The following is a 57671-nucleotide window of genomic DNA, read 5'->3' as shown; positions in this document are numbered from 1 at the left end:
ACGGGGATCTTGCCGCGCTCGTAGGGGCGGGGTACGGACAGCCCGGTCGGGCCTTGCCCCGCGTGATCGACGGATCTCGTCGGCGATACCAGGACTTGTGCCGACGCGCGTGGCTCGCTCGCGATGGCCGCCACGAAGAGGACACCCGACAAGATCCGCATCGCGAGCGGAGGAAGCGGGAGTTCCTTCCTCCGGGCCGCCCCCGGACGAGCGGAGAACAACCTCAAAGTCATCATCAGCCGATCGCCTCTCATCCGTTCGGTCCCCGTGCAAGCCAGCCTTCGATCGTCATAGCGGTCCGGGGGGCGGACGATGCGTGAATGGCGCGATACGTCTCGCCGTAGATCGACTCGTCCCTCGCGTGGAGTCTCTCGAGGCCCCTTCGCGAGAACGCGACGATCTCCTCGGCCCGCCCTTTTCGCTCCGACTCGTAACGGCGTAGGGCGCCGTCCACGTCGGCCGGATCGCTCTGGAGGCATCGGACGAGGACGTCCACGTCTTCCAGCGCCTGGCAAGCCCCCTGGCCGACCGTCGGCGTGGTCGCGTGGGCGGCATCGCCCAGGAGGGCCACCCGCACCGAGCTCCACCGGTCGAGATGCGGCAGGTCGCAGATCTCGAGGTGGATCGGCTCCCGGCCCTCGAGGCGTCGGAGCACGGCCGGAACCTGGGGGGGCCAACCTGCGAACAGCCGCTCGAGAAAGCCGCTCCAGCCCGTCGCGGGGCGAGGCCGCCCCCTGTCCCACGCGGCCGCGAAATTGAAGTAGACCCGGTTGTTTGAGAGTGGCAGGAGGCCAAAGCGTTTTCCCTCGCCCAGGTATTCCACCACGGTATCTTCCGGCTGCACGCCGTCGTTCGGGACGATCCCGACCCAGCTCGCGATGCCGGCGTAGGAGGGCTCGACATCTGGCGCAACCACGCTGCGTACGGCGGAATGGATGCCGTCCGCGCCCACGGCGAGGTCGCCGATCGCCTCGAGTCCTCCGTCGAAGTGCACGATCACCTCGGTGTCGGACTGGTCGAGGCCGATGCATCTCATCCCCAACTGAAGTCGCCCGGGTCCCACGGCGTCGAGGAGGAGATCCTGCAGGTTCGTTCGGCTCACGACGTAGCCCGGGGCCCCGCTTCGGTCCCAGATTTCTTTGAGCGGCAGCTCCGAGAGAGGCCGACCGTCCGGGCCGCGCATTACCAGGAAGTCCGGTCGATTGCCGATCGCGGCGAGACGCTCGCCCAGCCCGAGTGTCCTGAGGACCTTCACCCCGTCCGGCCAGATGAAGATCCCCGCGCCGGCGGGCCCGAGCTCGGATCGGCGCTCGTAATGCGCCACTTCGAACCCGACCCCGGCGAAGGCGAGGTGCGCGGAGAGGCCTCCGATCCCCGCGCCGACGATCACGATCTTCAATCGACCCTCCGACCTACCTCTCATCTCATACCCTCCTCGGATCAATCGATGAGCTTCAGCAAAGCCAAGTGACCGTCGGAATACGGCGGATAGCGAACGGGCAGGTCCAGGTGGATCGACCTGGCGAGCACCCCCTTGCGGTGGGTGAACGTCTCGAAGCTCCATCGGCCGTGGTAGCGCCCCATGCCGCTCTCGCCGACCCCGCCGAAGGGCAGTTCCGGCACGACCATGTGCATCAGGACGTCGTTGATGCAGGCGTTGCCGGAACTCGTCCGGTCGATGACCTTCTGCTGGGTCGCCTCGACGTTCGAGAAGACATACAGCGCGAGGGGCGATGGTCGGTCCGTCACGAACTCGATCGCCGCGTCCATGCTGGGGACGGCGAGCACGGGCAGGATGGGGCCGAAGATCTCATCGCGCATCACCGGAGCGTCGGGCGACACGCCTCGAAGGACCGTCGGGGCGATATAGCGTTCCTTGGCATCGGCCTGGCCGCCGCAAATGACTTCGCCGTCGTGGAGCAGCTTCGACAGCCTCTCGAAGTTGCGATCGTTGACGATGCGGCAGTAATCGGGGCTCGTCCGGGGGTCGTCGCCGTAGAAGGCCGTCACCGCGGCACGCAGATGGGCGAGCAGCTCCAACTCCACCGCCTCGTGCACCAGCACGTAGTCGGGGGCCACGCAGGTCTGGCCCGCGTTGCTGAACCGGCCCCAGGCGATCCGCCGGGCGGCGACCTCCAGCGACGCGTCCCGATCCACCAGGCACGGCGACTTGCCGCCGAGCTCGAGGACGACGGGGGTGAGATGCTTGGCGGCCTTCTCGAGCACAACCTGGCCGACCCGGCCGCCCCCGGTGAAGAAGATCATGTCGAACCGCTCATCCAACAGGGCCTGCGTCTCGTCGGCGCCTCCCTGGATCACCGCGACGGCCTCCGGGTCGAGGTGCCGCGGCAACAGGTCCGCCATCAAGGCGGAGGTGTGCGACGCGATCTCCGACGGCTTCAGGGCCGCCGCGTTCCCGCCCGCCAGGGCGCCCGCCAGGGGCGCGAGGAGCAACTGGACGGGGTAGTTCCAGGTGCCGATGATGAGGACCACGCCGAGCGGATCGTGGGTCGTCCAGGACCGCCCGGGCTGGGCCAGGAGCGACGTGTGCTTCCGCTCCGGCTTCATCCACCCGTCGAGATGCCGCAGGGCATCGTCGATCTCCTTGATCACGAAGCCGACCTCGGTGAGGTAGCCTTCGAGACGGGGCTTGCGGAGGTCGGCCCACAACGCCTCGAAGATCGCGGACTCTTCCTGCTTCAGGAGCCGCTTCAGGGCCTCGAGCTGAGAGCGACGCCACGAGACGGCGCGCGTCCGGCCGCTGCGGAAGCTTGCCCGCGCCTTGGCGACCGCCTCGACGACCGACGATCCCGTATTCATAAGTTGCGATGCCATCGGTGCGCCTCGAATTGGGGTCATTTCGACTTTGCCTTGACGACGACCGTCCCGCTCATGGACTTGCCGTGCACCTTGCAGTGGTACTTGAACTCACCCTCCGTATCGAACTTCACGGGTTTCGACGACTTCTCGGGCTCGATCTCGCCCGTGTCGAACGACTTCCCGTCGTCATCCGAAATCGCCGTGTGCTTCGTCCGCGCCTCGTTGCTCCAGACGACCGAGTCGCCGGCCTCGATTTCCAGCGTCTTGGGACTGAAGCTCAGGCTTTTCATCGTGACGGTGACTTTCTTGCCGTCGGAGCGCTTGCTGCCGTCCCCCCCCGGAGCCTGGGGGCAGAGCACCGCGAAAATCGTGACCGCGTAGCAGACGGGAAAGGCCCACTTGTTCTTCATGTTCATTTCCTTTCGATGGTTCGCGACATCGAGCCGTTGCGCGATCGCCGCAGTCCCGGAGGCGCGCGGTCAACGGAAGTGCGCGCGCCGCGCCGACGTGACGACACCTTGCAAGAACGGACCTGTTGGACGTCGGGTCCGCGTGTCGGACCGCTAGAAGTGCTTCATGTACTCGACGAGTGCCCGCTTGTCGTCGTCACCGAGTTCACGCCCGTAGCTGTGGCCCCGGTCTTCGATGAAGTCCGGGCACACGTTGACCTCGACGAGCTTCTCCATCAGCCGCTGCTCGCCAAGGGCGTGGTTCCTCGTCAGCAGCTCGGCGAACGCCTCTCTGGGTTGACCCTGCAAGACGCCGTCCACATAGGCCTGCAGAACCGTCTTCACGTCCTTCGGGTGTAGGTTCATGATCAAGTTGACAGGTGTGCCCTTGGGGACGTTGATCAGGTCAAGGTCCAGGCCGGGCAAGTCCGAGAAATCCGGCATCTGCTTCATCAGCATCGGAAGAAAGTCCGGCAGTTTGCTGGCCTGCGTGGTGACCACCATCGAACGAACTCCCGGCCGCCGTTCGGGCCGGAGCAGCTTGTTCATGCCGTCCTCGTAGGCGGCCATCCGGCCGGCCACGGACGGGTCGCCGTTGTATAACCCAACCGAGTTGTTGTGCAGGTAGGGCGCCGTGGCCCAGATGCTCACCAGGGGCGGCGTTCGGTAAAAGAGTTTCTTGGCGGTGAACTTGATGTCGTGCTTGCCGGTCAGTGGGTTGTAGAGCGGGATCGGCTTGCCGTCCTCGTCATGGTCGAACACTTGCTCGGCGCCTGCCTCGTTCAGCTTGAACCCGAGGCTCGACATCTGCCCGTAGCCGCCGCCCGCATCCCAGTTGGGGCTCAAGGTCCTCGCGACCTGCGTACCCAGCTCGGAGCACGGATAGCGCTCGTCGTCGGACAAAAAGTTGTTCGTGAGGAAGTCGTCCCGCAGCACGAAGTCGCGCCAGGCCTTCTTCCGTCCCTCGACGTCTCGGGGGTCCTTCGGAAGGTCCGCCGGCTTCTTGCTGCTGTGGCAGCTAGCGCAGTGGTCGGCGAAGGCGAGCTTTCCCTTGCGGAGTACATCCGAGTTCGTCGTGAGATAGTCCTTGCCGTTCTTATCCCCTTTTCCCTCGGCCTCGACGGCATCCTTGAGGGGGAAGCCGTCGTGGGTGCTCAGGTATAGCGCCATGTTCGGCATCCGAGCCTCGGTCTGCATCCACGGACTCTTGGGATCCTTGCGCACTTTGCCGAGAATATCGAATTCCGATTGCTTGAAGCCGCGTTCCATGCTCCCCTTGAGGTCGTACGGGTTCAGGGCCCAGGTCGGGAAAAAATCCTTGTAGCCGGACCCCTCGTTGACGTAGACGCGGGTTGCGGCGACCACCAGGCCCATCGAGTCGCCTCCGGGGGCCAGGACTCTCGGGGCACGGTAAGTCGGCTCGCGGTCGGTTCCGCCGAAGCCGTCGTTTTCGGGCAGGCCGACGTGCTTATTGACCGAATGCAACATGGCCTTCTGCTCGGGCGAAATTCGGTCCGCATGAGCAAGCTTGAGTCGATCGTTCAGGCGGTAAATCGAGTTGATCAGGACGGGGTTGTTGATGAAGTCCGACGGGAAGCGCGTCGTCTCACTCGTTCCCGGCGATTGGTTGTGCAGGTACTGCCAGGCGAAGGTGTCCCTCGGCATGTCGTAACCGAACAACATGCCTTCGCGGAAATACTGGCTGCCGATATGAGAATCCAGGTTCTCCCACTTCGGCTCGGCCGGATTCCTCGGCGGCCGGTTGGGGTTGAAGGCCGTGTGGCAGAAGGTGCAGGCCATCCCGACGAGGTACGGCGGCTCCACGCTGCTCGCGTCGTCGAGGTACTTGTCGATGGACCATTTCTTCGCGTCGAAGCTCTTGTTCTTGAAGAGCTGCAGGCCGACGACGCCGCTGGAAAAGCCGAAGACTTCGGGGTCCCAGGTGAGCGCGCCGTCCTTCATCCGGTCGATCTTCAGGCCGTACTGGTCGGGTTTGTCCGCGGGTACGCAGTCGGGGTCGTTGATGAGCCCGATCTTTTCCCACCGCTCGGGACGCGGCACGGTCTGCAGCATCCGAAACAGATCAATCCGGGCGGTGAGCACGTTCGCCTTCTTGCTGGTTAGCTTGGCCTGCTCGCGCCAGAATCCCGGGTTATCGACGCCGCACCACCAGTGCCAGGTGTCCATGCCGTCGCCGACCTTCGCCGGATCGACGCCATAGCGCCTGGCGGCCTCGTCGGTATGGGTCTTCCGATACCAGTCGTACGTCTGCTCGCCGTCCTTCACTGGCCGACCGAAGGTGTAATCGACCTCGTCGCCCTCCGCGGCGAGCGCGGCGGCGCGCCCCCCCCCGAGACTCCACAGGGCCGCCAGGGCAAACGCGGTCATGGCGCCGCTTGCGACGATTCGCGAGCTCCGAATGTTCATGATTGCTCCTCTCGTTGATGTCGGGCGCGATCAGGGACGCACTGCCGGACGGCACGCGGGTTTCCCTAGGGCCGTTCCGCAGCCCATGCTGTGCCTGCCACCGCTTTCATGAGGCGCCGGTCCGCGCCCTAATCATTCCCGTATAGAACGTCCAGGCGTTGATGCGCCATGGCGAATCCCGCCGGGAGATCCATCCCGCCTCCGACGACCTCGAAGTAGCTCGCCGATTCCCCCGTGGCGGCCCTGGCCAGCGCGGCGTCGAGCTCGCCGAGCGTGATGACTTTCGACGTGAGCCAGCCCTGACAGCCCAGGGCGGCGGGCAGGGCGTGGTAGATCCAGGGGGCGAGGTCGTTGTAGACCAGTCAGGGTCCGCCTCGAGCGCCCGCTCGACCATGTAGCCTCCGTTGTTGAGGACGAAGATGATCGGCTTCAGCCCGTGACGCGCCATGGTCCCGACGTCGGCGGCGGTCATCTGGTGCGAGCCCTCCCCGGTGAAGAGCACGGTCCGCCGCGACGGGTCCGCGGACGCGATGCCCAGCGTGGCCCCGGTGGCCCGACCGATCGAGCCCCAGATGGGTTGAAGCTGTACTTCCGAATCCTCGGGGAGCGGGAGCGGGATCATCCCGGAACTCATGCTGCCGCTCTCGAGCACGATCCGATCCAGCGGCTTCAGGAAGTCTCGAAACCGGGGGTACATGCTCACCGCGAAGATCGGGTCGTCCGGCAGCCCACCGGGCTTGCCAGGCGCTTCCTTGGGCGGCGCCGTGTATCCGAATTTCTTCTTGGCGGCACGGGCCAGGCCGTCGAAGACGTCGCCCATGCGGACGGGGTTATAGATTCGATCCGCGATCCGGACGTGATCCACATCGATGGTGATGAGCTTCTCGGGATCAATGCGTCTCGTGCAGGCGGACGTGTTGACCTCGTTGAAGCTGACGCCGCCGGCGTCGATATCGACGTCCGCACGCTCGACCGCCTCGAGGACGGCGGAAGACGACGCAGCCCCGGAATAAATCCCGACGAACTGGGGATGGGCCTCGGACAGCACCCCTTTGTCCATCGCCATCGCGACGAACGGGCAGCCCAGCGCCTCGATGAGCGCCTGGAGCTTCTCCTGGAGCTGGAACCGCGAGACCGTGTAGACGGGGATGACGGCCAGCGACCTGGCGGCCTCGACCCTCTCGGCGATCGCCGCGACGGCCTTGGCCAGGTCGGGGCCGCTCGCGGGCCTCGGGTATGGGGCCGGGGCGGAACCGTTGACCGGCGTGACGGCGTAGTCTGCGGCGACGAGTATGTAGGCGGGCCGGCTCTCCGCCCGCGCCGTGGCGATCACCCGCTCCATCTCGTGGGCGCGGTTGTCGGGAGTGATCACGGCCGAGACGCACGCCGCCTGGGCCGAGATGTTGGCGAAGTTCTGGAACTCGCCGTCGCCGAGCGTGTGATGGACGACCTGTCGGGTCCGCCGCTTGCGCGTCGCCGGCATGCCGATGAGGTGGAAGACGCAGGACCGCCCGGCCAGGGCCCCCATCACGCAGTTGAGCGCGGACAGCTCGCCGACGGCGTACGTGGTCAAGAGCATCGAGCAGCCCCGAACGCGTGCGTAGCTGTCGGCGGCGTAGGCCGCGCCGAGCCCGTTGGAGCAGCCGATCCAGCGGATCATCTCGCTCCGGGCGACCGCGTCGCAGAGCTTGAACGCGAAGTCCCCCGGGACGCCGAAGCAGTCTTTGATCCCTTCGCGTGCGAGCCGTCGGACGATGTAATCCGCGACAGTCGGCTGCTGACTCATTGGATCTTCTCCGAATAATCGACCCCTGTTTCAACGAATCTTTGTGGGGGGCCATGACACTGGGTCAGCCATTGCTCGCCTCGGGTGGAGGCCACTCGCAGGATCGCTCCGCTGGGCGTTACATCGGGGTGCATTTGAAGGATCGCGGCTTAGCAGTCCGGGAACTCGACACAGAGCTGCACCTCGTGGAGGGCCTCGACCAGGGCTGTACTCCGGGAACCGAACCCGGCCCGGATCTGCTCTTCAAGCCGAGCACTATCCTTCACGGAGGAAACATCGAACCGCTGATGTAAAGGCCGGCCCGAACCCGAACTGGCCCGCCCCGCCCGGGCGATTCGAGGCCGACGCTCGGGGGGCGAAGGGAGCCTCCGTCGCATCCCCGCTTCCCCGGTCGTTAGTACTAAGCGTGGCGAGCGCGCACCCCGCCGAAGTAGGATGGAGATGGATGCAACGACACTCGATCCGAAGGTTTGGAAAATGAGTCAAGAGCGCACCACCGCCGTGGTCCAGCGCTACCTCGACGAGCTGGACGGGGATTCGCCCGCCGAGCCGATCGTCCGGGCCTTGCTCGACCGGTCCGTCCAACGACTTCGCCTGCTGTGCGCCACCTTGCTGCACCGGAGCTATCCGCGCCTGACGCAGCCGCCGTTGAACGTACAGGCCGAGGAACTGCTGGGCGCCGTGGCGGAACGGCTGCTCAAGGCGCTCCGCGAGGCCCGTCCCCGGACCGTCCGCCAGCTCTTCGCGCTGGCCAACCAGCACATGCGCTGGGAGCTCAATGACCTGGCCCGCCGCTTAGATGAACAGCCGGCCGCCGCGGAGTTGCATGACGAGCTCGTGCCGTGGGCCGCCAGCAGCGCCTCGGGCCTAACCCCGGACGGCCTCCGCATGCTCCGCGCGATCGACGAGTTGCCGGAGGACCAGCGGGAAGCCTTCGACCTGGTCCGCATCCAGGGGCTGACCCAGGTGGAGGCCGCCGAGTTGCTCGGCGTCTCGACGGTGACGGTGAAGCGTCGCTTGAGCCGCGGCCTGCGGCACCTGGCGGAGCAACTGGCCGACCTCCGCCCCGGCGAGGAGCCGCCCGAGTCGGTGTAGGTGCATGCCGGCGGCACGGGGGCTCGCTGGGGGTCGCGGTCCCGGACGCAGCCGCCTAGGGGGGCCCGGACATGGCTGCCGAATCGCTGGTCCAGCAATTACTCGACGAGATCTCGGACACCGGGCGCGCTCCGGAAGAGGTCTGCTGCGCCTGCCCCGAGTTGCTCCCGGAGGTCCGTCGACGCTGGAGGCAGATTTGCGCCGTCGAGGCGAAGCTCGATGCGTTCTTCCCTGTGTCGGGACATGGCCCCGACGCCGATACCAGCCCTTCTGGGCACGGCGGCGCCAACTTGCCGCGGATCCCGGGCTATAACGTGGAGGCTTTGCTCGGCCGCGGGGGCATGGGCGTCGTCTACAAGGCCCGGCACCTCCCCCTCAACCGCCCGGTCGCCCTCAAGATGCTCATCGCCGGCGCCTACGCCGGGCCGTCCGAGCGGGCGCGGTTCCAACGCGAGGCGGAGGCGGTGGCGAGCCTGCGCCACGCGAACATCGTCGCCGTCTATGACGTGGGCGACCACGAGGGGTGCCCGTATTTCACCATGGAGCTCCTCGAGGGCGGCAGCCTGGCGCAGGCCCTGGGGGGCGTGCCGCAGCCCTCCCGTCAGTCGGCCGAGCTCCTGATCACGCTGGCCGAGGCCGTGCAGGCGGCCCACCGGGCCGGGATCGTCCATCGCGACCTGAAACCGGCCAATATCCTGCTCACAGCCGACGGCACGCCCAAGATCGCCGATTTCGGGCTGGCGCGGCATTTCGATGCAGCGCCGGAGCTCACATGGAGCGGAGCTCGCATCGGAACTCCCAGCTACATGGCCCCCGAGCAGGTGAACGGAAAGACGGGAACGATCGGGCCGGCCGCCGACATCTACGCCCTCGGCGCCCTGCTTTATGAAATGCTCACCGGCCGCCCGCCGTTTCGAGGCGAGAGCGCGACCGACACGCAACGGCAAGTCGTCGATGACGAGCCGGTGTCCCCATCGCGGTTGAACACCAAGGTTCCTCGAGACCTCGAGACGATCAGCCTGAAGTGCTTGTCCAAGGAGCCGCAACGTCGCTACGCCAGCGCCGCGGAGCTGGGCGACGATCTGAGACGGCTCGAGGAGGGCCGGCCGATCCAGGCTCGGCCCGTGAGCTCGAGTGAGCGATTGTGGAGATGGTGCCGGCGCAACCCGACGGGTACGGCCCTATTGGTCACGGCGCTGGCCTTCCTCGGCGTTGTCGTGGGCAGCGGGTTCTGGCTGCAACGACAGCAGGCCGTGCGGCGAGCGGAGACGGCACGACGGGAGGGGCAGCAGTCAAAGGCCGGAGAGGCCGTTCTGGAGCAGGCCGCGGCCCTCGAGAAGCAAGGTCGGTGGCCGGACGCGAGGGCCGTGCTGGAGGCGGCGCCGAGCCTGGTGGACACCCCCGCCCTGACGGAGCTTCGCCGGCGAGTGCTCCATGCGCTCGCCGACGCGCACTTGATGACCGAGTTGGAGGAGATCCCGCTACGCCTTGTGGAAGGCAGAGCACCCTCCGGACATCGGCTGTACGCCGAGGCTTTTCGGCAGTACGGAATTACGCTGCCGGCGCCGGATCCCGAGCAGGCGGCGTCGCAGATCCGCAATTCGACCATCCGCGAGACGCTGTTGCCGTTCCTCCACGACTGGATGTTCTTCTGGGGATCCAATGCGGACAGGGATCGGTTGTGGGCCGTGCTGGAGCGTGTGGACGACGATCCTTGGCGCCGCCGATTACGCAATACAGTGCGGGGGGCCTATGATGCCGGCGAGCGAATGGCCTTGTTACGGTCCAAGGAGGCTCCCGACCAACCGCCGCTGATCCTCGGTGGGCTGGCGTACGCGATCATGAACCGTAGCGCGGAGCGGGAGGAAGCGCGGGCCCTCGTGCGAACCGCTCAGCGCCGCCACCCTGAGGATTTCTGGATCAACTTCCACCTGGGTTACCTCATACTGGAGGAGAGCCCGCAGGAAGCCGTCGGCTACCTTCGCGCCGCGGTGGCCAGTCGTCCACAGAGTAGTCAGGCCCTCATCCTGCTGGGCCGAGCATTACATGACGCCGGCGACGTCGACGGAGCCGTCGCCGCCTTCCGCAAGGCCGTTCCACTTACGTCGAATCGCGCGGGCGCCCGAGACCTGGCACGCGCCCTGGCCCAAAGGGGCGGGCTGGAGGAGGCGCGTGACGTCTGGGCGAAGTTCCTGAAGACGTCTCCGCCGGATTACGACCCTTGGGATGGCTACGCACAACTTTGCGCATTCCTCGGAAACGACGACGCGTACCGCTGGGCCCGCAAGGCCCTACTCGAGCGCGCCAGAAACGGAGCCGACCATTGGTCCATCGCCGAGCGCGACAGCCTGGCCTGTCTGCTGCTCCCGGCTTCCGGGGAGGAACTCCGACGAGCGGTCGCGATCGCGGACCAAGCCGTGGCGACGGGCCCGAAGTTCCTACCCGAGAGAGCTTGGCCCCAGTTCGCAAAGGGACTGGCGACGTATCGCCAGGGTCGACCGCTGCAAGCCGTGCCCATCTTGCAGGAGTCGGCCGCACTGATTCCCAACCGCGCGAGTCCGAGGTTGGTGCTAGCCATGGCCCAGTTCCGATCCGGCTCTGAGGCGGAATCTCGCAAGACGTTGGCGGCAGCCATCCGGGCCTACAACTGGATGAATTCTCAGGCAGACCACCCTGCGGCGTGGGCCAGTCACGTGCTGCGCTCCGAGGCCGAGGCGATGATCCTCTCGAACCGGCCCGCGTTCCTCCGGGGAGTGTATGAGCCGCAGGACAACGACGAGCGTCTTGTGCTGGCGGGGTCTTGCCAGTCCCAGGGCCGCTACCATCGTGCGGCGCGTTTATACGCCGCGGCGTTTGCAGCCGACCCGGACCTGGCCGACAACTTGACCACGGAGTGCCGTTACCGGTCGACCGAAGAGGAGCCCTTTTACGAACGAATGGAGTGCGTGAACACGGAGACCAGGTACATTGCGGCTCGCTGCGCCGCGGTCGCCGGGTGCGGGCTGGGAAAGGATGGGGCGGAGTTGAGCCGAGCCGAGCGAGCACGCTGGCGCGAGCAAGCGCGCGCGTGGTTGCTGGCCGACCTGGCCCTGTGGGGGAAGACGCTGGAGGGCGGTTCCGAGCGGGACCTCAGCCTGGCCAGGAAGATGTTGACGCACTGGCAGGTCGAACCCGACCTGGCCGGGATACGTGACCTGAAGGCCCTGGATTCGGCGTCCGCGGAGGAGCGAAACGATTGCTTCGCGCTATGGGATGAAGTCGGCACTGTGCTCCGGCGGATCGCGGTGCTGGAGCGCGCCATCGTCCTCGACCCCAAACGAGCGGACCCTCGACGGTCCGTACCAACGGAGCTGATGCGGCAAGGACGGCTGGAAGAGGCTCGGATCGCCTGGCAGAGCGCCCTCGAGCGCAACCCGCTCGATCACGATGCCTGGTTCGGATACGCCGAGCTGTGCCTGTTCCTCGGCCGGGAGGACGAATACCGCCGCGCCCGGCAGGCGTTGCTCGCGAGGTTTTTTACAACCAACAATTCGTACTTCGCGGAACGAACTAGCCGGGCGTTCCTGCTCCGCCCCGCGACGGGTGACGAACTGCGCCAGGCTGTCGCCCTCGCCCGACGCGCCGCGGAGTCCAACCCATCGGCTCATGGCGGGGACTATTCCTGGTTCGTGTTCGCCCGAGGCCTGGCGGAATACCGTGAGGGAAAGTTCGATCAGTCAATCGCTACGATGCGCGGCGATGCCTTCCGCCTCGACGGGCCCATGCCCCGCCTCGTCCTCGCGATGGCGCTGCACCAGAAGAGACAGTTCGTCGAGGCCCGTAAGATGCTTGAAACAGCCATCCTGTCATATGATTGGCGGGTGGATCAGGCTCGCGATCAGGGAGCCTGGATCTGCCACGTGCTCCGTCGCGAGGCCGAAGGCCTGATCCCCCCGGTGACCATGCCCGAATAGCCCTTGCGAGCGGTTGATGGTCGCGGGATTAATCCCTGTATTATCAGCTGAGCACCCGCCTCATCCTTTCGCTTTGTCCACGCAGCCTGTAGCCGTGCGGAAGAGGACGTTTGACCGAGAGCCGGATGGCCTGAGCTGCCGGACGCTAGAACGCTTCGGTGAGGTCGCCCGCTTCAGCCGGCATCGGCGTATCTCCGTCGGCAGCAAGGGCACTCGCTGCCGCTGCCCTTCACCAGTGCATGGAAGGCAGTCGGCTGCGGCAGCGACTTGATGGCCCGGAACGCCAGAGGTGCCCGGTGGGCGTAATGGCGATAGGTGATCCCGCCGATCGAGTGGCCCAGGATCTCCACCGACGACTCCGGCACGTTCTCGTCGTGGTACGTCGCGCAGGTCTTTCGGAGGTCCTTCAGCTCCCAAGACTCCTCCCGACCGGTCTCGATATCCAGCCTGGGTTTGATGCCGGCGAGCGAACAGAGCGACTGGAACCGGGAGTTCGGGCGGGCCCCGCCGCCGAGGAAGACCCGAGAGTCGGGTCGCGGGTCGGCCGGCATGATGTCCCGGAGGTGAGCGTGGACCACCCGGTTCATCGGGCGATGGAACGCCTTGCCCGTCTTCACCCGCCGGTAGAACAGCCAGCCCCACGGCGACCGCTCCTTGACCTCGCGGTCGGGCGAGGGCCGTTCCCACGAGACGTGCCGCCAGAGCATGGGCTCGTGGGACGGCGTCGATTCCCAGACGGTCCCTGTGTCCACGCCGTAGTTGAAGAACAGGACCAAGGCGGAGCGCCAGTACCGGCCGATCGGCAGCGGGGCGTCCCAGCCGCGAGGCCGCGACATTGCGTGGGTGGCGAAGTAGAGGGCGTTGATCTCGGCCTTGGTCAGGTAGTGGCGGCCGGCGACGTCGCGCTGGTCCCTGGGACCGGGGAATCGCGGCGGCGCCTCGATCAACTCCTGCTCCCAGGCCCAGGAGAGCACGGCCCTGAGGTGCTCGCGGGCCTTGTTTGCGGTACGACCCGGGTTGGTCCCCTCGTCACTGACGGCCTGCTCGTGGACCCAGTCGAGGAACTCGCGGACGTCCTTGCGCCTCAGCTGCTCGATCGGCCCCGCGCCGCCCCACCGCTCCCACTTCCGGATGGTCGAGGCGTACTCGTTGCGCGTCCCGCGGGATAAGCCCTTGGCGCGGGCATAGCTCTCGGCCGCCGACTTGAACGTCGTCGACATTCCTCGGCCCCCATCCATGAGGTCCGTTCGCCGAACGGGGAATCTCACGATCACGTAAGTTCCAGACCTCTGAATCGGGCGATGGCGTATGGAACGATCGTGAAAATCGCCGCGAGGGCAACCGAGCCTGCAGAAGGTTCCTGCTGGGGCGAGTTGCACGAGGACACGGCCTGGCGGACCGAAGCGGGCCGGTCACTTGGGGTCGTGGATCCGGCCGCCGATGCGGAAATCGTCGAAATCGACCACACCGCCCGGCGTGCTGGTCGCGAAATGGAACAGGGCGAAGCGGTAACCCATGAAATGCGGCAGGGTGTAGGTCATTCTGAGCGGCCTGCCGATGTCCGACCAACTCTCGCCGTCGAGGCTGTAGGCGAAGCGGGCCGTGTCGGCCCGACCCCGGAAGTCGCATTCCAGCCTGAGGAAGACGGTGTCCTGGGTCAGCGGCACGACCTCGACCTCCCTCGGCGGGTCGGACTCCGCGCTCACCGTGACGAGGGACTTCGCACCCTCTGCCGCCTTGACCCCGATGAAGCCGTACCGCTTCTGGAGCGTGGCCAGGCCGGCGACGTCGCCGTCCTTCATGTGGGCCGCGTCCAAGGCCACCGTGGCCGAGCAGGTCGGGCCGAAGGTCCGCTGGGTTAGGGTGTTGCGAGCGGCCAGGAAATCGGCGTCGACCCGCCCGGTCGTGAGTCGAAGGAACCCGGGACGCGCCGTGAGCGACCAGTGCTCGTCCTCGGGGTTGTGGTTCCACTGCCAGGCCAGGGGGAGCGCCGGCTCGCCGGGCGCCCTGTCGAAGTCGTCGGAGGCGACGACGCCCCGCACGCCGAGGGTACTCGGGGGAAGATCCAGCGTCGCGGGCAGCTTGCCTTCGACCCCCATGACGGGCCAGCCGTCCTCCCACTTCACGGGGACGAGGAACGGGACGCGGCCGACCGCGCCGTGATCCTGGAAGAGCATCGCGTACCAGCCGCCCTCGGGCGTGTCGATCAGGCCGCCCTGGGCGACGCCCCGGTCCTGCAGCGCGACCCGGCCCTCGTAAGGGCCGGTCAGGCGGTCGGCCCGGAAGATGAGCTGGGTGCGCATGCCGCCGCGGGGCCAGGTGATGTTCGAGAGGTAGTATCTCCCGTCGATCTTGCGCAGCTGAGAGCCCTCGGCGGGCAGGCCGATGTTCGGTCCGGCCACGGCGGCGGCGTTCGGGACGATGACCTGGTCCATCCCGCCGGGTTTGATCCCCGAGAGGTCGGGGTTCAGCTCGGTCAGCCGGATGTCGCCGCCTCCGTGGACCATGTAGACGAGGCCGTCGTCCTCGAAGAACAGGGATTGGTCGTGCAGCGCGGGTCGGAAGGACGTTTTCTCCCAGGGGCCCTTCTCGGGGTCCTTCGTCCGGTAGACGTAGGTCTTGCCGGTGGTTCCGGAGGACGTCGTGACGTGGAAGACGCCCTCGTGGAACCGCAGGCTGCTCGCCCACGAGCCCCTGCCGTAGGCGCTCTTCCCATTTCGGAGCGCCAGCGCATCGTCGTCGTCGAGGACGTCGTAGGCGTAGCCGACGAGCCGCCAGTCCACGAGGTCGTGCGACTTCATGATGGGCAGCCCCGGGCTCATGTGCATCGTGGTGCTGCTCATGTAGTAGGCGTCGGCCACGCGGACGACCGCGGGGTCCGGCACGTCGGCCCAGAGGATCGGGTCGCCGGCCCGGGCTCGGACCTCCTGCGCGGGGGCCGTCGAGGGGCCCGCGACGCCGGACCCGAGCCCGAGCGAGAGTACGACCGCCGCGAACCTGGAGCGCATCTCGATCCTCCCGTCCGGTTTGGTTCGATCCGATCACTCGGCCGCCGTCTTCAGCCTCAGGATCGTGAACGAGTGGGGCGGGAAGGTGTGCGGGAAGCTCGTGGAGGCGCCGGCGAGCGTCTCCCGCCGGGGTGCGACCTTCTTCGGGTCGTCGAGCGTGTTGACGGCGCCGGGGTCGCCGGCGATCACCAGCGCGGTCCCGTCCGGCTCGATGCGGCCGACGCCGCGAATGTCGACGGTCGCGACTACGGGCGTCCGCCCCATGTTGACCACCTTCACCAGGACGGCGTGATCCGCCCGGTCTTGGGTGGCGGTGGCGAGCGTCGAGGCGGGGGCGGCGGCCGGTCGTTCGTCGGCGGCCTCGGTCACGAGCTTGTCGTCGATGAAACCGCGCATGCGGCGGCCGGCGACCTCCAATCGCAGGTCGTACCAGCGCCCGGCCTCGACGGTGAACGGGGCCCCGGTCCCATAGGGCGTCCGGCCGCCGCCGTCGGCGGCCTCGCAGCGGGCCAGGGTGTTCTCCCAGCCGCCGACGTTCCACCAACGGTAGTGATCGTCGTCGGCGGCGTGCCAGATGACGATGAAGCCCTCGGAGCCGCGGACCTTGCGGGCCCGCAGCCGGAGGGTGTAGTCCGTCCAGCCCGCATCGCCCGTGAAAGCCCACGTCTCGGCGTCGCGCGCGGCGGGCCTGATGGACCCGTCCCGGACGGTCCAGTCGCCGCCGGCGGATCGCCAGCGGCTCACGTCCCGGGCCTGCTCCGAGTTGAGCAGCGCGCGGCCGTCGGGGGCCGTGACGGAGAGGTCCGCATACTCGACCTCGGTACGCCACGAGCCCACGCCGATGCGCCCGCGCGCCGGCTCCTCGCCGGCCGGGGCCGGCGGGACCTCGAACCGCGCGGGCAGGACGACGTCGCCCTTGTTCTGGGCGAGCATGACCTGCGCGTGGTAGCTCGGCGAGCCGAAGCTGCGCAGGGCGTCGTACCCGATCAGGTTCGTGTTCCACTGCCAGGCGCGGGGGTACCCCCTGGCGGGATCGGCCTCGTTCAGGTTCACGAGCAGCGGCGCGTAGCACTGCATCGGCACGACGTCGGAGTTCTTCTCCAGGCCCATGATGAACGCGGCGTCGGCCAGCGCGGCGTTGAGGTTCGGGGTCGGACGCCCCTCCTGCGTGGCCCACTCGCCGACGAACGTCTTGACGCCGTCCGGCTGTCGCCCGTTCCAGCCGCCGCCGGCGAACGCCGGCGGCGGCGAGCCGGAGGGCCGCGGGTCATAGAGGCTCGACATCCCGAAGAGTTGGCCGGCGCTGCGGTAGAAGTGATCGTCGACGAGGTCCGGCCTGAAGCTCTTCACGGGCGCGGACGCGATGATCTTCAGGTGCGGGTACTTCTCCCGGATCGCCCGGGCCATCTGCGTGAACCGGCCGTCGTAGCTCCCCGAGCGGTCGAACCAGTCCTCGTTGCCGATCTCGACGTAGCGCAGCGGGAACGGCTCGGGGAAGCCGTCGGCGGCCCGCTTGGCCCCCCACGCGCCGTCCGCCGGGCCGGCGATGTACTCGATCTCGTCGAGCGCCTCCTGCGTGTAGACGGCCATCTCCGGGCTGCCGGCGTCGAAGTGGTCGCCGTTCAGGACGTAGCCGGCGAACACGCCCAGGATCGGCTCGGCCCCGAGCTGCTTGCACCAGAGCAGGAACTCCGGCAGGCCGAACCCGTCGGACGAGCGATAGCCCCAGGGCGCCATATGTCCGGGCCTCGACTCGACCGGGCCGATCATCTTCTTCCAGTTGAACCGGTCGGCGAACCGGTTCCCCTCGAGATAGTTCCCGCCCGGCAGGCGTATGAACTTCGGACGCAGTTCGGCCATCAGCTCCATCAGGTCGGGCCGCAGCCCGTTCGGCGCGCCCTGATAGGTGGGCGGGAACAGCGAGACCAGGCTGAAGGCGACGCTCCCCGCGCCGTCGGCGGAGAGGACGAAGCGGGCCTTCGCGGTGGTCGGGGCGTCGGGTCCGGTGGCGAGTTTGACGGTGTACTTCTTCCACGCGCCGGTGATCGGCGGGGACGGCGAGGAGGCGACGACGGCGTCCCCTTGGTCGAGCCGGATCGATGCGGTGACGGGGCCGTCGAAGCCGCCGGCGGCCTTCGCGTAGAAGGTGGCGGTGTAGGTCGCGTCCGGGCGCACCGGGATGCCCCAGAAGCCGTCGTTCGCGACGCCGGATTCGCCGCCGGCGAAGTCGAGCCGGAGGCTCAGCGGCAGGGCGGGGCTCACCGGGTCGGCGTCGTCGATCGCGGCCTTTCCGGTGCCGAGGACCGACCAGTGGATGGGCAGGCGGTCGCGGGGGCCGCCGGGGCCGCCGCCGCCGGGGCCGCGGCGCTCGGGCCGAGGGTCCTGGAAGGTGCGGTTCTGAATCAGCTCGGCGAACAGGCCGCCGTCGTAGGCGTGGTTGATCTCCTCGGTCATCAGTCCGAAGAACTCCGCCGGTATGGTCACGCCGGGCTTGCTCACGTCCACCTCCAGCGTGGCCGGCGCCTGGGCGTGTCCCGCGCCGGCGCGGGCGAGCAGGGCGATCGCGACGAGCGTCGGCGCAGCCGTCGATCCGCGCCAAATCGAGGTGATTCTCCGCATGAGGGTCTCCAGCTCCGGTTCGTGACCGCGGGCCTCGTCGGGTCGTTCGGCGGCTCTCACCGGAAGATCCGCTGGGCGAAGTGATACAGGTTGTTCTTCCACTCGGTCGCGTCGTGCCCGTGGCCGTCCACGTGCCAGACGTGCGGGACGTCCTGCTCCTTCAGGTGGGCGTGGACGCCCTGGCTGATGCGGAGCAGGCCGTCCTTGTCGCCGCAGGCGACCCAGAGCAGCCTCAGCTTCTCGCGGGCGGCCTTCGGCTCTGGGACGAGCTCCGCGGGCGGCCTCGTGTTCGGGGCGGACGAGAACCCGCCGACCCAGGCGAAGGCGTCCAGGTTCCCCAGCCCGAAGTTCAGGGCCTGGCCGCCGCCCATCGACAGGCCGGCGAGGGCGCGGTGCTCGCGGTCCGCCTGCACGGAGTAGCGGGCCTCGATCGTGGGGATGACGCTCTCCAGCAGGTCTCGCTCGAAGGCGGCGAAGGCCGGGGCGGAGGCGAAGACGTCCCCTTCCGCCCGGTCGTTCTTCTGCGCCCGACCGTTGGGCATGACCACGATCATGGGCAGGGCCTTCCCATCGGCGATCAGGTTGTCGAGCACGAGGTCCGGGTGGGCGATTCGCTGCCATTCCGTCTCGTCCCCGCCGATGCCGTGGAGCAGATACAGGACCGGGTACTTCATCTCCTTCGAGTAGCGCGGCGGGGTGTAGACCTGCATCTTGCGAGTCGCGCCGACGGACCTGGATTCGTACGGAATCATCTCCAGCTTGCCGTGCGGCACGTCCTTCTGCGCGTCGATGTCGGCGGGCGGCTCGGGGACCGCGGGCACGTCGTCGGGGTTCAGCACGATGGCGCCGCGCAGCGGCCGGCCGGGCCGGGGTTCGGGCGAGGTCTGGGCCGCCGCGGCGGGCTGGGCGGCGGTGGCGAACAGGAGCGGGGCGAACTCGCGCAGGCAGCGGCGCCACGTCAGCCACTCGTGCGACGTGCCCGGCGACTCGTAATAGACGTGCTTGACGCCGGCCTGCTCGAGCGCCTCGTGGTAACCCTTCACGCTCGCGTACATCCGCTCCGGCTCGGTCGTGCCGATGCCCAGCCAGAGCAGGCGGACCCTGGCGTTGAACGCGGACGCGTCGGCCATGACGCCGCCGTGGTCCGTCTTGGCGTCGAACGGGACGCCGCCGAATCCCCCGCCCGCGCCGCTGAAGCCCCCCAGGTGCGCGAACAGGTCGAGGTGATTGAGCCCGATCTGGAAGGTCTGCATGCCCCCCATCGAGAGCCCGGCCATCGCCCGGTGCTCGCGGTCCGGGATGGTGCGGTAGGTCGCGTCGATCATGGGGATCAGGTCCTCGACCATCACCGCCTCGAATGTGGCGAACATCCGGCTCAGGTCGGGGCGCGGGGGGGGCGCCTGGCCGGGCGTCGCGGGACGCGGCGGGCCCGGGAAGGGGGCCGTGTCGCCGGGCCGACGCGCGTAGCCCTGCTCCATCACCACCAGCATCGGCCTCGCCTTCCCGCCGGCGAGCAGGTTGTCGAGGATGAAGCCGACGCGGCCCTGGTTCGGCCAGCCGCGCTCGTCCTCGCCGCCGCCGTGCTGCAGGTAGAGCGCCGGGTACCGCGTCTCGCGATCGGCGTCGTAACCGGGCGGGGTGTAGACGAAAATGCGCCGCCACCCCTGGGTGGTCTTGGAGAAGTACCAGCGTTCGCGGATCTCGCCGTGCGGCACGTCCTTCGGGAGGTGGTGATCGACGCCCTCCTCGGGAATCTCAACGCCGCTCGTCATCTTGCCCGTCCCGAAGAACGTCTCGCTGCCGGGATCGTTGACCTCCGCGCCGTCGACGAAGACGCGGTAGTAGTGGAACCCCGGCGCCTGCGGTTTCGTGGTCGCGGTCCAGGCGCCGTCCTCGCCCTTCTCCGCGGGATACCGTTGCTCGTCGAAGAATCCGAAGACGACCTTCTGGGCGTCCGGCGCCTTGATCCGGAACGTCACGCGACGGTCCGGGTGGATCCGGGGGAACTCCGATCCTCGGATGTTGCTGGACGCGGGGACGGCGCCGTCCGACTTCGGAACAGCTTCTTGATAGGAAGCCGCCGCCAGGATCAGGGGCAGCAGGCCGGCGAAACACACACTGGGCATGGGCGGACCTCCCGGGCGGTGCTTGCGAGTCGACGGAGAACCGGATCAAGGCGTGTTCAGAAGCTTTAGGACGGCCTCGAAGGCGGGCTTGAGCTTGCGATCCCACAGCAGCGGGTGATTGGTGCGCCGCCCCGCCGGATAGAAATTCAACCAGGACGTCCCGTCGTGCGTGCCCCAGAAGGTGACGCGGGCCACCACGCCGGGGTGATCGACGGCGACGCGGAAGATCCGGGCGTAAAAGCGGGCCTGCGCCTCGGCGACTTCGGCAGGCAGCCCCTCGGTGTAGGGATCCGCGCCGCCCTGTTCGCGGGCGGCGACGTCCGCGCCCCGGCCGCGGCGCGGCAGGACGTCCACATCCAGCTCGGTGACGGCGACCTTCACGCCCTCGGCGGCGAGAGCCTCGACGGCCCGCTTCAGGCGGTCCGTCGCGTCGGTATCGCCCAGCACGAAATGGGACTGGATGCCGACGGCGTCGAGGCGCACGCCCGCGGCCTTCAGCTCGCGGACCAGCCGGAGCGTCTTCTCGAGCTTCGCGGGGGCCTCGTTGCCGTAGTCGTTGTAATACAGCTCGGCGTCGGGATCGGCCGCGCGGGCGAACTGGAAGGCCTTGACGATGTAGTCGCCGCCGATGGCTCGGAGTGCGGGCGTGTCGCGGAGGTGCGCGTTCGGGGCGTCGCCGATCGCCTCGTTGACCACGTCCCAGCCGAGGACCCGACCCCGGTAACGGCCCACGACCGCGGCGACGTGGGCTTCGAGGTTTTTCAGCGCCTCGTCGCGCGGCAGCGGCTTGCCGTCGTCGCCAGCGAACAACCATCGGGGCGACTGGCTGTGCCAGCAGAGGGTGTGCCCGACCACCTTCATGCCATGCCGCCGCGCGAATTCCACGATCCGGTCGGCCGCCTCGAAGCGGAACTGGTTGGGACGCGGCTGGAGCGACATCGGCTTGAACTCGTTCTCGGCGGTCAGGCAATCGAACTGCTCCGCGATCAGCGCCGCCAGCCCGGCATCGTCGAATTGCCGCGACGAGACCGCCGCGCCGATGAGGAGTCGCCCCCTTGCGGCCTGCCACAAGGTCCCGGCCTCGGGATCGACCGCCTCGATGCCCATCGGGACGCCCGAGTCGCCCGGGTGCGCCGCCCCTGGGCCGGGGCCATCGGAGCCCATCGCCGCGGCCGTCAGAAGTGCGAACGCCGGGCGCCACCAGCCACGGAGGCCGATGCGGCGGCGCGAGACCAGGGGTCGAGAAGGCATGGGTGTCGCGTCCGCCATTCCTGAGGCCAGGGAAGCATGGGCAAACGATTGCCTACGCGAGTGTAACTTGACAAATCCCGCTGTCAACACCCATCATGCCCGGGAGCCGGCGCTCTCGGGCCCGGGGCGAACGCTCGCCGATCCGGGAGACGTCGTCACCTCGCCGACGTGGCGATTTGTGAAAGGAACCTTGTTGGGACGTCCCCCGACCCTCTCCGACGTCGCCCGGCTTTGCGGGGTGGCCCCCTCGACGGTCAGCCGCGTCCTCAACCGGAAAGGGTCGTTTTCGGCCACCCCGGCCGTTCGCCAGAAGATCCTCGACGTGGCCGAGCAACTCGGCTACGTGCCGAACCTGGCGGCGCGGGGCCTGATCCAGCGGACCTCGCGCGTCGTCAGCCTCTTCGCCACGCCCACGATCCATGTCGCGGAGGGCGTGTACGAGCCGTTGATCGAGGGCGTCTTGGAGGTCCTCCACGCCAGCGACTACGAAGTGTTCTTCGACCTGAGCGCCGGCAGCAGGCGTCGGGCCCCGTTCTTTCGCTTCGACGGGGCCCTGCTGCTCCAGAGCCCGCGGCCGGAGATCGTCGCGGAACTGGACCGCCGCCGCGTCCCGTACGTGTGCGTCAACGAGACCGTGGGCGCCCCCGCGGCGCAGGTCCTGGCGGACGACCGGATGGGCGTTCGTCTTGCGGTCGAGCATCTGGCCCGGCTCGGCCACCGTCGCCTTGCGTATGCCAATGCGCGGGCGACGTCCCTGCCCCACTACTCGATCGCCGAGCGCCACGACGCTCTGACGACCGCCTCGAAGGAGCTCGGGATCGAGCTCGACGAGCGCCACGACGCCCCCTTCGCGAGCGGCGACGAGTTCCTTCGCGAGGCCGTGATCGACCGACGCGCGACGGTCGTGCTCTGCTATGACCACCAGATCGCCGTGACGCTCGTCGGCGCGGCGGCGGGGTTGGGCCTGGAAATCCCCGGGGACTTCAGCCTCATCTGCTTCAACGACGTCTTCCCCGTCTCGCTGTTGCCGACGCCCCTGACCGCGGTGAGCGTGCCGGCGCGGGACATGGGGCGGACCGGCGCCGAACAATTGCTTCACAGCCTGGCGGCGCGAGGGCCGGCCCGGATGAGGGAGATCCGCCTGCCGGAAGTCCTGGTGACGCGACGCTCCACGGCTCCTCCCCCGTCGAATCAGGATCGTCCGCGCGGCCGCTGACCCGCTTCGATCGCGTGTCGACGCAGCCTGCGTCGGTGTGGTCGACGAATGGCACTTAGATTTTGCTAGCTCGTTTGAGCATATGGAGTTTGATCTCCCTTCGCGGCCGCTTCAATTCCTCATACCCTCTCGGCCCCTTCCTGGTCATGCGGGGCTCGAACCGGTCGGGCCGGTCGGCCACGCGATGCACGGCGATGGCCCCGAGCAGTTGCTCGTAGAGTTCCTCTTGGTCGTCCGCACCGCTGTGCGCCCGGTAGGCGATCAGCGGCCGGAACGCTTCGAGAACCTGGAGCGTCGCTTTGAAGCTGATCGAGCGAGGTTCCACATTTTCGATGGTCGCCGCCTGTGCCATCACCGTGCGGATCAGGTTGTACGCCAGGACGTGGGCCCAGATCTCCTTGCGCACCAGCTCCGGCGTCTTGCACCGCAAAACATCCATCTGCAAGGTGATTTTGATCGAACGCAAATCCAACTCGTTGTTCCACCTGGCCCGGTAGAGCGAAGCCAGCTCCTCCGCACTCGCCAGCCCGGGGTCCAGGATGGTCGTCACGACGACGACCGACCGCGTCCGGAACCCGGGCTGCACTACGCGGAAGCGAACCTCGCGGACGGTGATCGCCTCGGGCAGCGCGTTGTACGTCGCCCGGTCCACCGAGCGGATCGACGACGGCTTCTTCCACACGACCACGTGATCGTCCTTGCCCAGGCGGGTCCCCTTGCGGAAGTCGGCCCGGCGGTGCGCCGACAGGCGGCTGACGGTGTCGACCCCGCGTTGCTTGAGCAGGTACATTCCGACCCAGCCCGACATCAGGCGGTCGCCCAGCAGCACGTCGCCGGGGCGGAGCACGTCCCACAGCTGGCGCAGCAGGCTGACCTCGCCCTGGCCCTTGCCGGCGTAGCGGCAGACGCCCAGGTCGAGGATCGCGCCGCAGGACAGCGAGATGATCGCCCCGATCCGGGCGGGGGCGAAGCTCGTCCCGGGCACTTGGTTGTAGGCCAGAGGGTATTCCCGGCGGTTCTCCGGGGTGTCGGGCATGGAGACCGTCGAGCCGTCGAACAGGCAGACGCGGCGGCCCTTCCAAAGCCACTGCGGGTCGACTCGCGCGTCCAGGTTCCGCCCCACGAGGCGGGCCACGGCGGCGAAGAACCGCTCGGGCAGGCGCTTCCGCGCCTGGCAATACGCCCCCGTCTCGGAGCTGCACGGCTCGAGCCCCTGTGAGACCCGGTGGGCGATCAGCCGCGCGACGGCGGCGCGGCAGGACTGGTCGGCGTTGAGCACCTGTCCGATGAACACCCAGAGGGTTACCAACGGGGCGTAGATGCGGTCATTCCAGGTCGCCTCGATCTCACGGAGGGCCTCCTCGAGGCCGCTGGCGGATAGGACGTCGGCGAAGGGGAGTCCGCCTTCCTGGACGAACTGTTGGCGGAGGAGGTCGATCTGATGCCGAAGACGTCCCTGCGCGTAGTTGAACATCAATCTGGCTCCGAGCCGGTGAGGGTTGTACGCCCTCATCAGAGCCAGAATGCCCGTGGCTTCCTATCCTGCGGCGGGGGAACCGTTTGTGAAAATCTAAGTGCCATTCGTCCGCCAGACCTCAGCAAATCCGGCACGAAGTACACTCCCTTGGTCGACTGCCACGGGGTGCCACTGGCGATTCGCAGGGCCGGGGCGGACGCCAGCGACCACCGCCAGGTCCTGCCCGTGGTGCTCGACTTCCCCCGGGTAAAGGGGACGCTGGGCCGGCCGAAGGAATTGCCCGACGAGCTGTACGCCGATCGCGGGTATGACAGCGAGGGGACGTGGGCGTTGCTACGCTGGCTTGGGCCGATCCGCACATCGCCAAGGGGGGACGCCGCACGGCATCGGGCTGGGGAAGGTCCGGTGGGTCGTGGAGCGGACGATCAGCTGGTTGAAGGGGCTGCGCCGGCTGCGGGTGCGTTACGCCCCCCCGGGGACGATCATCGACGCCTGGACGACACTCGCTGTCGGCGTCATCTGCTTCCGCATGGGGGCGGGCACCCGCCCGGCCTCGTGAGCCTTTTCCCGATCCTTGACATGATGGTACTGGCCTTCGAAGATGAGGCGACTGGCCGCTGCGGTGCTTCTCCTTCCGGAGGGATCACAGGAGATTTGTTGAGAGGTATCGGGATAGCGCAGCTTCCGGCGATTCCTGACAGACGGCCCGGTGACCCGGCGTCCCGCGATCCAAGGAGTACCCCGACATGTGTCGGTCGAACGCGGTCGCGGCCGGAGATCCGGCCAGCTGCGGAATCACACCCCGGCTCCACGGACGTATTCGCGAGCGGGACCGGCCTCCCTCCCGGCGGAGACTCGCGACCGCTTCCGCAGTCTTCATATGTGTCATTGCGGCCGTCGTCCCGCCGGTTCGCGACGGGGGCCAAGTCGTGCGGATCACCGTCGACCAGAGCCAGCTCACGCAGAGCCGCACCCGGCTGGAGGGGACGGCCGCGAAGGGAGACCTGCTCGAAGTCCGGCTGGAATTGAAGGCCACGGGATACACCTGGAAGCTCAAGAATCACGACCCGAATCGGCTGAAGCCCGATGGGGAAGTCACGACGGAGAGTCAGGACAAGAAGCCCGGCGGACGGGAGTACAAGGTGTTCCGTTTTCAGGTGCTCGACGAAGGAGACCTCGATTTCCAGCTCGCGCGACCCTTCGGCAATCCGGACCCGAAGGACCTGCGCCTGCACATCGAACTGGCAATCGTGCGGATCACCGTCGACCAGAGCCAGCTCACGCAGAGCCGCACCCGGCTGGAGGGGACGGCCGCGAAGGGAGACCTGCTCGAAGTCCGGCTGGAATTGAAGGCCACGGGATACACCTGGAAGCTCAAGAATCACGACCCGAATCGGCTGAAGCCCGATGGGGAAGTCACGACGGAGAGTCAGGACAAGAAGCCCGGCGGACGGGAGTACAAGGTGTTCCGTTTTCAGGTGCTCGACGAAGGAGACCTCGATTTCCAGCTCGCGCGACCCTTCGGCAATCCGGACCCGAAGGACCTGCGCCTGCACATCGAACTGGCGAGGTAGTACGTCCTGCGCCGCCGATCTCATGTTGGGTCGCGCCGGGGCGACCGCCCAGCTTTCCGCATCGAGTCGTTCCGCCGGACGCGTACGGGCGGGCTCCCAATTCTCCCAGGACAAGAGACGGTCATGAGGAAAACACTCCGAACGCTCGTAACCCCGGGGATCGCGTTCGCCGCCCTGGCGGGGATCGCCGTCATCGGGACGATCACCCCGGGCGGCGAGGCCGGGCCGAATACGCAGGGGGCCCAGGAGGACGCGGCCGCGCAGGCGCTCGACGAGTTCGACCGGCTCCGGGACGAACTCCAGCGGTCGAACGCGCGGTTCGAAGTCCGGTTCAATAAAGTCTTCCAGTCTGTGATCACGCTCAAGAATAACTTCAAGCTCACGAGCCACGCCCTCTATGCCGACCCCGCGAAGCCGACCGAGGAGGAACGGTTCCGACTGGAAAGGAAGGCGTTCGAATTCGCGGTCCGTCAGGTCACCGGCCTGCGGATTCCGAAGGATTTCCTCCAGCAGGGCAAGATCGAGCCGAAAATCGCCCCCGAGGAACTCGGGACCAAGCCCGACCCCAAGGCCAGGTCCTTCGACTGGCGGACCGCGAACGCAGTGACTCCCGTGCGCCCGTACCTTCAGAACACGGGCCAGGGGAGCTGTGGCTCGTGCTGGTGCTTCGCGGCTACCGCCGCCTTCGAGAGCAGCCGCATCCTGCGGACCCGCGAGAGCAACGACAAGGTCGATGCGTCCGAGCAGCACATCCTGGATTGCGGCAAGACTGGCGGGTGCGACGGGGACTGGTACTGGACGGCGTGGCAGTTCATGAAGGCCGGCGGCACCGCGACCGAGGACACCGTGCCCTACAAGGGCGTCGTCGGCGCGTGCGGCGGCTCGGTGCCGACGCCCTACAAGGTCGAGGCGTTCGGGCTGGTCGATAGCGGCAAGCCCATCCCGGACCGCGAGGCGATCAAGGAGGCCTTGTGCCAGTACGGCCCGCTCTCCGTCGCGGTGTATGTCGACGAGGCTTTCCTGGCCTACGCCGGGGCCGGGGTGTTCAAGACCAAGGTCGTGAGCGACCGGACGGACGTGAACGCCAACGTGAACCACGCCGTGACGATCGTCGGCTGGGACGACGCCAGGCGTGCCTGGCTGATCAAGAACTCCTGGGGCTCCGACTGGGGCTCCGGCGGCTACATGTGGATCGATTTCGACTGCAACAACGTCGGGTACGCCGCCGCCTGGGTCAGGGCGCAGGCCCAGCAGTAACCGGTCCGGGCGGCAGGCCGGGGTCGGGGTGGCCACGTCCGGGGCGCGATGAATGGGCAACATCTCTTGAGGCCGAAAATGTCCAGGCAACCGGCGCTCGCCCTAATTCTGGGGGCCCTCTCGATCCTTGGCGCGGCCGGACCGGCGCACGCCCAGAACGAATTCATCTACTTCGTCACGGTCAAGCAGAAGGACCCGAGCAAGGAGGAGCCTCGCATCGTCGCCACGCAGACGGGATTCCGGCTGCGCCATATCCGCGGCATCGTCACGGCGCTCCACGGCGTCCTGGTCTCCGACGCGACGATCGAGGCCGTCTCGGAAAAGGGGGCGAAGCTCACCAAACCGCTGACGATTGTCCAGGTTGACGTGGCCAGCGACGTCGCGGTGCTCTCGTCTCCCGAGTTCTCGGGGCTGGACGCCCAGGGGTTCGAGCAGGCGACAGACGTCGACTGGGAGGCACTCCGGGGGGAAAAGCTCACCTTCATCGGCCATCCCAAAGGGGTCCCACGGCCGACGCCGGACGACGTCAACGTCGAAAAGGGGCCTGAAGGGCCTCTGTTCCCGCTGACTAGGCTGATCAATGAGGACCTCCGGGACGGCTTCAAGGTGCGGAAGACACCGGGGCTGAACGTCCTGATGCTGCCCATCCATGGCAATGTCTTTCCCGGCCACTCAGGAGCCCCCGTCCTCGACAGCCTCAACCGGGTGGTCGCGGTCGTCGACGGCGGAATGGACGAAAAGAACATCGGCTGGGCGGTGCCCTGGCGAGCCGTCATGCTGCGAGAGCCCGCGAAGGACCCGCTGTTCCAGGTGTATCAGGACCTGCTCGCCGTCCCGGCTGCCCCTCCCGCGGGCGGCTCGGAGAAGCAGGCCCGCGATGGCGCGGCGACGCGCCGGGAGATCGAGCGCAACAGGCGACAGTATGAACGCGACCGCGGCGAGGAGGAGGTCGAGTACTTTGCCAGCGTCGTCAAGCGGTACGGCGTCCCCGTCGGCATCGGGCCCCTGAGCCCGAGGCAGGCTCAGGCCCGGGCGGCTTCCTATAAGTTCATCTCCAGGAACGGCCTGGTCGAGGACGTCGAGATCGTCAGCGGTCACGGCAAGTTGACGATCAACCACGGCGTGAATGCCATCCTCCAGCCGCCGACCGACGGGGTCACCAATAAGCTCGAATGCAAATACCACTACATGTATGACCAGCGAAGATTTCTGGTCGAGGAGTCCGCCCGAGACCGGATGGGGGAGGTCGTCTGGTCGCTGCGCTACACAAACATCCCGCCGACGACCGGCCTGTACACGGACTCGGCCGGGTTCCCCCGCGCGCGGCTGGGGTCGGGGGCGGCGGCCGTCGTCTTTTCGTTGACGGACGAGGGGTTCGCGAACGAGGTCCGGTTCGTGGACCGAGACGGGGCGCCGCAGACGGACTCGAACGGGGTGTTCGGGCTCTCCTACGTCCTGGACGCCTCCGGGCAGGTCACGGAGGCGACCTTCCTCGACGAGACCGGGAATCCGGTGTGCTGCCGCGACGGGTACGTCAAGAGGAGGTTCACCTACGACGCGCTCGGCCAGAACACCTCGGTCTCGTTACTGGACGAGGCGGATCGACCCGCTACGCACAAGGCGGGGTATGCGCGGTTCACATGGACTCGCGATAAGTGGGGCAACCTGGTCGAAGAAGCGTTCTTCGACGCGGAGGGCCGGCGGGCCCTCAACGCAGACGGATACGCCGTCAGGCGGCTGACACTCGACGACTGGGGCGAGGTCCGAACCGAGGATTACCTCGGCGTCGACGAGAAGCCCATCGTCCAGAAGCACGGCTACGCCCGCGTGGAGCTGGTCCACGACGACCGGGGCTACGAGACCAGCGGGACGTGCTTCGACGCCGAAGGGAAGCCGGCCCTCGATCAGTTCGGATTCACCAAGCTGGCCCACACGTATGACGAACGCGGCAACATGAAAAAAGAGGAGTATTTCGACGTACACGGGAATCGGGCGGTCCAGAAGTCGGGCATGGCGAGCCTGACCTGCGGCTACGACGGCCGGGGTAATCAGGCCTGGATGGCGTTCTCCGGCCCCGACGACCGCCCGACGCCGAACAAGGACGGTTACGCCAAGGTGACGTACACGTACAGCCAGGACAACAAGGTCGTCGCCGAGACCTATCTCGACGTGAAGGACCGGCCGACGCAACACCGCAACGGCTACGCGAGCGTGGCGCGAACCTACGACAACCGCGGCAACCGCGTGTCGGAATCGTACCTAGACGAGCGCGGACGCGCGACGGCGAGCAAGGACGGCTACGCGAGGATCGAGTGCAAGTTCGACGCGAGGGGGAACCGGGTCGAGGAGGCGTACTTCGGCGCCGATGGCCGGCCGGCTCGCCACAACAACGGGTACGCCACGCTCCGCGCTCGCCACAACGCGAGGGGTGACGTGATCAATGAAACGTATTTTGATACGGACGGAAGAGCGATGGCCCGCAAGGAGGGAGTCCACGAGATGCGGTCCACGTTCGACGAGCGGGGCAATCGGACGGGCGAATCCTACTTCGACGCCGGCGGCTCGCCGACGATCGTTGCCGAGGGCTTCCACGAGATCCGGTGGGAATTCGACAACCGGGGCAACGCGCTCGTCGAGGCATACTTCGACGCGTCCGGGCGTCCGACCCTGGGGAAGCGGGGCTACGCCAGATGCACGCGGTCGTTCAACAACCGCGGCAACATCCTCGCGACGGATTACCTGGGGGTGGGCGGCGAACCGGTGCTGCACTCCGACGGGTACGCCGGCATCCGGTCGACTAACGACTCACGCGGGAACGTGATCAAGGAACTCTATCTGGACACGAAAGGCCGACCGACCCTGCTGAACGACGGGTACGCGAGCGAAACATGGGTTTACGACAACCAATCCAACCCGATCCAAGATGCCTTCTGGGACACGGAGGGCCTCCCGACCATCACCAGCGGTATCAAGTCGAGCTACGCCCCGGTCCACCGGATCCAGAAGGAATTCGATTCGAGAGGGAATACCACGAAGGTTCGGAACTTTGACAAGGAAGAAAAGCTCACCCCGTCGGCCGACGGGATTGCAGCGATCGCCGCGGCGTACGACGCGCGGTGCAACGCGGTCGAGCTGACCTATCTCGGGGCAGATGAAAGGCCGGTCATCAATCTTACCGAAGGAGTGGCCGTAGTCGTCGAGACCTTCGACGAGCGCGGAAACACGACCTCCCAGTCGTACCTGGATGTCCTGCGGAGGCCGATGCCCTGCCCCGGCGGGTATATCAAGCTCTCCAAGGCGTACGACGACCACGGGAACGTCACCGAGGAAGCGTACTGGGGCCCGAACGGGCTGGTTAGCCACAACGGGATTGAGGTCGCAAGGTCGGAGTCGACCTACGACGCCCACGGCCGGGTCCTACAGATACGCTATTTCGACCCGGCGGGGCAGCCCGCCAGGCACCGGCTCCACGGCAACGCGATGGTCAAGTATGAGTACGATACCTGGGGGAACATCACCCGGGAGGATTCCTACGGGGTAGACGGCGAGCGCTCACCGAATGCCGGCGGCGTAGCGAGCAACACCCGCGCGTATGACCGCCGCGGGAATCAGGTTGAGGAGGCGTACTTCGACCCCGAAGGCAAGCGGGTGGTGCATTCCTTCTGGGGTTATTCGAGGGCCGTCTACGCCTATGACGATCGGGGGACCCGCGTGAAAGCGACGTGCCTCGACGCAATGGACCGCGAGCTTCCGACCCGGATCGTGGTCATCAGTGTTCCCGACGAACGAGACGAGGCCTTCGGCCTGAGGTTCCAGGACGCCTTGCTCTCCTACAAGAACGAGAATTTGGACATCGTCTCGAAGCTCGTCTCGCGCCTCCGTTCGGAAGAGAACTGGGATCAAGGGGCGGAGGTCTCCATTCTCCGGAACGGCCAAGTCGAAAACCGTACTGCTACGCCCCGGATGCTGTTGCGGGCCGCCTTAAAAGACGAAGTTGTGCGCTAAAGCCGAAAAATCCTATCGGCCTCTGCAAACGCTACGGGGGATATCTTACGAGCTGCGGGATGCGCCGATAAGGTCCCGGAGAGCATGTGGTAATGGACCGTTCCACTGATGACCGTGACCGGCCGCTACGGCCCCGGCACGACGCGCCGCATGCTCCGCTGCGGCACCTGCAAGGCCCCGTTCACCGAGCGCAGGGGACGCGCCTGTTCGACGCCCGGCTCCCTTCCGCGAAGGTCAAATCGGTCCTGGAGCACGTCGCCGAAGGCTGCCGCGTCCGCCAGACCGGCCGACTCTGCTGGGTCGACCCAACACTGTCGCCCCCTACGGCCGCCTCGCCAGCGCACACGCTGGGGCCGCCTGCGACGACCTCGTGGCGGTTTCCCCCCTGACGACCGAGGTCCGGATTCATGAGAAGTGGGCCTTCTTCTTGGCGACGAAGGCCCACTGCGACCGCACCAATCCGTTCGACGACCACAGGGGAGATTACTCGGACTACGCAGCCCTCGACACAGAGCACAAGCTGGTCGTCGCCGTCGTGCCGGGGCGCAGGCCATCGAGAATACCGAGGCACTCCTCGCCGACTTCCGCCGCGGGACCGGGGGCCGGGTCATGAATCTGATGAGCAGAGACGGCTACCCGGCCTGCGAGACGGCGATCCCCCACGCCTACGGTGCGACGGTCACGCCGCCCCGGACGGGTCGGCCCGGGTGCCCCAAGGCTCCGTACCAGGCCGTGCCGCCGAGCCTGACCTACGCGACTGTGACGAATCGGCGCGAGAAGGGTCGTGTGATCGAGATCGGCACGCGGGCCGACTTCGTGATCGTCGCGGCGGTACTCCTGGCCCTGGGGATGTCGAAGGTCTGCCGCGCGATCAACACGGCGCTTGTGGAGCGCGAGAACGGGACGAATCGCCACCGCAACGCCCGCAAGAGCCGAAGGTCCTATCGATCCTCGAAGACTGGCTGTATCACGAGGCGCTCACGTTCCTGAGCCTCTATACCTACGGTTTCTGCTGGCGAGTGCGGACCCTGACGTCCAAGGATGACGAAGGCTGCTGGATGAGACGCAGCCCGGCGATGGCGGCGGGTTGACAGACCATGTTTGGCCCATGTCCGAGTGATTATTACGACCGGCCGTGCAGCACTGTTGAGCCACGGGGGTCGATCGCCGCGAGGCTGCAATGCGCGCTTCGGTCCGCCAAGTCGAAGCGGATAAATCAGGAGTGGCTTCGGCCGACTACACCTGCGCCATAACGGCCCGCCGCAGTACCGGCGGCCGAGCGTGAGCCCGGCGAGGCGGCGTCCCGACGAATGCAGCGTTACGTCGACATCCTCCCCGCGAGACGCGGCCCTGCACCGGCGGCCCTGCCCATGGCGCCCTGGCGTCCCGCTCACGGGAACGGCTCCGCCGCGCGTTCCATGACCTGCTCGGAGTAACGGCCGCGGGGGGCGAGGCGCGAGGGGGCGAGCCCCGCGACCCGTCGCGGGCCGCCTCCGGCCTCCGCTCGCCCGGCCGCGACGCAGCCTTACGGACGGACTCGACGTCGTCGCGCCGACCCATCGGCAGCTAGGAGTGATGGAACGGGCCGCGGGATGCTATAGTCGCAGCTCGTGGTTGGGTCCCGGATACGCCCCCGACGCGGAGTCGCCATGCAGCCCGAGGCCCTGGAAGCGCTCAGCGACGACATCCACCTGCTCGGCGACCTGCTCGGCGAAACGATCCGCCGGCTCGCCGGGCCGGAGGCCTTGGACCTGGTCGAGGACGTCCGCGGCACGGCCAAGGGGCTCCGGGCCGACCCGTCGGTCGAGGAGGCGCGGCGGCTCCGCGACCGCCTCGGCCGGCTCGATCTGCCCGAGCTGCGGACGCTGATCCGGGCCTTCAGCATCTATTTCGACCTCATCAACCTCGCCGAGCAGCAGGCCCGCGTCCGGGCTCTCAGGGCCCGCCGGCGAGGGGCGGACGACGCGCCCCACGCCGAGAGCCCCGGCGAGGCCCTTCGGGCGCTCCGCGACCGGGGCGTGACGGCGGACGAGATCGCCGATCACCTGGCGCGGGCGCTGATCTGCCCGGTCTTCACCGCCCACCCGAGCGAGGCTCGACGGCGGACGATCCTCGGCAAGCTCGCCGCCATCGCCCGCGAGCTCGATCGGATGGAGCGCGGCGACCCCGTCCCCGCCGAGCGGGCGAGGGCCGCCGAGGCGATCGCCGAGGAGGTCGAGGCGCTCTGGCTCTCCGACGCGATCCGGGGGACCCGGCCGACGGTCCTCGACGAGGTCCGCCACTGCCTCAACATCGTCGAGGAGAACCTGCTCGACGTCGTCCCTCGGGTCTACCGGACGGTCGAGGCGAGCCTCCGCGACGCCTATCCCGACCGCGAGTGGCGGGCCCCGCCTTTCCTCCATTTCGGCTCGTGGATCGGCGGCGACCGCGACGGACACCCCGGCGTCTCCCCCCGCGCCACCGCCGAGGCGATCCGGCTCCAGGCCGAGACCCTGCTCGGCCACTACATCGAGCGGATGGACGCCCTCTGGTGGCGGCTCAGCCACTCGGACCGATCGTTCAAGCCGGGGGAGGATCTGCTCGAGTCGATCGCGAAGGACGCCGCGCTCTTCCCCGAGTCGCCTCGCCCGCCGGTGCACGAGCCCTACCGGGCGAAGTGTAGGCTGATCGGGGCCAAGCTCCGCAGGACGCTCGAATCCCTCCGGTCGACCCCGGCCTGGGCCGACGCGGCCAGGACGCCGACGCCGGGGGTCTACTTCGGGCGGGACGAGCTGCTCGCCGACCTACGCCTCATCGCCGACGATCTGGGTCGCGTCGGAGCCCGGGCCGCCGCGAACGGGTCGATCCGCGACGTGATCCGGCTCGTCGAGGTCTTCGGCGTCCACCTGCTCACGCTCGACCTCCGCCAGCACAGCGCCCGGCACGCCTCGGCGCTCGACGAGATCCTCCGCGACGCCGGCGTCTGCGAGGGCTACGCCTCGCTTTCGCCCGACGCCCGGCTCGACGTCCTCGCCCGGGAGCTCGAGGGGACGCGCCCCATGATCCCGACCCGCCTGGCCTACTCAGACGCGACGAACGAGGTCGTCGAGACGTTCCGGATGGTCGCCGCCCTGCTCGAGGAGCGGACCCCCGAGGCGATCGACAAGTACATCATCAGCTCGACGACCGAGCCGGCCCACCTGCTCGAAGTCCTCCTGCTCGCCCGCGAGGCGAGGCTCTTCCGGCCCGCCGAGGGGATCAGCCGGCTCGACGTCGTCCCGCTCTTCGAGGCGCTCGAGCCGCTCCAGAACGCCTCGCCGATCATGGAGAAGCTCCTCGGCCTGCCGATCTACCGCCGCCACCTCGAGCTTCGCGGGAACCTCCAGGAGGTGATGATCGGGTACTCCGACAGCAACAAGGAGAGCGGGTCCCTCCAGTCGGCCTGGGCCCTCTACCGAGCCCAGGTCGATCTGGTGGAGACGGGCCGAAATGCGGGCGTGACCATGCAGATGTTCCACGGCCGGGGCGGCGCGATCGGCCGGGGCGGCGGTCCGGCGAACCACGCCATCCTCGCCCAGCCGCGCGGGACGGTCGACGGCCGGCTCCGGATCACCGAGCAGGGCGAGGTGATCGCCGACCGCTACGGCCATCCCGGGATCGCCGAGCGGCACCTCGAGCAGCTGATCCACGCCGTCCTCCATTCGAGCTTCCCTCACGAGGGGGAGCAGCCCGAGCCGGCCTGGGTCCGGGTCCTCGACCGCCTCGCGCCCGCCGCGTGCCGGATCTACCGCGGGCTCGTCTACGAGACGCCCGAGTTCCTGACGTATTTCCAGCAGGCCACGCCGATCGGCGAGATGGCCGAATTCAAGATCGGCTCGCGGCCGGCGCGGCGGGGCAAGTCGACGGCGCTCGAGAATCTCAGGGCGATCCCCTGGGTCTTCAGCTGGATGCAATGCCGACACACCCTCCCCGGCTGGTACGGGCTCGGCGGCGCGGTCGAGGAATTCCTCGCCGAGCGGCCAGAGACACTGGCGACGTTGCAGGAGATGTACCGCCGCTGGCCGTTCTGGCGGACGCTGATCGACAACGCGCAGATGATCCTGGCCAAGGCCGACATGACCATCGCCCGGCTCTACGCGGACCTCGTCGACGATCCCGCCCTCGCCGACGCGATCTTCGCCCGGATCTCCGAGGAATACCGCCGCGCCGTCGAGGTCGTCGGCCGGATCACCGGCCAATCGACGCTCTTGGAGAAGATGCCGATCCTCGAACGCTCGATCCAGCAACGCAACCCCTACGTCGACCCGCTCAGCTTCATCCAACTCGTCCTGCTCCGACGCCTCCGCGCCGAGGAAAGCCCGCACGAGGACCTGCTCGCCGGAGTCCTCGAGAGCGTCAACGGGATTGCTTCCGGCCTGAAGAACACCGGCTGACGGCGGGGGAAGCCCGCCGAATCAGACTTGCGGAAGGCCGGTTGGAAACCCAGCCTGCAGGGGGGGCGAAGGTGATCGGCGGTTTCGCATGTCGCCGTGCCGACCGGCAGAGCAGAACCTGGTGTTTCAGGCGTCGGCCGACGCAGGACCGCCATCCCCCACGCGCGAACGCCGTCTCGTCGTCTACGGGTGGGCTGGCCCTCGCGTCGACTTGGCGCGACGGAACGATCAGGCTTCGGCGGCGCGACCCGCCGTGGAAAGGACTCGGGCGACGAGGCGTTGAGGGAGCGTGGGGCGGGTGGAAGGCTCACGGAGAACCCGCCTCCGGCGGACTGCGTATCGCACCGACTCCGAACTCACCCGTTCGGAAGCGCGTCGGTCCGCCAGGCCGTGTCCTCGTGCAACTCGCCCCAGCAGGAACCTTCTGCAGGCTCGGTTGCCCTCGCGGCGATTTTCACGATCGTTCCATACGCCATCGCCCGATTCAGAGGTCTGGAACTTACGTGATCGTGAGATTCCCCGTTCGGCGAACGGACCTCATGGATGGGGGCCGAGGAATGTCGACGACGTTCAAGTCGGCGGCCGAGAGCTATGCCCGCGCCAAGGGCTTATCCCGCGGGACGCGCAACGAGTACGCCTCGACCATCCGGAAGTGGGAGCGGTGGGGCGGCGCGGGGCCGATCGAGCAGCTGAGGCGCAAGGACGTCCGCGAGTTCCTCGACTGGGTCCACGAGCAGGCCGTCAGTGACGAGGGGACCAACCCGGGTCGTACCGCAAACAAGGCCCGCGAGCACCTCAGGGCCGTGCTCTCCTGGGCCTGGGAGCAGGAGTTGATCGAGGCGCCGCCGCGATTCCCCGGTCCCAGGGACCAGCGCGACGTCGCCGGCCGCCACTACCTGACCAAGGCCGAGATCAACGCCCTCTACTTCGCCACCCACGCAATGTCGCGGCCTCGCGGCTGGGACGCCCCGCTGCCGATCGGCCGGTACTGGCGCTCCGCCTTGGTCCTGTTCTTCAACTACGGCGTGGACACAGGGACCGTCTGGGAATCGACGCCGTCCCACGAGCCCATGCTCTGGCGGCACGTCTCGTGGGAACGGCCCTCGCCCGACCGCGAGGTCAAGGAGCGGTCGCCGTGGGGCTGGCTGTTCTACCGGCGGGTGAAGACGGGCAAGGCGTTCCATCGCCCGATGAACCGGGTGGTCCACGCTCACCTCCGGGACATCATGCCGGCCGACCCGCGACCCGACTCTCGGGTCTTCCTCGGCGGCGGGGCCCGCCCGAACTCCCGGTTCCAGTCGCTCTGTTCGCTCGCCGGCATCAAACCCAGGCTGGATATCGAGACCGGTCGGGAGGAGTCTTGGGAGCTGAAGGACCTCCGAAAGACCTGCGCGACGTACCACGACGAGAACGTGCCGGAGTCGTCGGTGGAGATCCTGGGCCACTCGATCGGCGGGATCACCTATCGCCATTACGCCCACCGGGCACCTCTGGCGTTCCGGGCCATCAAGTCGCTGCCGCAGCCGACTGCCTTCCATGCACTGGTGAAGGGCAGCGGCAGCGAGTGCCCTTGCTGCCGACGGAGATACGCCGATGCCGGCTGAAGCGGGCGACGACACGAATGGCACTTAGATTTTCACAAACGGTTCCCCCGCCGCAGGATAGGAAGCCACGGGCATTCTGGCTCTGATGAGGGCGTACAACCCTCACCGGCTCGGAGCCAGATTGATGTTCAACTACGCGCAGGGACGTCTTCGGCATCAGATCGACCTCCTCCGCCAACAGTTCGTCCAGGAAGGCGGACTCCCCTTCGCCGACGTCCTATCCGCCAGCGGCCTCGAGGAGGCCCTCCGTGAGATCGAGGCGACCTGGAATGACCGCATCTACGCCCCGTTGGTAACCCTCTGGGTGTTCATCGGACAGGTGCTCAACGCCGACCAGTCCTGCCGCGCCGCCGTCGCGCGGCTGATCGCCCACCGGGTCTCACAGGGGCTCGAGCCGTGCAGCTCCGAGACGGGGGCGTATTGCCAGGCGCGGAAGCGCCTGCCCGAGCGGTTCTTCGCCGCCGTGGCCCGCCTCGTGGGGCGGAACCTGGACGCGCGAGTCGACCCGCAGTGGCTTTGGAAGGGCCGCCGCGTCTGCCTGTTCGACGGCTCGACGGTCTCCATGCCCGACACCCCGGAGAACCGCCGGGAATACCCTCTGGCCTACAACCAAGTGCCCGGGACGAGCTTCGCCCCCGCCCGGATCGGGGCGATCATCTCGCTGTCCTGCGGCGCGATCCTCGACCTGGGCGTCTGCCGCTACGCCGGCAAGGGCCAGGGCGAGGTCAGCCTGCTGCGCCAGCTGTGGGACGTGCTCCGCCCCGGCGACGTGCTGCTGGGCGACCGCCTGATGTCGGGCTGGGTCGGAATGTACCTGCTCAAGCAACGCGGGGTCGACACCGTCAGCCGCCTGTCGGCGCACCGCCGGGCCGACTTCCGCAAGGGGACCCGCCTGGGCAAGGACGATCACGTGGTCGTGTGGAAGAAGCCGTCGTCGATCCGCTCGGTGGACCGGGCGACGTACAACGCGCTGCCCGAGGCGATCACCGTCCGCGAGGTTCGCTTCCGCGTAGTGCAGCCCGGGTTCCGGACGCGGTCGGTCGTCGTCGTGACGACCATCCTGGACCCCGGGCTGGCGAGTGCGGAGGAGCTGGCTTCGCTCTACCGGGCCAGGTGGAACAACGAGTTGGATTTGCGTTCGATCAAAATCACCTTGCAGATGGATGTTTTGCGGTGCAAGACGCCGGAGCTGGTGCGCAAGGAGATCTGGGCCCACGTCCTGGCGTACAACCTGATCCGCACGGTGATGGCACAGGCGGCGACCATCGAAAATGTGGAACCTCGCTCGATCAGCTTCAAAGCGACGCTCCAGGTTCTCGAAGCGTTCCGGCCGCTGATCGCCTACCGGGCGCACAGCGGTGCGGACGACCAAGAGGAACTCTACGAGCAACTGCTCGGGGCCATCGCCGTGCATCGCGTGGCCGACCGGCCCGACCGGTTCGAGCCCCGCATGACCAGGAAGGGGCCGAGAGGGTATGAGGAATTGAAGCGGCCGCGAAGGGAGATCAAACTCCATATGCTCAAACGAGCTAGCAAAATCTAAGTGCCATTCGGCGACGACACGAATGGCACTTAGATTTTCACAAACGGTTCCCCCGCCGCAGGATAGGAAGCCACGGGCATTCTGGCTCTGATGAGGGCGTACAACCCTCACCGGCTCGGAGCCAGATTGATGTTCAACTACGCGCAGGGACGTCTTCGGCATCAGATCGACCTCCTCCGCCAACAGTTCGTCCAGGAAGGCGGACTCCCCTTCGCCGACGTCCTATCCGCCAGCGGCCTCGAGGAGGCCCTCCGTGAGATCGAGGCGACCTGGAATGACCGCATCTACGCCCCGTTGGTAACCCTCTGGGTGTTCATCGGACAGGTGCTCAACGCCGACCAGTCCTGCCGCGCCGCCGTCGCGCGGCTGATCGCCCACCGGGTCTCACAGGGGCTCGAGCCGTGCAGCTCCGAGACGGGGGCGTATTGCCAGGCGCGGAAGCGCCTGCCCGAGCGGTTCTTCGCCGCCGTGGCCCGCCTCGTGGGGCGGAACCTGGACGCGCGAGTCGACCCGCAGTGGCTTTGGAAGGGCCGCCGCGTCTGCCTGTTCGACGGCTCGACGGTCTCCATGCCCGACACCCCGGAGAACCGCCGGGAATACCCTCTGGCCTACAACCAAGTGCCCGGGACGAGCTTCGCCCCCGCCCGGATCGGGGCGATCATCTCGCTGTCCTGCGGCGCGATCCTCGACCTGGGCGTCTGCCGCTACGCCGGCAAGGGCCAGGGCGAGGTCAGCCTGCTGCGCCAGCTGTGGGACGTGCTCCGCCCCGGCGACGTGCTGCTGGGCGACCGCCTGATGTCGGGCTGGGTCGGAATGTACCTGCTCAAGCAACGCGGGGTCGACACCGTCAGCCGCCTGTCGGCGCACCGCCGGGCCGACTTCCGCAAGGGGACCCGCCTGGGCAAGGACGATCACGTGGTCGTGTGGAAGAAGCCGTCGTCGATCCGCTCGGTGGACCGGGCGACGTACAACGCGCTGCCCGAGGCGATCACCGTCCGCGAGGTTCGCTTCCGCGTAGTGCAGCCCGGGTTCCGGACGCGGTCGGTCGTCGTCGTGACGACCATCCTGGACCCCGGGCTGGCGAGTGCGGAGGAGCTGGCTTCGCTCTACCGGGCCAGGTGGAACAACGAGTTGGATTTGCGTTCGATCAAAATCACCTTGCAGATGGATGTTTTGCGGTGCAAGACGCCGGAGCTGGTGCGCAAGGAGATCTGGGCCCACGTCCTGGCGTACAACCTGATCCGCACGGTGATGGCACAGGCGGCGACCATCGAAAATGTGGAACCTCGCTCGATCAGCTTCAAAGCGACGCTCCAGGTTCTCGAAGCGTTCCGGCCGCTGATCGCCTACCGGGCGCACAGCGGTGCGGACGACCAAGAGGAACTCTACGAGCAACTGCTCGGGGCCATCGCCGTGCATCGCGTGGCCGACCGGCCCGACCGGTTCGAGCCCCGCATGACCAGGAAGGGGCCGAGAGGGTATGAGGAATTGAAGCGGCCGCGAAGGGAGATCAAACTCCATATGCTCAAACGAGCTAGCAAAATCTAAGTGCCATTCGGCGACGACACCGAAGCGCGCTTCAAGATCTCGGCGAAAGCCACATCCAAAAACATAGTTAAATTCTTCACTAAAATTTAATTTGGAGAAATTAAATGTTCATCTGGCTTGCCCGGCACGCTCTTCGACGAGGCCCACCTCATTCCAGAGCGAGAGACAGTCTTTCCGCTCATCGACGGACCGCTCGATCAGCTCGGGCGGCTCGCGCAAGCCCGCCAAGTCGGGCTCGCCCCTCCAGTGCGACAGAGTCGTCCGGACCAGGTCGCGGGCCGTATCCGGGTCGATTTCCAGGGCCTTCCTCAAGGCAGCCAGGTCGGACCGCAGCCATTGCCTCGCCTGATCCCGCCATCGCACCCGCTCAGGCTCGCCGAGCCGGGCCGAGTCCGTGGGCGACGCCCCCGTCGAGGTGGTCCCGCGCCTCGACGTGGTCGCCGACGACGTCGGCGGAGGCGTCGCGAAGGTCGTCCCAGTCGAGCTGGGCGAGCCAGTCGTCGATGGCGGCGGCGATCGGGTCGGCGAGACGGCGGGCGTAGACGTCGGCGAGGTGGGCGATGCTGGCGGTCATGGTTCGGTCTTTGGGTTCGTTTGGAGATCAGGCGGAATTGGTTCGGGGGGCGAGTCGGGCCGTCCTCGCGGCCCGGCGGGCGGCGGCCTCGGCGGGGAACGACGCCCGCCGGGCCTCGATCGCTTCCAGTTCCTCGGCGGGGATCGCCCCGAGCCTGGCCCGGATCGCCGCGGCGGCGTCCGGGTTCCAGCTCTCGAGGGTCTCGGGGTGGAAGATCGAGTAGATCGAGGCCCTGCCGGGGCGGCCCGGCGTGTGGAGGTAGAGCCCGCCCAGCGAGATGAGCTCGCGGATTGCGCGCGAGGTCGAGCACGTGGACATGCAGCCCCGGCGGCGGAGGTCGGCGACGGCCGCCCGGGCGAGGCCGTCGGGCTGCGTGTCGCGAACCAGGATCGCGTAGACGACGGCCGCCGGCCTCGAGACCAGCTCGCAGCCCCCGGTCGACGAAGCGGTTGGACGCGTACCACTTGGCCGCCGAGTAGCTGATCCGGTCGGGGGCGGACCTCGGGCGTCGTTCGGTCACCATACGGCACCTCCGGGGGTACGGGCGGCGGGGGCGGCGGCCTTCGTGGCGGGGAGCGGGACGGTGCTGGGGTCGATCGTCGGCTCGGCGACGATCGCGGCGGGGCGGAACAGCTGGCGGTCGGTGACGAACTCAAGCGCCTTCCGGCTCTGCGCGCCGTATCTGTTTTTTTCTAGGACGGTAGAGCCGGCTTGATCATGATCTCCTTAAGCGACAGCAGGTAAGCCGCGGGATCGCGGCGGAAGCGGTGGCCCATCTTCCTGACCTCCTGCCTCCGCTCCAGCCCACCGCGGAGCGCCCGCCACGCCGCGAGGTCCGATGGCACCAGGTCGGCCCTCTCGATCGGCCGGAGCCGGGTCGCGGTCGCCGAGACCAGCCGTACCGAGCCCCGCACCACCATCCCCGGCGACGCCACCTTGCGGCCGCTGCAACGCCGCTCGTGATGGCGATACGAGCCGAACAGTTGCTCCAGGTCGTTGTTGGTCCGCGGCAGGCCGGCCGTGTCATAGCAGGCGAACAGCCCGGGCCAGTAGCTCCGCGTCACCTTCAGGAAATGGCCGACCGCGTCGTCCAGCCCCCCGGCGGCATCGCGATGCCGCCCTATCTCCCCCATCAGCCCGACGAACCGACGCCGCACCCCGGCGGCGTCGAGCCCCGCCTTGTTCCGCAGGATCGCCGCGGCGCGATGCACCCGGCCGAACGCCGCACGCACCTCGGGCCACGCCGAATCGGTCGCCTCCAGGCCCCCGGCCAGGATCGCACGCAGCCGCGTCAGTTCTTTCGGGAGCCCCTTTTGGCGCCGACCTCGTCCAGGCCCTCGGCGACCTTCGCCAGCCGGTCCCGCAGCACCAGGCCCGAGGCCGCCAGCGGCGGCCGGCCGTCGTCGGTCAGCGACGTGCGGACCGCGGCGCAGTAGCCCCGGATCGCCGTCGCCTCGTCGTCGTCGCGGCCCTCGACGGCCCGCTCGATCGGGCGGATGCCCCGGACCTTCTTCTTGAGCGTGACCTTGGCGTGGCGATCGGCCTCGTAGATCGGCCGGGCCGCCTCGCGGAGGTAATGGAACTGGCAGAGCTGGTGCGGCACGCCGGGCAGGGCTTCGGCCACGGCGTCGCGGATGGAATGCTGGCCGTCGGAGATCACCCCGACGATCGGCACGCCGGCGGCCCCCTCGGCCTCGGGCTGGAGGGCGGACCTCACCTCGCCGAGCAGCTTGGCCAGGTCGGCCCGGCAGGAGGAGAGAAGGCTCCGGGCCAGGAGGATCTCGCCGGAGAGGACGTCGCGGATGACCCAGAGGACCTCGTGGCCGACGTCGGGCTGGAGCCCATCGATGGCCAGGATCACCCGCCCGGCCTCGGCGACGACCCGGCGGAGTCGGGCGGGGTCGGACAGCGAGAGGGCGAGCAGCTCGTCGTAGCGGTCCAGCAGGCAGGAGACGCTCCGCACGCAGATGCCCACCCCGCGTCGGGTCAGCTCGGCGTGGATCTCGGCGACGCCGCGGTGCTCGACATGGCGGAGGCGACCGACCAGGGCGATGACATCCAGGCCGAACTCCTGCTGCGGCAGGGCGATGGCCCCCTCGGCTTCGGCCCGGAGCGAGACGTTGTGGCGGGGGCAGTCGGCATCGCGGCAGCGTCGGACCTGGACGGCGAATCGGGTGAGCCCCTCGAGGGTGGCGACGACGCGGCGGCCCTTGTAGGCGGCCCAGAGGGGCCGGTCGCACCCGGGGCAGACGCGGGTGGCGGTCGTCAGCTCGACGGTGCGAGTGGGGGCCGGTCGTGGCGTCCGCTTGGGCTTGGGCATCGGTCGACTCCTGGAGGGCTTCCCCAGGAGAACCGATGGCAAACTACCGATCAAGCCGGCTCTACCGTCCTAGTTTTTTTCGTGGTCGAGGATGACCCGCCGGGGGGTCGGGGGGGTCCCCTCGGGGGCTTCCTCGAGGTCGGCGGCCTCGTCGCAATCCACCGTGAAGAGGTCGTCGCAGCCGAACTCCATCTCGGACGATCCCCGGGACGAGGCCAGGCCGGGCCGGCCGTACCCCGACCCGCCGGTGCGGCGGCTCGCGGAGACCAGGAAGACGCAGCCGCCGGAGTCGGCGATCCGCCGGGCGTCGGCGACGCACGCGTTGATCTGCTCGCGTTCGTCGGCACCCACGCGAGCCGTCCGGACTGGACCCGCTGCACGTAGTCGATGATGATCAGGTCGGCCCGCCAGGCGGCGGCCGCGGCGACGATCGACGGCATCTTGTGGGGGTCGCGAGAGAAGGCGACTCGATTCAGAAGCCCCCAGACGGCCTCCCGGCCGGCGGCGAGCCGGGCGAGTGCGTCCGGCGTGGCGGACGAGTGGGCGGCGGCGGGCTGGACGCCCGAGAGCCGGAGCAGCTGGCGGTCGAGGATCGCCTGGGGCGGCATCTCGACGTTTGCAATCAGGACCCGCAGCTCGGGATTGCGGGCGGCGGCCTCGAAGGCCACCTGGCACGACAGGGCCGTCTTGCCGGCGCCGGGGGCCCCGACGATGCCCACCACCTTGCCCGGCTTGAGCTCGGCGCGGTGGAAGACTGGATCCCGTCGGTCCAGGCGGGCGTCGAGGGGGGGGCGAGGTACGACGACCAGGCCTCGTAGAGCTGGTCGCCGCCGAGGTACGGGGGCGGGGCGGGGGCGGCGTCGGCGATCACAGGCCCCTCCCGCGGTCGATCCCGCACCTGATCTGCCTCGTCGCCTCGACGTCGATCTCGAGCGCGATCGGCAGCTGCAACAGCTCGACGAGCGCGTCGACGTCGTCGCCGGACGACTCGACCAGGTCCGCGGCCGCCGAATAGAGGGCGACGGCCCGACCCGCCTCGTGGGTCTCGAGGGGGTCCTCCAAGAACCGACGGGTCGTGACGTTCAGCCGGGCGACGCCCGCCGCGGCGGTCGCCGACCGCGAGGCGGGGGCCGGGGCGGCGGCGAGGACGTCGCGGGCGGCGAGGAAGGGCCCCGGGAGGGAGGCCGTAGAGGGGACGGCGGCGGCCCTCGGCGAGGAGGCGATCGCGGCGGCGTCGAGCGACTCGAGCTCTTCGGCCGAGAGCTGCAGCTTGCAGCGGCCCGACTTGGGGTGCCGGGTGTTGGGGGCCCTCCAGATCCTCAGGACGTCGTAGACGGCCGGGTCGACGACCACGCCGGCCTCCTCGGCGGTCCGGAGGGCGAGCACCTTGGCGATCGCGGGGACGTCGGGGGCGAGGGCGATCGCCCCGGCCGGGACCGGGACGACCAGGTGGTAGCCCTTGCCGCCGCTGTAGTAGGCGACGACGGCGTCGCGGCCGTAGCGGCCGGAGAGGGGGGCGTGGGGCCGGCGGGCGTCGGCGAGGGCTTCGAGGTGGTCGTCGCGGTCGATGTCGAAGTTGAGCGCCACGAGGCCGACCGCCCCCCGATACCCCGCGGCCGAGCCCTTGTTGTCCGCCATGTGGCCCTGGTCCTCGCCCTGCGGGCGCCCCCTCGGATTCTCCGAGGACTCGACCCGGGCCGAAGCCCCGGCCAATTGGCCGTAGGCGGGGCCCGGGGGTAGGGCGGCCGGAGACGCGGCAGGACTCTTCCGCCTACGGGCGAGGCCTCGCGTCCCGTCGCGGCGCCTCAAACGACGGGCCCGTCGGGACGACGGCTCGATCTCCTCGTGCTCCGGGCCGCTGGGCGACCGGGCGATCCGCCGTGCCGGGCCGGCCTTACGGGCGAGGCCGTCGTGGTGCGGCCCCTCGGCTTCCGGCCGTGACGACGGCGCGGCCGGGTCGCTCGAGGCGTGAGCCCTTTCGGCGCCGAGGGGGCTCGGGCCGGGCCGACGTCGGGCCGCTGGACGCCCCGTCGCTCGAGGGGGCGGCCCGGCCTTCGCGCAGAGATCCGGCCGCGAGGCTACCGTCGCCGGCCCGTCGGCTTTTTGCCGCATCTTTGAGGAAGGTGGGCTCGCCTCCCTCGACCGGGGTCCGCCCACGCCGCGACGCCGCCGAGATCGCCCCCAGAGGGCCAACTTTTGGAGGCGGATTCGGCAGCCGTGGTCGATGCGATCGGCGTCCCATCGAGTCGGAGATGGGCGTTCGATCCGGCTCCGGGGGCGAGAGCGCGCTCCTGGGGACATGGCGGGACGACGGAGCCCCCGACCCGGCGCCCCGATGCAGCCGGGGGTTACGAGGTCGGCCCGGCGGGCTGTCACAGCCCGGGGGGGGGATGGTCGGCGAGCGTGTAGACGATCGGCCCGCCGAGCCACTTGAGTCGTTCGAGGCGGTGGCGTATCTCGTCGAACCTGGAATCGAAGTCGCCGGGGATCGCCTCGATGGATCGCGCGGCGAGCCGCCTCGATTCGTCGATGACCCCTCGTTCGTAGAGGAATCGACCGAGGAGCCGGAACCCCGACAGGGAGGAAGGTCCAACCGTCCGGAGTTCGTGAAAAGCTCGGTAAATGACGCCCGGCCTCCAGGTCGCGCCATTCGCGCCCCTCTCGAGCCCGGGCCCGATGTCGGCATCGGGGGCCGCCAGCAAGGCCGCCCCCGCCTCGGCAGGCAGGGGGGGCGACGCGGCCTCGAGCCGTGCGGCGACCGCGGCGCGTAGGGCGTCGCAAGGCGTACGGCCGAAGCCGTGCACCGGGAAGACCCCCAGCAGGACCTCCCAGAGGACCTCGAGGTGCGGCTCGCTCGAGAAGAAGGCCGGCTTGAGCTCGCACGCCGCGGTCTTCGCCGCCCTGGGGCGAACGATCAGGGCCGCGGCGAGCAGTTCGACCTGCTCGGGCCGCAATCTCGGCCTGGTCGGCGGGCCGGCCGGACGGCGCTTCCTCGAACCCTTGGTGGACTTGCGCCGCCGCGTCCGGGCGGGGCTTCGGGGGGCGTCTCCCTCGATCCCGATGCGATGGAACGGGAACATCGAGCCGTACATGAGCATCTATCCTTTCGCCGTCGGAACTCCACTGTCTCCGGGGGCCAGGTTACGCCGGGTCGCGAACCTGCAGGCAGATCGATTTCGGTCGGGACGCCATCCGTCCCCGGATCGGCTCCGCGCGACCGGCGTCGCGCGTGCCGATCGACCCCGCCGCGTCGACGACCGAACCGGCCGCCTCGGAGGCTCCACGAGTCCGCCACGCCCTCTCGCGGCGTGATCCACCGCGGGGGGCGGACGGCGAGCCCGCTCGGTCGACCGAGGCTCGCCGGCGAGGCGTGGAGCCGGCCGGTCCGGACCGCAAGGATGCCGTCGGCGTGCCGAGGTCGATCGATGAGATGCGCGTCCACGACCGCTCGCCGATGAGCGTCCGGGGGCCCCCGCGGCGGCCCTGCCGGTCCGACGAGGATGTCGTGGCGGCCCGACGAACGCGGCCGCCCCGACTTCGAGACGGCCCGCCATGAGTTCCGACGCCGGCCCGCACCATCGCCGCGAAACGGCCCGGCCCGCCGGCGGCGCGACGTGGGGATGGTCTCGAGGCCAGGCCGTCCTCACATGCAGTCGTTAGATACTCTGAGGGCCGAGCCCTACTAGGCGCGCCACGAACCGACCCTGACGGCACGTCGGCCCAACCGCCTCGGCATCCGCGAAGCGATCGGTCTGCTCCGACCCCACTCCTCCTCGATGGGAGGCTGCCCCTGTTTCGAGGGTGCCGCGACGTACCCCCCCCCATGGACGGCGCGGCGGGATCGGACGACGTCCGCACGGCCAGCCGCTCGCCCTGGGCTCGAACGAGCATGACGACCTGCCCACTCTTCATCCGTGGCTAAGATCCGGGGCTCCTCGGGAACGGCTGCAAGACCGGCCCCTCAGGGCCGTCGCGGTCTCATGTCTCCAGGACGGCCTCGGAGAGGTGTGTTGGAGGCCCTGGCCGTTCGGCCTTGGGAGCCCGTCCTCGGCCGTATCCCGGGCCTCGATCGAACACCCGGAGGACAGAGGCTCGGCCGCCGCCTCGTCTTCCTGGAGCCTCGATATCGCATCCGCCCCGGCCGCCGTCGGGCGCCCCCGTCCCGGACGCCGGCTCGAGGCGGTTTCGGCGTGCGGCCTGCCTCCCGCGACGCGGCCCGGGGTGGATCACGTGATTCACGGCGGGGCGGCCCTCCTCGGGGCTGCGATCGATGACGCCTCCCGCCGTGGAAAGTGGCGATCAGGTGAGCTGCAGGGCTTACTCGCCTCGCCGTCCTCCCAGGGCACGAGCCGGCCGTCCGGCGAAAAGGCCGCCCTGGCGTCCTTGGACCATCGTCGGGCCAGGGCGAAATCGCAGGCCGAAGGGATGCCGGGGGTGACTTCTTCCATCGCCCGGTCCAGGATCGCCTCGATACGGCGGGCCTCCGCGAGGTGGTCGACCCCCTCCTCCGGGAGTTCGACGACGAATTCGTCGTGGATGAAGGCCGCCACCCGGTAGCCCTCTCGGGTCAGGGCCCACAGGGCCAGTTTGGCCCCGTCGGCGGCCAGGCCCTGGAACGGCGTGTTGCGGGCCTGGCTGTATCCGACCCGGCCCCGGACGCGGCCGGTCGGCGTCGCCACCCCCGGGGGAGAGGATCGCCCTCGCGGCCCGCCGACCATCCCCTCGCCCCGGTGCGAATCCTCGCCGTCCGCCAGATAGAGGCGCAGCTCGGGGTAGACCTCCGCGACCAGCAGCTCGCGCAGGGCGCGCGCCTCGGCCTGCGTCATCGCGACGCCGAAGCTCGAGCGGGCGTATTCCGCCAGGGCGGCCGAGCCGAGTCCGCCCGGGATGCCGAAGTTGACCGCCTTGGCCCGGCGACGCAGCTCGTCGAAGCGGCCGCGATCCCCGGGCGAGCCCGTCCGCCACGCCGCGAACTCGACCGGCGCGACCCCGGCCAGGACGGCCGCCGTGTGGGCGTGGGGGTCGTCCCCGGCACGGAGGACGTCGGCCAGCCGCGAGGCTCCGTACCGGGCCTCGCACACCGCCGCGAGCGTCCGCAGCTCGGCGCATGAGTAGTCGACGATCAGGAAGAGGCGTCCCGGCGGCGCGACGAACGCCTCGCGGATGCCGCCACGCCGGGGCAGCGCCTGCACGTTCGGCCCCGAGCAGCTGCACCGCCCCGTCCGCACGAGCGGCGCGTACGTCGGGCGGACGCAGGGGCCGCGTACGGCTGCGGCGGACCGGAGCAGCGACGACGTCCGTTCCAGCTCGATCCAGGCCCCGACGAAGGGGTGGGACGGCGCCAGCGACGCCCACGCCTTCGTCGCGACGGAGACCTTCCCCCCGGCGGTGCGTGGGAGCTCGATCGAGCGGCCTAAATCCTCGGCGACGCCCATGAGGACCTCCTCGAGCGCCGCCGAGTCCAGGCTCGGCGCCCCCGTCGAGGTCCGGACGAACGATCCATCGGGCTCGAGGCGTAAGAGGCGGCCGCACCCGGGCGTCGCCGCCAGCCCGGCGGCCAGGGCGTCCGCGCGGCCGCGCAGGCCGGCGCGCGCGGCTTCCAGGCGTTCGACGTCCACGAGCAGGCCGGCGCGGGAGACGGCGGCCAGGGCGATCGCGCCCTTCACCTGGATCGCCTCGGTCAGGACGCCGAACTTCTCGACCGCGCCGGTACGGATCTCGGCGTACGGACGCATGAGCTCCAGGGCGATCCGCCGCATCGGCCGGAAGGCGGCCAGGGCGGCCGCGGCCGCATCGGCGGGGGAGATGAGGCCCCTTGCCGCCCCCGGTCCGAGGGACTCGCCGTCGATCCCGGCGTACTCGGCGGCGATCTCGGCCAGGCCCCGCGGGCGGGGAGGGTCGTCGGCCCTGGCGAGCCGGATCAGCTGGTCGAGCAGCGCGACGTCGTGCATCCGGCCCGCGTCTGCGATCGCCCGCCACGCCTCGAACGCCTCGACCTCGTCGCGTGCGGCGAGGTGATCGGCCACGACCCGGAAGGAGGCCGCGACGTCGTGGAAGACGAGGCGGCGGTCGCCGTGGAGGCGGACGAACGCGCCCAGCAGGTCGGGGCGGACCAGGCGTCGCTCCGAGCCCGAAGCCGAGGCGGCCAGGGCCGGCGGCGCGATCTCGCCCGCGGCGGCGCGGGACGCCTCGACGTGGAAGCCCAGCACGTCGCCGACGAGCGTGCGGCCGTCCCAGGCGAGGGCAGGGGACGCGGGCACGCGGGCGGCCTCGGCCCGGATGGAACTCCGGGCCGCAGCGTCGCGACCTTCGCGGGTTCGAGGAATCAGGCCCACCGCAATCCGCGGTGCGGCGATCCTCCCGCCCGATATATGCGAATTATGCGAATAGTTCCCGAGGAGTCGCGGGAGCGCCTCTCTCCCGGCGGGCCGCGATCCGGCGTCGTCGTCTCGCGACGCGTCCCACCGCCCCCGGCGTTCGGCCGGGGGACCGGGGGCTGCGACGTCGGTGGGGCGGTGGAAGGGCTCGCGGGCCATGGGGGTGCGGAGCAGCAGAACGATCTCCTCTTTATAGAAAAGCAACATGTCTCGAAAGTCTTGCGTGATCACACCTTTCGGGGCCCGGAACCTCAGGGATTCACCCTCGACGGCGAGCTCCACCCCGCGGCCGCGGAGGTCGGCGATGGCATCGCGGGCGGACATCAGATCACCCCCTCCTCGAACTCCCCGTCGCCTCCGATCGCGGGCTCCGCCGCGAATCGGGATCGAGCGGGAGACGCGCCCGAGACGTTCGCATAATTCGCAGAAATCCGGGGCGACCGCCCTCCTCCCGCCAGACCGAGGCCGTCCGTCGCGTCCGCCGGATGCGCGAGATTCATCGTCGGCCCCGCGGCCCCTTCCAGGACGAGGGGGTTGACCTCGTAGGCCGGGCCGGGCGGCCGGCCCCGGTTCGGAAGTCGCTCCCCCGCGCGCGGCCGGATGAAGTGGTGCTTCTCCAGGAGTTCCAGGGCGGGATCCAGGGCCGTCACCTTCTTGAACCTCGCCTTGACGCCCTCGAACGCCTGCCGCTTGGAGAACGTGCGGCCGGCGTCGGCCGCGCCCCCGTCGCGACGCCTGATCCAGCCCAGGAGGTGCTCGGCGTCCTCGACCAAAGGGTCGACGTCCATGAGGTCGTAGGCGACGCGGGCGTGGGGGATCAGATAACGCCCGATGCGGACCGCACGCTCCACGACCCCCGCCGAGATCGGGGCTTCCCACGGCGCCCGATCCGTCGCGTGGTCGGCCATGTGCAGCAGACCCGCGATCCTCGCCACGGCGCCCGACAGCTTGCCCGCCCAGTCGGCCATGCCGGCGAGCGGGCCGGCCTCCCCGAGCTGCGGCTCGATCCAGGCGGCGAAGTCCGCCCATCGCGCCCGGGCCTCCTCGGCGAAACAGAGCACGCGCGCCACCGACGCGGCGTCCGCGTCGGACGGCTGACCCAGGAGGGCCAGCACGCTCTCGCGGTACGCCCGCTTGACGCTTTCGGGGACGGCGGGCGGGGCGACGATCCGGCGGCCGACGACGCTGCGGGGCATGGCGAACAAGAATCGGGCCGTGAGCCCGCGACCCCGCGAGCCTGGGATCCGGCCCAGCCCCCTGACGACCTCCGGCTGGACGGCCAGCCCGAGGGTGAGGGCGGGCCGGGCGACGAACTCCGACGGCCGGCCTTTCCGGTCGACGCGGAGGGCGTCGCCGGCGTGCCCCTTGAGGAAGACGCCGTACTTCGCCGCGTCCTTGTTCGCGGCGTAGCGGCCGGCCATGAGGTCGAAGATCTGCCCCCCTCCGGGCTGAAGACGCCCATCATGCCCCCGTTCTCGGCCAATAAGGAGCCCAGGCTCTCGGCGGTGGCGTCGTCGGCCAGCAGGCGCGGCGGGCGGGGTGGGGCCGCGGCGAGCCGGCGCGCGAGCTCGTCCGCCTGGGCGACCAAGGACTTCCGGTCGGGGCCCTTCGCCTTCGCCGCCCTCCGCTGCAGATCTTCGAGCGCCCTCTCGTCGATCGCCTTCAGGTTGCGGGCCTCGGCGATCGCCGGCGCCGACCGCGCGTCCAGGTCGCGCTCATGCTCCTCGATCGGGGCGGCGACGTCGCGGAACACCGCGGTCTTGCGGCTGGCTGAAGGCTGGGCGGTGACCGTGAAGATGTTGACGGGTTCTTCGTAGCCGCCGTTGACGCCGACGACAACCTTCCCGGCGCAGGCGGCGGCCGTGACGGACAGGACCAGCATGGCGGCCAGGTCGGGCGGCGTCTGCGTGGCCGTGGCCTCGGCCTCAATGAAATCCCGCTGCCAGCCGGCCAGGGCGTCGGTCGGAAAAGGGGGCGGGTCGACGTCGTGGAAGGGGAGGGGCGGTTCCCACGCCTCGCCGGGGCGGGCCGCGCCGAACCGCTCGGCGAGGTGGTCGAGGACGGCCCGCTCGTCGGGGAACGCTTCGGGTTTCAGGCGCGTGGCCAGTGCGAGGAACGAAAGACGGCCCCCCGTGCCGAAGTCGTGATAGCCGCCGGTCTCCACGTTGAAGCCGGCCGATGGCCGGGCGTCGTCGCGGTCGACGGCCCGGCATTTCAACCAGCCCTGTTCATTCGGGCTGTCGGAGACGACCCTCAGGCCGAACTCGATCGCCAGCGCGGCGAAGTGCGGCCGGGCGGCCTCCAGGACGTCCCCTTCGGCCCCGTGGCGCGACGCGGAGGCGTCGGTCGGGGCCGTTTCGACCGGGGGCGCGCTCGCCGGGGCCGAGTCGGCCAGGGCAGTTGCGGCCAGGCGTCCCAGCTCCCCGACCGAGCCCCCGGCGTCGAGCCAGTCGCTGACGTCGCCCTTGGGCGGCAGGTCGGGCAACAGGAGGATGCCCACGGCCGCCGCAACGCCCGCCAGCGACCGGGCGACGGATTCGGCGTGGCGGCGGCCGGGGTCGTCATTGTCGGCGAGGACGACGACCTCGCGATCCCTCAGGGCCTCGTTATACCGGTCCCGCCACCGGCCGGCCCCCATGGGGTTGGTCGTGGCGAGGAGTCCGAGGCCCGCCAGGCGGTCGCAGTCCTTCTCGCCCTCGGGCACGTAGACCAGGCGGGAGGGGGCCGCGGCGAGGAGCTCCGGGAGGCGATAGAGGATCGGCTCCACGCCGGCCGCATCCCAGATCCACCGGCCGGGTTCGGCGGGGTTGGGGCGACGCTGGCGGAAGTGCTTACCCGGTCCCCGGACGACCTGGAAGAGAGGCCGCCCATAGGCGTCGCGGTATTCGTAGACGGCTCCCGAGGCGTCCTGGTCGAGGCTCCCCCGCCGGCCGGAGACGGCCGGCTGATCATCGCCCGTCGGGAGGTTCGCGTCGAAGCCCGCCGCGCCACCGACGAGCCCCGCCGCGGCCGCACGCCGCTCGAGGGGGCTCGAAGCGGCCGGCGACGTCTCGAGGGTCGTAGGTACGCCCGTCCCGCCTTCGAGCCGCGGGCCCGAGGGCGGCGCCCCCGTGCTCCGTCCCCGCGCGACTCCAGGCTCGCCGGGCCGGCAGCCCCCATCGGGGGATCGGCTCGCCGTCTCGAGAGCCGATTCGGCGCGGCTCCACGCGTCCTCTCGTTCGGCGGCGTCGCCCTCGGCGACGAGCCGCAATCCCATCGATTCGCGGATGATCCAAGGCTTCTTACCCACGACGGCTCCCGACGCCACTGCGTCCAGCTCGGATGTACGAAGAAGCGGAAGTTCGACGCGGAGGAGGCTACGCCACGAGTCGCTCCTGCAGGTAGACGGCTTTCGAATCCGCTCGCCCTCGAATCCCCTAGGCCTTTGTGACGCAGGCCGCGAGTCGGGCGCCCGGGGCGTCGGGCGAGGCCGGTCGCCGTCTGAATCACGTGATCCAAAATTCGTCCTCCCGGCCTCGCTGCGAGGCCGGCTTCGCTGACCGATTCGTCGGCCTCCCAGGCCTGGAATCGGCCAAGTCGAGCCGCCTTCTCGCCTCCCGCTGGAGGTGCGCGGACGGAGACGGACGAGGACCTCCTGCTCGCGGATGCCTTCAAGACGGGTTGGACGGGCCGGACGCGTCCAGGGATCGCACCCTCCGGTCGCCACAAAGCCGCCGGGACGCTTCGACCCGTCGACTCGACGAGCGGAGTGGAGACCGCGAGCGGCCCCGCCCGACACGCCGACCTCGCTCTCCGCCGCGACCCGGGCCTGTCGAGACCCCGCGGGCCACACCCTTCGGGGGCGTGAGGTCTTGCCGCCTCGCGATCCCGGCCCGTAGACCGCCCTTGAGGCGGTGACGCTCGGCGGCCGGCCCTCATAGATGGCGAGCCCGCCCCGGCACGCTCGGTCGATCCGGGTCCTCCAGTGCATCCGGCAGCGGCGCGGGCCGAGACTTCCGCTGGCCTCCCCGCCCGATCAAGGTGAGGTACGGTGGGAGCGAGGTCCGACAGACTTGCGATCGGAACCATGGGGAGGCGACGGGGACCATGGAGACGGCCCAGCGAGGCTTTCGCGCCGGGATGGCCCAGATCCTGGTCGAGGGGGGACGGCCCGACGCCAACCTGTGCCGGGCCGTCCGGGCCGTCGGCGAGGCCGCCTCCCGGGGATGCCGGCTGGTCGTCCTGCCCGAATGCCTGGACCTGGGCTGGACCGACCCTTCGGCGCGCGAGCTGGCCCGGGCGATCCCCGGCCCCCACGCCGAGCGATTGGCCCAGGCTGCAGGTGAGCACCGCATCCACGTCGCCGCCGGGCTCGTCGAGCGCGCGGGCGACCGCCTGTACAACGCCGCCGTGCTGATCGGGCCCGACGGCCGGATCCTGCTGCACCACCGCAAGATCAACGAGCTGGACGTCGCCCTGGACCTCTACGCCGTCGGCGATCGGCTGGGCGTCGTCGAGACGGACCTCGGGACGATCGGCCTGGCGATCTGCGCCGACAACTTCGGCCGCTCGCTGGCGATCGGCCACGTCCTCGCCCGGATGGGGGCGCAGGTCATCCTCTCGCCCTCGGCCTGGGCGGTGGACGCCGACCACGACGAGGATCGCGAACCTTACGGGGGACTCTGGCTCGACTCCTACGCCGAGCTGGCCCGCCTCTACGACGTCGCCGTCGTCGGCGTCAGCAACGTGGGCCGGATCTCGGGCGGCCCCTGGAGCGGCCGCAAGGTCATCGGCCGCTCGCTGGCGATGGGGCCGGGCGGCGTCGTCCTGGCCCGCGGCCCGTACGGCGAGCGGGCCGAGGCGCTCGTGGCCGTGGAGGTCTCGCCCCGGCCCCCGATCGGCCGGGGGACCGCGATCGCCGAGGCCCTGGAGGCCCGGGGCTATCGCGGCGTCTGAGGCCGTCGAGTATGAGGTGATCGGGGCTCCATTTTGGTCGCGCTCACGCGTGATCCCCCCGTACGCCGGCGATCGTGGCGTTCCGAGAGGATGCGAGGGAAGCCGGGACGCCAGCGTCGAACTGGACGCCCGCATGCTCATCAGGACCGATCCTCTCGACTCCCGGCCGCCGGGCGGGATCCCGGACCAGGCGTCGGCTAGGACGGCGACGCGCCGCCGGCCCGCCGCCGGCCCGGGAGGGGACGCTGACCGCAAGATCATGACGGTGAACCCCCCCAGGCCGGCCAAGGCGAACGAGAAGCTCCTCCGGGCGACTCGCGGCTGCGTTTGAGCGGGGCAGCCTGGGAACTGTCGGATTCCCGACGTGATCGAGTGGCGGCGGAGCGTCGGCGTACTGGTCCGACCTACCAGGCGCCGCGGGACGCACCTCGACGGACTACCCGCCCCCTCGCTCATCCCGCCCAGAGCAGGGGGCGGGATGAGATGCGGTTGACCATGCAGCCTTTCGCGATACTCGCGGCCGGACTCTGGGAAGGCGTCGCCCAGTACGGGCCCGGCCCGATCCCGCGTCCGGACGCGATGAGCGGGCCGTCTCGCTGAGTCCTTCCCATTGCGCCGCGACCTTGATGGACGGGGACGATCGCCGCCGATCCTCTGGTTCAACGACGCCCAGCCCCGTCCGTTTCGACGATCTGCCAGGCGAACGGCGACCTCGACCACGCCTTCGACTGGACCTCATTCGTGAAGCCGGCGGCCGGATGACCGATGAAGTCGAGCCCCGCTCCCTCAGAGCCCGGTCTAGCTCCCTGGGGTCGCGGCCCGACGAGGCCGCAGCCGCGATCGAGGTGGCGGCCGATGATCTCGGTCCGTCCGGACCGGGCCCCTTCAGGGCGCGATGAAAGGCCGATTCACCGGGGCGGCGAGCAAGCCGGGTCGAGAATCCTCAAGCCTCGACGCAGCGGACCAAACTGCTCTTGGTGCAGTTCGAAGCCTCCCTCGATAAATGGGGCATGGAACCCGCGCATCGCGGGATAGGCCTTGAGGAGGATGTCGCCGATGCCTGGCGAGTTCATGACGATTGCGGACCTGGCCGAGCGTTGGCATGTCACGGAGCGGCAGGCCCGGGCCACGGTTCTGACCTGCGGCGTGCCGAGGATCGACCTCCGGCTGCCCGGCCGCTACGTGTCGTGGCCGACGGTCCGATTCCGAGTCGAGGCGGTCGAGGCCTGGGAAGCCTCGCGAGAGCGGGCTGCGAGCGAGCCCGCCCCCGTCCCCTCCGCGAACGTCACGGTCCTGGGCGGACGGCCTTCGGTCCCGAACCGCTTGGGCCGTTGGTAACCCCTCGTCCGGCGGACCCGAGGGTCGTCGCCGCGGCGACGACGTGCTCGTCGCGAAGGTGGCCGTACGTCTTCGCGATCATGTCCGCCGACGTCCCGAGCAATTCGCCGACCGTCACCAGGTCGACTCCGGCCATCACGAGCCGGGAAGCGGCGACGTGCCGCCAGAGGTAGCCCCTCGCTCGGCCCTCGCCCTCGCCCCCCAACGCCCCGAGGTCGACGGCCGCCGCGACCGCCGCCCGTCGGAGTCGGGCCGTCGCCTGGGCCAGCATCGAGGGGTCCCAGGGCTTCCTCGTCGACGACCGAAAGATCAGGGAGTCGGGGGCCGGGTTGATGCGCGTGTACAAGCGGCGAAGCGGCCGCAGGACCGACGGGAGGAGGATGATGCGTCGCGGCTTGTCGGACTTCCGGCTGTTCTTCCACAGAAGCCTGGTCAGCACGCCATACGTGGCACCGGCCTCGGTCCGTCCCGCGTCCCATCGGATCTCGCCCCAGGTCGCGCGGTAGAACTCGCTCGGCCGGGCCCCGGTCGCGATCAGGCAGCGCTGGAGCAGCGTGAAGTCGCCGGACGCCTCGGTGCGGGGTTGCGCCCGGAGCCACCTCAACCACTTCGCCGCGTCCTTCCGATCGCAGATCGCGACCCTGGCCGGCCTCGAGGTCGGGGCCCGAAACCCGGCGAAGGGGTCGGCGCCCAGCAGGGGCTCCAGTCCGCCCCCGGGGCGCACCGACCAGCGGAAGGCCGTCCGGACGAGGCCTGTCGCGGTGGCCAGGTACGAGCTCGAGACGAACGACCCGGGTCGGACGCCCGGGCGATTGGACCACTGGGCGACGATCGACTCGAGGTGGCGCAGCCGGACGTCGACGACCGGCAACGTCCCGAACTTGCCGCCGGGGACGACGAACCCTGCGGCCTGGGTCAGGACCGTCGTCGCGAGCCGCACCGTTGCGGGATCCATATCGCCCCGGGCGGCCCGCTTCGCGCAAGCGTCGAGGTATAGATTGAAGAGGTCGACCACCCGCACGTCGGGCCTGGGGGCCGCCGCCTCGGCCGCGAGCGCCGAATACCACGCCCAGGCGGCCGCCTTGTCCCGCTCGCCGAGCTCCTTGGGGGCGGTGCGCCGCCTGCCGCCGATGGTGGCCGCCCACCGGGATCGTCCACGCCACCACCACGGTCCGCCTGGTCTCGCCACGTCTTCGACTCCTACTGACGGGTGGGTTTAGTACCGTCCAATAGTGTCGAGTATACGCTTTGCCTGGAGAAACGACGGTTCTCAGTAGCTCGCGCTCATGCTGAAGTTGAAGTAGCGGAGTGCGTCGCCTTCGGCGTACATGACGGGGAAGGCGATATCGAAGCCGAGGGGAATCGGGCCCATGGCGGGGATCATCAACCGAAGTCCGGTGCCGACCGAGACGCGGAGTTTGCTGAAGCTGTAATCGTTCTCGACGGTGCCGAAGTCGGTGAAGACGACCTGATGGACGGTGTCGGATGCGGTCCAGGGGAACTGGTATTCCAGCGAGCCCAGGGCCATCATCACGCCGCCGACCGGGACGCCCAGGGCCTTGGGGCTGACCGTTCGGTACTGAAATCCGCGAAGGCTGCCGAAGTTACCGGCGAAGAACCGTTCGTAGACCGGCAGCGACTGCGTCGCGATCCCGAAGTGGCCCCGCAAGGTGATGAACCGCTTACCGGAACCGTCGGGCCGGCTGCCGGTCGTGTAATGCATGCGGCCCTCGGCGTCGAACTTGGACCAGGTGTAGGTGCCCCAGCCCTGCTCGTAGGAGAATTCGGCGTACTGGCCCTTGGTCGCCATGAACGGGCTGTTGCGGTTGTCGAACCGCAGGCTGGGGCGGACCGAGACCAGGGTCGAGTGGCCGCTGGCGGCCAGGTACTGCGCCGGGGCGGGGTTGCGATAGCCGTAGAAGTTCACGTCCTCGGCCCGAACGGCGACGTCGGCGTA

Annotated in this window: 35 protein-coding genes and 3 pseudogenes (2 of these 38 only partly in view); 13 read left to right on the top strand and 25 right to left on the bottom strand. The window is 69.1% G+C overall.

The window, feature by feature from the left end; genetic code table 11:
- From PZE19_RS16610 to PZE19_RS16585, 6 genes are all read right to left on the bottom strand, one after another.
- Positions 1-254: the beginning of an esterase/lipase family protein gene (locus tag PZE19_RS16610; protein WP_277861751.1), read on the bottom strand. Its footprint begins 934 nt before the window's first position; only the first 254 of its 1188 coding nucleotides appear in the window; its start codon is at positions 252-254; its stop codon lies off the left edge, out of view.
- On the bottom strand, positions 251-1390 hold the full coding sequence (locus tag PZE19_RS16605) for an FAD-dependent monooxygenase (RefSeq protein ID WP_277864360.1): 1140 nt from the start codon (positions 1388-1390) through the stop codon (positions 251-253). Before PZE19_RS16605 ends, PZE19_RS16610 begins: the two co-directional genes overlap by 4 nt.
- Positions 1391-1440: 50 nt before the next feature.
- Positions 1441-2835, bottom strand: a complete 1395-nt coding sequence (locus PZE19_RS16600) for an aldehyde dehydrogenase family protein (protein WP_277861750.1) — start codon at positions 2833-2835, stop codon at positions 1441-1443.
- Positions 2836-2855: 20 nt separating this feature from the next.
- Positions 2856-3230 carry a cupredoxin domain-containing protein gene (locus PZE19_RS16595; RefSeq protein ID WP_277861749.1) on the bottom strand — a complete coding sequence of 125 codons (375 nt, stop codon included), beginning with the start codon at positions 3228-3230 and terminating at the stop codon, positions 2856-2858.
- 153 nt (positions 3231-3383) lie between these two features.
- Positions 3384-5696, bottom strand: a complete 2313-nt coding sequence (locus tag PZE19_RS16590) for a c-type cytochrome (RefSeq protein ID WP_277861748.1) — start codon at positions 5694-5696, stop codon at positions 3384-3386.
- 106 nt (positions 5697-5802) lie between these two features.
- On the bottom strand, positions 5803-7482 hold the full coding sequence (locus tag PZE19_RS16585; protein WP_277861747.1) for an alpha-keto acid decarboxylase family protein: 1680 nt from the start codon (positions 7480-7482) through the stop codon (positions 5803-5805).
- A gap of 477 nt (positions 7483-7959) precedes the next feature.
- Between PZE19_RS16585 and PZE19_RS16580 the strand changes: the two genes are divergently transcribed.
- Together PZE19_RS16580 and PZE19_RS16575 are read left to right on the top strand one after the other, a co-directional pair.
- The gene (locus tag PZE19_RS16580) at positions 7960-8577 is read left to right on the top strand and encodes an RNA polymerase sigma factor (RefSeq protein ID WP_277861746.1); all 618 of its coding nucleotides are present in this window, start codon (positions 7960-7962) and stop codon (positions 8575-8577) included.
- A 71-nt stretch (positions 8578-8648) separates the two neighbouring features.
- Positions 8649-12530: a serine/threonine-protein kinase gene (locus tag PZE19_RS16575; protein ID WP_277861745.1), complete on the top strand. Its 3882-nt coding sequence runs from the start codon at positions 8649-8651 to the stop codon at positions 12528-12530.
- Positions 12531-12703: 173 nt separating this feature from the next.
- Here the strand turns inward: PZE19_RS16575 and PZE19_RS16570 are convergent, their stop codons facing one another.
- The 5 genes from PZE19_RS16570 to PZE19_RS16550 all read right to left on the bottom strand — a co-directional run bounded on the left by PZE19_RS16570 (position 12704) and on the right by PZE19_RS16550 (position 21534).
- A complete protein-coding gene (locus PZE19_RS16570; RefSeq protein ID WP_277861733.1) occupies positions 12704-13750 on the bottom strand; it encodes a tyrosine-type recombinase/integrase in 1047 nt (348 codons plus the stop codon).
- A 192-nt stretch (positions 13751-13942) separates the two neighbouring features.
- A complete protein-coding gene (locus PZE19_RS16565; RefSeq protein WP_277861744.1) occupies positions 13943-15538 on the bottom strand; it encodes a glycoside hydrolase family 43 protein in 1596 nt (531 codons plus the stop codon).
- A gap of 33 nt (positions 15539-15571) precedes the next feature.
- Positions 15572-18157 (bottom strand): alpha-L-arabinofuranosidase family protein, encoded by a 2586-nt coding sequence (locus PZE19_RS16560; RefSeq protein ID WP_277861743.1) that lies wholly within the window; start codon positions 18155-18157, stop codon positions 15572-15574.
- A gap of 56 nt (positions 18158-18213) precedes the next feature.
- On the bottom strand, positions 18214-20283 hold the full coding sequence (locus PZE19_RS16555; protein WP_277861742.1) for an alpha/beta hydrolase-fold protein: 2070 nt from the start codon (positions 20281-20283) through the stop codon (positions 18214-18216).
- Positions 20284-20328: 45 nt separating this feature from the next.
- Complete coding sequence (locus PZE19_RS16550) at positions 20329-21534, bottom strand: endo-1,4-beta-xylanase (RefSeq protein WP_277861741.1); 1206 nt, start codon at positions 21532-21534, stop codon at positions 20329-20331.
- Positions 21535-21727: 193 nt separating this feature from the next.
- On the opposite strand from PZE19_RS16550, the gene PZE19_RS16545 reads away from it, so the two are divergent.
- Positions 21728-22750 carry a LacI family DNA-binding transcriptional regulator gene (locus PZE19_RS16545; protein ID WP_277861740.1) on the top strand — a complete coding sequence of 341 codons (1023 nt, stop codon included), beginning with the start codon at positions 21728-21730 and terminating at the stop codon, positions 22748-22750.
- Positions 22751-22805: 55 nt separating this feature from the next.
- Here the strand turns inward: PZE19_RS16545 and PZE19_RS16540 are convergent, their stop codons facing one another.
- Complete coding sequence (locus PZE19_RS16540) at positions 22806-24224, bottom strand: IS4 family transposase (RefSeq protein ID WP_277858735.1); 1419 nt, start codon at positions 24222-24224, stop codon at positions 22806-22808.
- Between the two features lie 415 nt (positions 24225-24639).
- Between PZE19_RS16540 and PZE19_RS16535 the strand changes: the two genes are divergently transcribed.
- From PZE19_RS16535 to PZE19_RS16495, 9 genes are all read left to right on the top strand, one after another.
- On the top strand, positions 24640-24786 hold the full coding sequence (locus PZE19_RS16535) for a hypothetical protein (protein WP_277861739.1): 147 nt from the start codon (positions 24640-24642) through the stop codon (positions 24784-24786).
- Between the two features lie 370 nt (positions 24787-25156).
- Positions 25157-25801, top strand: coding sequence for a protease inhibitor I42 family protein (locus PZE19_RS16530; RefSeq protein WP_277861738.1), 645 nt, complete (start codon positions 25157-25159; stop codon positions 25799-25801).
- Between the two features lie 123 nt (positions 25802-25924).
- The gene (locus tag PZE19_RS16525) at positions 25925-27058 is read left to right on the top strand and encodes a C1 family peptidase (RefSeq protein WP_277861737.1); all 1134 of its coding nucleotides are present in this window, start codon (positions 25925-25927) and stop codon (positions 27056-27058) included.
- Positions 27059-27106: 48 nt separating this feature from the next.
- On the top strand, positions 27107-31063 hold the full coding sequence (locus tag PZE19_RS16520) for a S1 family peptidase (protein ID WP_277861736.1): 3957 nt from the start codon (positions 27107-27109) through the stop codon (positions 31061-31063).
- A gap of 609 nt (positions 31064-31672) precedes the next feature.
- Positions 31673-32053 carry a hypothetical protein gene (locus tag PZE19_RS16515; RefSeq protein WP_277861735.1) on the top strand — a complete coding sequence of 127 codons (381 nt, stop codon included), beginning with the start codon at positions 31673-31675 and terminating at the stop codon, positions 32051-32053.
- 659 nt (positions 32054-32712) lie between these two features.
- On the top strand, positions 32713-35475 hold the full coding sequence (ppc, locus tag PZE19_RS16510) for a phosphoenolpyruvate carboxylase (RefSeq protein WP_277861734.1): 2763 nt from the start codon (positions 32713-32715) through the stop codon (positions 35473-35475).
- A gap of 557 nt (positions 35476-36032) precedes the next feature.
- A complete protein-coding gene (locus tag PZE19_RS16505) occupies positions 36033-37079 on the top strand; it encodes a tyrosine-type recombinase/integrase (protein ID WP_277861733.1) in 1047 nt (348 codons plus the stop codon).
- A gap of 124 nt (positions 37080-37203) precedes the next feature.
- Entirely contained in the window at positions 37204-38622 is a 1419-nt protein-coding gene (locus tag PZE19_RS16500; RefSeq protein ID WP_277858735.1) for an IS4 family transposase, read from the top strand.
- Between the two features lie 129 nt (positions 38623-38751).
- Positions 38752-40170 (top strand): IS4 family transposase, encoded by a 1419-nt coding sequence (locus tag PZE19_RS16495; protein WP_277858735.1) that lies wholly within the window; start codon positions 38752-38754, stop codon positions 40168-40170.
- 367 nt (positions 40171-40537) lie between these two features.
- Here the strand turns inward: PZE19_RS16495 and PZE19_RS16490 are convergent, their stop codons facing one another.
- The 11 genes and pseudogenes from PZE19_RS16490 to PZE19_RS33005 form a co-directional block, all read right to left on the bottom strand.
- Positions 40538-40744, bottom strand: coding sequence for a hypothetical protein (locus PZE19_RS16490; protein WP_277861732.1), 207 nt, complete (start codon positions 40742-40744; stop codon positions 40538-40540).
- A 27-nt stretch (positions 40745-40771) separates the two neighbouring features.
- Positions 40772-41062, bottom strand: a complete 291-nt coding sequence (locus PZE19_RS16485; RefSeq protein WP_277861731.1) for a hypothetical protein — start codon at positions 41060-41062, stop codon at positions 40772-40774.
- 374 nt (positions 41063-41436) lie between these two features.
- Positions 41437-43064, bottom strand: a protein-coding gene (locus PZE19_RS16480; RefSeq protein ID WP_438269972.1) for an ISNCY family transposase whose coding sequence is annotated in 2 segments (ribosomal slippage) — positions 41437-42056 and positions 42056-43064 — 1629 coding nt in all. Because the reading frame shifts where the segments join, the coding sequence is not laid out codon by codon here.
- A gap of 69 nt (positions 43065-43133) precedes the next feature.
- Complete coding sequence (locus PZE19_RS16475) at positions 43134-43415, bottom strand: hypothetical protein (protein WP_277861730.1); 282 nt, start codon at positions 43413-43415, stop codon at positions 43134-43136.
- A gap of 20 nt (positions 43416-43435) precedes the next feature.
- A pseudogene (locus tag PZE19_RS33020) lies at positions 43436-43837 on the bottom strand (DnaB-like helicase C-terminal domain-containing protein); the annotation flags it as partial.
- A gap of 94 nt (positions 43838-43931) precedes the next feature.
- On the bottom strand, positions 43932-44702 hold the full coding sequence (locus tag PZE19_RS16470) for a bifunctional DNA primase/polymerase (protein ID WP_277861729.1): 771 nt from the start codon (positions 44700-44702) through the stop codon (positions 43932-43934).
- Positions 44703-45436: 734 nt separating this feature from the next.
- On the bottom strand, positions 45437-46156 hold the full coding sequence (locus PZE19_RS16465) for a hypothetical protein (protein WP_277861728.1): 720 nt from the start codon (positions 46154-46156) through the stop codon (positions 45437-45439).
- Between the two features lie 1143 nt (positions 46157-47299).
- On the bottom strand, positions 47300-49324 hold the full coding sequence (locus PZE19_RS33015) for a DNA polymerase (RefSeq protein ID WP_277861727.1): 2025 nt from the start codon (positions 49322-49324) through the stop codon (positions 47300-47302).
- A 294-nt stretch (positions 49325-49618) separates the two neighbouring features.
- Positions 49619-49765: pseudogene (locus tag PZE19_RS33010) on the bottom strand (TubC N-terminal docking domain-related protein); the annotation flags it as partial.
- Complete coding sequence (locus PZE19_RS16455; protein ID WP_277864359.1) at positions 49765-50874, bottom strand: DUF3987 domain-containing protein; 1110 nt, start codon at positions 50872-50874, stop codon at positions 49765-49767. The pseudogene PZE19_RS33010 and the gene PZE19_RS16455, both read right to left, overlap by 1 nt.
- Before the next feature lie 20 nt (positions 50875-50894).
- A pseudogene (locus tag PZE19_RS33005) lies at positions 50895-52079 on the bottom strand (DUF3987 domain-containing protein); the annotation flags it as partial.
- A 1448-nt stretch (positions 52080-53527) separates the two neighbouring features.
- Between PZE19_RS33005 and PZE19_RS16450 the strand changes: the two are divergent.
- Positions 53528-54376, top strand: coding sequence for a carbon-nitrogen hydrolase family protein (locus PZE19_RS16450; protein ID WP_277861726.1), 849 nt, complete (start codon positions 53528-53530; stop codon positions 54374-54376).
- Positions 54377-55661: 1285 nt separating this feature from the next.
- Here the strand turns inward: PZE19_RS16450 and PZE19_RS16445 are convergent.
- Entirely contained in the window at positions 55662-56903 is a 1242-nt protein-coding gene (locus tag PZE19_RS16445; RefSeq protein ID WP_277861725.1) for a tyrosine-type recombinase/integrase, read from the bottom strand.
- A gap of 81 nt (positions 56904-56984) precedes the next feature.
- Positions 56985-57671, bottom strand: the end of a protein-coding gene (locus tag PZE19_RS16440) for a BamA/OMP85 family outer membrane protein (RefSeq protein WP_277861724.1). The gene runs 2226 nt beyond the window's last position; the window shows 687 of its 2913 coding nt (coding positions 2227-2913); its start codon lies off the right edge, out of view; the stop codon is at positions 56985-56987.

It is taken from the genome of Paludisphaera mucosa (assembly GCF_029589435.1).
Lineage (GTDB): Bacteria > Planctomycetota > Planctomycetia > Isosphaerales > Isosphaeraceae > Paludisphaera > Paludisphaera mucosa.
Note: the sequence above shows the minus strand (reverse complement) of the source record. Positions and strands in the feature narration are given on the sequence as shown.

What these genes read in the sequence shown, in the direction of transcription:
- PZE19_RS16505 (WP_277861733.1), top strand. Translation starts at nt 36,033, where the DNA reads ATGTCGACGACGTTCAAGTCGGCGGCCGAGAGCTATGCCCGCGCCAAG.
- PZE19_RS16565 (WP_277861744.1), bottom strand. Translation starts at nt 15,538, where the DNA reads ATGCGCTCCAGGTTCGCGGCGGTCGTACTCTCGCTCGGGCTCGGGTCC.
- PZE19_RS16540 (WP_277858735.1), bottom strand. Translation starts at nt 24,224, where the DNA reads ATGTTCAACTACGCGCAGGGACGTCTTCGGCATCAGATCGACCTCCTC.
- PZE19_RS16595 (WP_277861749.1), bottom strand. Translation starts at nt 3,230, where the DNA reads ATGAAGAACAAGTGGGCCTTTCCCGTCTGCTACGCGGTCACGATTTTC.
- PZE19_RS16470 (WP_277861729.1), bottom strand. Translation starts at nt 44,702, where the DNA reads ATGGCGGACAACAAGGGCTCGGCCGCGGGGTATCGGGGGGCGGTCGGC.
- PZE19_RS16600 (WP_277861750.1), bottom strand. Translation starts at nt 2,835, where the DNA reads ATGGCATCGCAACTTATGAATACGGGATCGTCGGTCGTCGAGGCGGTC.
- PZE19_RS16465 (WP_277861728.1), bottom strand. Translation starts at nt 46,156, where the DNA reads ATGTACGGCTCGATGTTCCCGTTCCATCGCATCGGGATCGAGGGAGAC.
- PZE19_RS16590 (WP_277861748.1), bottom strand. Translation starts at nt 5,696, where the DNA reads ATGAACATTCGGAGCTCGCGAATCGTCGCAAGCGGCGCCATGACCGCG.
- PZE19_RS16525 (WP_277861737.1), top strand. Translation starts at nt 25,925, where the DNA reads ATGAGGAAAACACTCCGAACGCTCGTAACCCCGGGGATCGCGTTCGCC.
- PZE19_RS16585 (WP_277861747.1), bottom strand. Translation starts at nt 7,482, where the DNA reads ATGAGTCAGCAGCCGACTGTCGCGGATTACATCGTCCGACGGCTCGCA.
- PZE19_RS16560 (WP_277861743.1), bottom strand. Translation starts at nt 18,157, where the DNA reads ATGCGGAGAATCACCTCGATTTGGCGCGGATCGACGGCTGCGCCGACG.
- ppc (WP_277861734.1), top strand. Translation starts at nt 32,713, where the DNA reads ATGCAGCCCGAGGCCCTGGAAGCGCTCAGCGACGACATCCACCTGCTC.
- PZE19_RS16515 (WP_277861735.1), top strand. Translation starts at nt 31,673, where the DNA reads ATGAATCTGATGAGCAGAGACGGCTACCCGGCCTGCGAGACGGCGATC.
- PZE19_RS16500 (WP_277858735.1), top strand. Translation starts at nt 37,204, where the DNA reads ATGTTCAACTACGCGCAGGGACGTCTTCGGCATCAGATCGACCTCCTC.
- PZE19_RS16580 (WP_277861746.1), top strand. Translation starts at nt 7,960, where the DNA reads ATGAGTCAAGAGCGCACCACCGCCGTGGTCCAGCGCTACCTCGACGAG.
- PZE19_RS16495 (WP_277858735.1), top strand. Translation starts at nt 38,752, where the DNA reads ATGTTCAACTACGCGCAGGGACGTCTTCGGCATCAGATCGACCTCCTC.
- PZE19_RS16485 (WP_277861731.1), bottom strand. Translation starts at nt 41,062, where the DNA reads ATGTCCACGTGCTCGACCTCGCGCGCAATCCGCGAGCTCATCTCGCTG.
- PZE19_RS16520 (WP_277861736.1), top strand. Translation starts at nt 27,107, where the DNA reads ATGAATGGGCAACATCTCTTGAGGCCGAAAATGTCCAGGCAACCGGCG.
- PZE19_RS16490 (WP_277861732.1), bottom strand. Translation starts at nt 40,744, where the DNA reads ATGACCGCCAGCATCGCCCACCTCGCCGACGTCTACGCCCGCCGTCTC.
- PZE19_RS16575 (WP_277861745.1), top strand. Translation starts at nt 8,649, where the DNA reads ATGGCTGCCGAATCGCTGGTCCAGCAATTACTCGACGAGATCTCGGAC.
- PZE19_RS16450 (WP_277861726.1), top strand. Translation starts at nt 53,528, where the DNA reads ATGGAGACGGCCCAGCGAGGCTTTCGCGCCGGGATGGCCCAGATCCTG.
- PZE19_RS16550 (WP_277861741.1), bottom strand. Translation starts at nt 21,534, where the DNA reads ATGCCTTCTCGACCCCTGGTCTCGCGCCGCCGCATCGGCCTCCGTGGC.
- PZE19_RS16570 (WP_277861733.1), bottom strand. Translation starts at nt 13,750, where the DNA reads ATGTCGACGACGTTCAAGTCGGCGGCCGAGAGCTATGCCCGCGCCAAG.
- PZE19_RS16555 (WP_277861742.1), bottom strand. Translation starts at nt 20,283, where the DNA reads ATGCCCAGTGTGTGTTTCGCCGGCCTGCTGCCCCTGATCCTGGCGGCG.